The organism is uncultured Acinetobacter sp. (genome assembly GCF_947626835.1).
GTDB lineage: Bacteria > Pseudomonadota > Gammaproteobacteria > Pseudomonadales > Moraxellaceae > Acinetobacter.
In genome coordinates this window covers 1-43,665 of sequence record NZ_CANQTS010000018.1, presented here as the reverse complement: position 1 = coordinate 43,665, position 43,665 = coordinate 1, and the positions used below count along the sequence as shown (strand labels likewise).

The window sequence follows — 43,665 nt, the reverse complement described above, 5'->3', positions numbered from 1 at the left end:
AGCAGAAGCAGAAGCAGAAGCAGAAGCAGAAGCAGAAGCAGAAGCAGAAGCAGAAGCAGAAGCAGAAGCAGAAGCAGAAGCAGCCAAAATTTTCTCTACGCCCTGAGTAGTGCTTGCACTCACTTGAGCTGCTAATGGCGGTGGTGCAACTTTTTGTACCATGAGTACCTGTTCTTGTGCTGCAGCCACTTTAGGCTCATCTTTGAATTTAACTGGCGCTTTAACATCAGAGACAACTGGAGGATTGTTTTGTGTAGTTAAAGCCGTGCCTTGCAATAAAGGCGGAGGAGCATGACTGACCGCTAAAGGACGTTCTTGCACCTTGACATCAGCTGCTTGATATTGGGTTGATGTGGCTAAAGTCAGCGGAATTTCTTCTTCGCGTAGCACTTTAATCGGGACGAGTTTTTTTTCGGTCTGTGATGTATTGGATTCTGCTTTAAAATCAGCCAAGCGTGTTTTAATGTGTTGTAAACGTGTACTACCTGCATGTTGTATTTTCACCACAACATTTAATTCCGTTTCAATCACAGGACGTGATGAGGTAATGGTAATCACCCCTGTATTTTGCCCTGATTGACGCACAAAAAAGTTTAAATGCCCAGGTGGTTGATGACTGACCCCTAAATATCTTAAATCTTCAACTGAGGCTAAACTGACACGTAATGGTTGTGTGACATCGGCATGCTGAAATCTAATCTCGGCATATAACAGTTCCCCCGGTGTAGATTGAACATCAATTGGCATCAGATTTAATGCATAGCTTTGCTGTGAAACGAGACAGCTAAATAAAGTGAGTTTAAATTTATTATAAAAATTCATTCTGTGTCTTTCTTCATACTCAACTTGAGTTAAGTTTACTCAATAATATGAAAGAGTAACAGATTAGACACAAAAAAGCCGATCAATGTGACCGGCTTCTTGTTTACTTAACAGACTTTAAGCATTTTTATATTCAATGAGGATACGTAACATACGACGTAATGGCTCAGCAGCACCCCAAAGTAATTGGTCACCCACTGTAAATGCACCTAGGTATTCTTTACCCATGTTCATCTTACGTAAACGACCGACTGGAACTGTTAATGTGCCAGTCACAGCTACAGGTGTAAGATCAGTCATAGATGCTTCACGAGTGTTTGGTACCACTTTCGCCCATTGGCTAGACTGACGAATCATGTCCTCAATTTCATTCAAAGGCACATCTTTTTTGAGCTTTAAGGTAATGGCTTGAGAGTGACAACGCATTGCACCAATACGTACACAGTGACCATCAATTGGTACGATCTGTTGGTTGCCTAAGATCTTGTTGGTTTCAACTTGACCTTTCCACTCTTCTTTTGATTGACCGCTTTCAAGTTGTTTGTCGATATACGGAATCAAAGAACCTGCAAGTGGCACACCAAAGTTTGCTGATGGGAAACCTTCGCCACGTTGTAATTGTGCAATTTTAGAGTCAATGTCTAAAATTGGTGAACGTGGGTCATCAAGCAAATCTTTAGTATTGTTATATAAATAACCCATACCTGTGATCAATTCACGCATGTTTTGCGCGCCAGCACCCGATGCTGCTTGATAGGTCATTGAAGTTGCCCATTCCACCAAGTTATTTTGGAACAGTGAACCTAAGCCCATCAGCATTAATGATACAGTACAGTTACCGCCCACAAAGGTTTTTGTGCCTTTGACTAAACCATCTTGAATCACGTTCATGTTGACCGGATCAAGCACAATGATCGCTTCGTCATCCATACGTAGTGTAGATGCCGCATCAATCCAGTAACCATTCCAGTTTTCAGCTTTAAGCTTTGGGAAAACTTCCGAAGTATAGTCACCACCTTGACAGGTAATAATGACATCCATTTGCTTAAGACTATTAATGTCTGTCGCATCCATAAGTGCTGGGGCAGTTTTACCGCCAAACGCAGGCGCTTGACCCCCTGCATTACTGGTAGAGAAATAAAACGGTTCGATATCTGCGAAATCGTTTTCTTCAACCATACGTTGCATAAGGACGGAACCAACCATCCCGCGCCAACCGACCAGACCTACTTTCATGTCACTTTGCCTCGGTGCGTTAAAAATCTAAAAGGGATTCGAGTGTATCAAAAGGCTGTTGAACTGCAAGAGCTACATCAGCAAAACACTAACAATATTGTCCAGTATATCTTGTTTATGTTACATGCAAAATTGATATAAATTTATAAGTGGCTAAAAATTTAAGAATATCAAAAAAGGAGAGGGATACATGCTGTGGATTCAAATAGTAGCAGGCTTGGTGATTTGGCTCAGTTTTTGGTCATTGATCCCTCGTGATGAATGGTGGTTTCGTGGGGCGGATTTTCCGCGCTTACAAATTTTATGCTTAGGTTTTGCAGCATTACTTGGGATTTTATTTTGGTCGGGTGAATGGAATAACACCCGTTATGTGTTTTTACTGTTGCTGATGGCGGCACTGGCCTATCAGCTAAAAATGGTGTTGCCTTATACTTTTGTGTGGAAAAAACAGGTCGCCAGTGTACGTCCTGAGCAACTTGACCGTGAAAAGCAAATCTCGCTTTTAGTGTCTAATGTATTGACCCCCAATAAAAAATATCATTTATTGCTTGAAGAAATCGAGAAATATCAACCCGATATCGTCTTAACTTTAGAAACAGATAAAACATGGCAAAATCAATTGGCCGTGATTGAAAAAGACTATCCGTATCGTGTGCCTGTGCCGTTAGATAATCTATACGGCATGCATTTGTATAGTAAATTGCCGTTAAAAGATAGCGAAGTAAAATTTATCTTAAGCGATGAAATTCCTTCTATTCATACCACAGTGACCTTGCGTTCAGGGCATGAGGTGGAGCTGTATTGCCTACACCCAAAACCGCCAAGTCCAACCGAAGCCAAAGATTCCACCTTGCGTGATGCGGAACTTTTAATTGTGGGTGATCAAATTAAAGACCTAGATCAAAGCTGTATTGTGATGGGCGATTTAAACGATGTGGCATGGTCACGTACCACGCGTTTGTTCCAACGCATTAGTGGCTTGCTTGACCCACGGGTTGGGCGTAAATATGTCAACACCTTTCATGCCGATTACCCACTGTTACGTTGGTCACTCGATCATGTTTTTCACAGCACCGATTTTGCTTTAGTGGATATGCAGCGTTTGCCACATATGGGTTCAGATCATTTTCCTGTGTATGTGGTACTGCAAACCGGACGAATTTTTGAGAATATTCAACAAGAACTACAACAAACCGATGCCGATGAACAAGAGGCACAGCAAGCCATTCAAGAGGGTATTGCCAAAGCAGAACGTGAGGAGAAGATCGTGACCGATGAAATTGCCCAAGACTATAAAGATGGTACTAAAAACCCTTAATGTAAGCATTGGCGTACACAACATGAGGTGAGGTGCCAATAGCCAAGCGATCTGCTTTGGCTTAATCTAAGTTTAACAGCAGATGGACATGGGAACGGATCATCCCACTAAGGAAGACCAAGCTGTAGGATAAAACGTCATGGATTTGATGTCAGGTCTGGATGACCAAACAATAAAAAACAACAATAATATTGCAAGCACAACCTTATAAAACCCGAGTTTTACAGGATGTAGAACTCGGGTTTTGACTTAATTAGTTTTCTAGAATTTCTTCATATAAAGCCAACGTTTGTTGACACATATCGTCTAAACTAAACTGAGTGACAGGTGCAACTTGCTGTGGCGTTTGAATATGCTGTTGGATTTTTTTTAATAAAGTGACTTGATCATCAACTGCCACTAAACCTTGCGGATAAAGTTGGCTTAAAATTTCTGCCACCCCACCGCGTTGCCAACCCACCACTGGCGTGCCGACCGACAACGCTTCTAATATAGTACGTCCAAAAGTTTCTGCTTGATTGGATAAAGACAGTACCAAATCAGAGATGGCCAGCCATTCGCGAATATCCGAGCGATGCCCGACAAACGTAATACAGTCAGTTAAACCTTGTACCTCAATGGTGGTTTTTAACTCATCTAAATAAGCCAATTTTTTCGGATCTGCCCCACCGACCACCACAGCATGTGCTTGAGGAAACTCCCTTTTAAGCTGTTGCATCAGCGCAATTAAAGTTTCATGACCTTTTAAGCGGGTAATACGACCCGGCAGACAAATCAAAAATTTATCTTTGAGCGCAGGAAAATCTTGCCATATTTGCTCTTGCCATTCAGTACTTGGCATATAACCATGCGGGAAAGCATTGGCGTCAATACCGCGGTAAATGCGTACAATATCTTGTGGTGGGCAGTTTTTATAGTTTTGGGTAATGTAATCCACCACGCTGTCAGATACTGCAATGACTTTTTCAGCTTGAGTCATAATTTGGCTATAACGATTAATGGAATAAAAGCCATGTACGGTTGAAATCAAGTGTGGGCGTTTAGCTTTGGGAATACCTTTGAGAGCAAAATGGGTCAACCAAGCAGGCACACGAGAGCGCACATGCACAATATCGGGCTGTTCTTGCAAAATTAACCGACGTAATGGACCAATCTGCCATAAGCTCGACAGCGATTTTTTATGAATTGCAAGGGTGCAATGTCGCGAACCTTGAACCTCTAATTCGGTGACTAAACGCCCACCATGTGACACCACCACAGATTGATGACCTGCTTGTACTAAAGCACGAGCAATTTCTAAAGTACCACGTTCTACGCCACCGCTATTGAGCTCGGGTAATAATTGCATGACTTTCATGGGTATTTCTCTGCTTTAGTAAATTTTGTCATAGCCTTGTGGGCGAGTTTTAAAACGACGATGGAACCACATATATTGCGTTGGTGCGATGCGTAAATTTGCTTCAATAATTTGATTGGTCAGGGTCGCATCAGCGATTTCATCAGCGCTTGGGAAGTTCTGCAAAGGGGGCTGCAAGATAATATGATACTGCGGATTGGCGATATCACCATAACGATAAAAATAAAGTGGAATCGCTGCGGCATGGGTCATTTTCATTAAGCGACGATGTGCAGTGACGGTCGCGGCAGGTACGCCAAAAAATGGCGCCATGACCCCTTGCTTTAAACCAAAATCTTGATCTGGACTGTACCAAATGGCGCGTCCATTTTTTAAATGGCCGATTAAGCCACGCATATCATCATGGTCAATTTGATGTTGGTAAATCGTGGCGCGGCAACGATAAATCAGCATATCTAGTAGTGGGTTGTTTTGCGGACGATACACTACATCGGGTTCAAAAAACTGCGCACAGGCATAGCCGCCAGCATCGAGTAATGTTGAGTGCGTGCCTAAGAGTAACACGCCTTGACCACGCGCTTGGGCTGCTTGTAAATGCTCTAAGCCTTCAATGGTGACCCGTCCAGCAAACCATTTTGGGCTATACCAAGCATTTAAGGTTTCAAAAATCCCCAGCATTTGGTCAATAAACACTTGGCATGCCTTGTCCTCACGTTCTTGGCGCGACCATTCGGGAAAACATAGTTCTAAATTACGTAAAGTGGTTTTACGGCGTGATTTAAGCTGTTTGAAGGCAACGCGACCCAGCACATGAGCAAGGCGTTGTTGCAGTGCCCACGGCAACATCGCCAATATCATCAGCAAGACAATACCAATCCAAATGCCCCAATAACGTGGCAGCAGAAAAGACCACTGAAATTTACCCGATGGATAATGCTGTTTTTGACTCATGAGCGCTGAAGATAACCAAACAAGTTTGGCAGTTTAGCATGAAGGTTAAAGCAAAATGCAAATTGCCAAGCTGATGATCATAGGTGCCACGATAAAATACACAAACCTAAAATGTTTCTATCAATATGTAAACTTAACGAATTTAAAAAATAAAAAGCTCTGATGTTTAAGCATAAAAAAAGCCGCATATAGCGGCTTTTTAGGCTTTAAAGTTACTTGGTTAAATTCTCAAGCTCTTCCCAACGTTCTAACTTTTCAAGTAATTGCACATCAATTTCAGTTAAACGATTAGACAGTTTCATAGCTTGCTCAGCATTAGACACGAACAATGAACCATCTGCTAATTGTGCGTTAATCTCTGCTTGCTCTTTTTCAAGTGCTTCCATTTCGGCAGGCAATTGCTCTAAAGCACGTTGATCTTTATAGCTGAGTTTAACTTTTTTAGGTGCAGCAGTTGCCGCTTGAGCTTTAGCAGCGGCTTTTTTGGCATCACTTTTTAAGCCGACAGCCGTTTGGTCAGGGCGTTGTTCTAGATAGTCTTGATAGCCACCGATGTATTCATCAATGTTGCCTTGACCATCAAATACCCAAGTTGAGGTCACAACGTTGTCCATAAAGGCACGGTCATGTGAGATGAGCAACAAGGTGCCTTTATAGCCACCGAGCATCTCTTCGAGTAACTCAAGGGTCACCATGTCCAGATCGTTGGTTGGCTCATCCATCACAATTAAGTTAGATGGTTTAAGCAGTAATTTTGCTAATAAAATACGGTTACGCTCACCACCCGATAAAGCTTTTACAGGGGTACGTGCGCGTTCTGGGCTAAATAAGAAATCTTGTAAATAGCTGTAAATATGACGACGGCTGCCGTTAACATCTACATGGTCTGAACCTTCAGACACGTTATCTTTAACTGATTTTTCAAGATCCAGCGCATTACGTAATTGGTCAAAATAGGCCACTTCAAGCTGTGTGCCTGTTTTAACCACACCTGTATGCTCAAGTTCACCTAAAATGGCCTTAATGAGCGTGGTCTTGCCCACACCATTGTCGCCGACTAAACCAATACGGTCGCCACGTAACACCAAGGCTGAGAAATCTTTGATAATCGGTGCATTGTCACCAAATTGTACACTGAGGTTATCAATTTCAAAGACCACTTTACCTGAACGGTTGGCATCTTGGGTGGCCATTGCCACTTTACCTTGTTGTGAACGACGTGCTTTGGATTGCTCACGGAGTTCTTTTAGAGCACGCACACGACCTTCATTACGGGTACGACGTGCTTTAATGCCTTGACGAATCCAAACTTCTTCTTCAGCTAAACGCTTATCAAACAACGCATTTTGCTTTTCTTCGGCTTCCATTTGCTGTTCTTTAAGCTCAAGATAACGCGAATAGTTACCGTCATAGCTACGCAAAGTACCACGGTCAAGTTCGACAATACGGGTGGCAATGCTATCTACAAATGAACGGTCATGCGAGATAAACAATAAAGTTAAATTGTTTTGATCAAGCAAGAATTTTTCTAACCATTCAATACTCTCAACGTCCAAATGGTTGGTTGGTTCGTCAAGTAACAACACATCAGGTTGGGTCAATAAAGCACGCGCCAATAAAACACGGCGTTTACGACCACCAGATAAATCGGCAAGGTCAGCTTCTGGGTCAAGCCCCATTTTGCTTAAAATCGAGTTGACTTTGGTCTCCAGCGCCCAACCGTCGAGTTGATCCATTTGGTGTTGTAAGTGACCCATGCGATCGCAGGCATCCATATCACCCAATACACACGATTCACTTGCCGCATGATAGTCACGTAACACTTGCGCTGCTTCACCTGCACCGTCTGCCACAATATCTGCCACGCGACCTGAATCCATTGGTACGTCTTGGGCTAACATTGAAATTGTGACACCATTTTGCAGGGAAACTTCACCGCTGTCGGGTAATAAACTTCCCTCAATTAGCTTGAGTAAAGTAGACTTACCTTCACCGTTACGCCCAATCAAGCAGACTCGTTCGCCGCGTTCTAAGTTAAAATTCGCGCCGTCGAGCAAGGCAGGTCCACCAAACGCAAGTTGGACATCCCTTATAGTAATATAGGCCATAATGTTTCCTGAAATCCCAAATGAGGACTTTAAATGACTAAACAACAAAATCTAAATGATCTAGCGTCATTGTCCGCACCCATTGAAGATTTGCAAGTGCGAATTGCATTTTTAGACGATTTAGTTGATCAGCTCAATGATCAAGTAGCACATCAGGCGTTAGAACTGGCTGATTTAAAAAAACAAATGCAGCTTTTGTATCAACGGGTAGAATCTTCTGATTTATCCGATGGTATTGCCACGTTTGACCCTGTAGCTGACCGTCCACCACATTATTAAGCCGCAGATTTGAATAAAGGCGCAGATTTTATTTGACCTTTGGAGGGCTTATGGTTGTAATCATGTGATTTTCTGATCACCTATAAGCCCTTATGTCTGATAAAGCCGTTTTACTTGACCTTGAAAATAACCCACCTACGCTGTCTTTATTACGTGAAATTGTGCAGCATTACCCTGTGATCTATGTATTTAATAGCACAGGAAAATTTGAATTTGCTCTAGATGATTTAACTGAATTTGCAGCTTGGATCAGTAGTGGTCAAGTGGTGATTTTAGAAGTAGGAAAAGCTGAATATAAAGAATATCAATATGCCATGCTGGTGGGTCAGCTCATGGCTTTATTAGCTCCAGACACCCATGTAGAAATTATCTCGGCTATGGATTCAAGCCCGATTTTATTGGAATTACTGCAAAGTTCTGAGATTAGTGCACATCTTATTCAAATTGAAGCTCCACAACCCACTCAAGCCAGCAATAGTATTCGTGTACCAAGTTTAACGCGTATTCAACAGCAGCCTAAATTGCAATTGGTGAAGCAATATTGCGAAGCTTTAGCCAAAATGAGCGGTAAGCCCAATACGCTAGAAAAATTAAAAAATTCGCTTGGCAACGTACTGAAAATTGCACCTGAAAAAGCCCAACATTTGGTGGGTATGCTGATTAATTTAAAATTAGTCAAACAAGACCGTGAGCACATTTATTTTCGTAAAAAAGTCTTAAAACAATGGTTACAGCTTAATACCGATACCCCTGATGCCGCCAAAGTTGCAAGTTTAGATGCAGCATGTGCACGTTTAGAGCATGAAATACCGCTTGTTAAAGATCGCAAAAATGCTGTGCCAACTCAGGATTCAATTCAAACAGTACAACAAGAATTATTTAAAAACTTTGCAACCATTGACCCTGTACAAGTTGAAGTGGCGCGTCGTTTGCGTCAATTAAAAGACAATAAACCTAAAGATATTTATGAGTTACGTGATTTATTGGAACAAATGTTCCCCAAAGCTGATATTCGTATGCTGCTTAAAGAACTGATTGAAAAAGGCTATATTTATTGGAATGGGCATGAAGTGGTGTATAGCCATGAAATGTTTTTAAATTAAACCTAAGGGGGAGGTGGCATGAAAAAAATCCTATTGCTTGATATCGAAAATTTACACAAAACAGAGCAAGAGTTAATCAAATATTTAAAACAATATTTAAATGTGTATTTAATCTATGCTAAATCTCCCGTGAATTTTTCTTTAGATGGTTTGGTGGCCCTTGCACCCTATATCACCAATGGCAAACTTCAAATTATGAAGATGCCTAAAGTGGGCAAAGATGCTGCAGATTTTGGTTTAGCATTTATTGCAGGCCAGCTTTCAGCACAAATTAAAAAAGATGTTTCATTTGATGTGATGTCAAATGATCACTCCATGCAATACGTGGTTGATCTACTCAAAATGAATAAATTTGAAGCAAAAATTATTCATGAAAAGCCCTTGGTCGCAGCACATATTTGTAAAGAAATCAAAGCGCATACTGATATTGATCGACATATGTATCAGTATTGTCTGAATTTGGCTAAAGCTACTTTTTCACAGCCTGCAAAAATAGACACTTTAATTAATTCTATTAAAGCCAACCTTAAGTGTGATGATGCCGTGGCCAAGGTAGTAATAGAAGAACTCAAAAAAATTAAAGTCATTAAAATCACTGAAAATAAGCTGCAATATCAAAGCACAGCTATTGCGAAGTGTTTGCAAAATTTAGCACATTTGGCTGAAACGGCTGAAACGGCTGAAACGGCTGAAACGGCTGAAACGGCTGAAACGGCTGAAACGGCTGAAACGGCTGAAACGGCTGAAACATCAGAGATTTTAGCTATTGAAAATCAGTTGAAAAAAATCTGTTTACCTATCCAATAATATTTTTTAGATCACCCTGCCAAAAAACCTCAATATCAAGCCAGTTTTGAAGCGTTACTGGCCAAATTTTTGCCTAAAACTGACATTGAGCCTGCACTTGAATTACTCACAAAATATGGACTGGTGGTGATTAATGACAGAAAAATCAGTTATCACAATATTTTAATTGCCAATTAAATTCTAACGAGCCACTTGCCTTTTATATTCAGCTTATGCAACTCTAATAATAGAACATAAAGGTTGAGCTATGGATAACATTGGAATTTGGATTGCTGTTCTTGTAGTCGTGTTCGTGATGGGATCAATATTTGGTCTACGCGTCAGTCCAAGAGAAAAGGCTTTAGGCTTAATACGCGAAAAAGCCCGTAAAATTGGCTTACATCCACGGCTTGTGGCTGCACCAGATTGGACAAAAATCCCAATGGCAACTGAAAATCGTGCCAGTATGGTGGCGTATTACAGCATCTTGTTACCCAATGCACGTTTGCCGCTGATGCGTGCACGTGTGGTTGAGCAACAACTTGAGGTTGTCTATGGTGATGAAAAATTCCAAGGTTTAGACGTTGCATTAAAAGGCATTTATGCTATTGATATGCAGGCCAACTGTGTAGGACTCTATTGGGAAGAAGAAGCAGACCTTAGAGGCTCTCAAATCGAAGAGATCAAGGCTTGGCTTGAATCTTTGGCACAACTTTAACTTTTTATCTTTAGTAAGACGGTTTAATTATGGCGAACGCTCCTCGATCCACATCCAAAAGCGCGACAGCAACTTCTGATGCTGCGAAAAAGCGTGCATTAGTGATTGTGGAGTCGCCTGCAAAAGCGAAAACAATCAATAAATATTTAGGCAGTAACTACATTGTAAAGTCATCTGTGGGTCATGTACGTGATTTACCGACCAGTGGTGGTGCTAAAACAACTGAGAAAAAACCGGCAACGCGTACTAAATTAACGGATGAAGAAAAAGCCCTTAAAGCACAAAGTGCCTTGGTCAACCGTATGGGCGTTGACCCGGAGCACGATTGGCAAGCGCAATATCAGGTGTTACCGGGCAAAGAAAATGTAGTGGCTGAGCTTAAAAAACTTGCCGCAGAAGTCGATGAAGTTTATCTGGCTACGGATATGGACCGTGAAGGGGAAGCCATCGCTTGGCATTTAAAAGAAGTGATTGGTGGTGATGAGTCACGTTATCAACGTGTGGTGTTTAATGAAATCACCAAGAATGCTATTCAAGAAGCGTTTAAGCATCCAGCACGTTTAGATATTAATAAAGTCAATGCACAGCAAGCGCGTCGTTTTTTAGACCGTGTGGTGGGCTTTATGATTTCGCCATTACTGTGGGAAAAAATTGCCCGCGGTTTATCGGCAGGTCGTGTGCAATCGGTGGCGGTAAAATTAGTCGTTGAGCGTGAACGTGAGATTCGTGCTTTTATTCCTGAAGAATATTGGCAAGTGTTTGCAGATACGCAAGCCAGCCAAGATCCTATTCGCTTAGAAGCGGTTAAACAAAACGGCAAAACTTTAAAACTGCGTAATCAAGCTGAAACTGATCGTTTACTTAAACTGATTGAAAAAGCCGAATATAAAGTTGTGAGCCGTGAAGATAAACCAACCAAGGTTAATCCAAGCGCACCTTATATCACCTCAACCCTACAGCAAGCTGCCAGCACCCGTTTAGGTTTTTCTGTGAAGAAAACCATGATGTTGGCGCAGCGTTTGTATGAAGGTGGCTTTATTACCTACATGCGTACTGACTCAACTTTTTTAAGTGACGATGCTGTGAGCATGGTACGTGGTCATATCGAAGCGGAATATGGCACTCAATATTTGCCAGAACAAGCAAATCGTTATGGCAATAAAGCCGGTGCGCAAGAAGCCCATGAAGCGATTCGTCCATCCAATGTCTCACTCAAAGGCGACAGTCTTGCCGGTGTTGAGCGTGATGCACAGCGTTTATATGACCTGATTTGGCGTCAGTTTGTGGCATGCCAAATGACCTCAGCGCAGTACTTATCTTCTACCATTTTAGCCGATGCTAACGGTGTAGAATTTAAAGCCAAAGGTCGTACTTTGGTGTTTGATGGCTTTACCAAAGTGCGTGGTGCCAATAAGGCTGAAGACGATATTTTATTGCCTGCGGTAAAAGTGGGCGAAGTCTTAAAGCTTGAAAAACTTGAGCCATCACAGCACTTTACCAAACCACCGGCACGCTTTACTGAAGCATCGTTGGTCAAAGAGTTAGAAAAGCGTGGCATTGGTCGACCATCGACTTATGCAGCCATTATTTCGACCATTCAAGAACGTGGTTATGTCAAACTTGATAACCGTCGTTTATTTGCCGAAAAGATGGGCGAGATCGTCACAGATCGTCTTGATGAAAACTTTAACAACCTGATGAATTATGCCTTTACCGCAGATTTAGAAGGACAACTAGATAAAGTCGCTGATGGTCAACACAATTGGAAAGATTTACTCAATCAGTTCTATGGCGATTTTAAACAGCGTTTAGGTAAAGCCCAAGGTGAAGACGGCATGCGCCGTAATTTGCCAGTTGAAGTAGATAGTGTGCATTGTAAAGAGTGTGAGCGTCCCATGCAGATTCGTACCGGTACCACGGGCGTATTCTTGGGCTGTTCGGGCTATAACTTGCCGCCTAAAGAACGTTGTAAAGGCACGCTGAACTTAACGCCAGTCGAGTCAATGGCAGCCTTATCTGATGATGAAGCCGCAGAAACTGCTGATTTACTTTCGAAAAAACGTTGTCCAATTTGTGCCACTGCCATGGACAGCTACGTGATTGATGGTGGGCGTAAGTTACATATTTGCGGTAATAACCCAGATTGTCATGGTTTTGAACTTGAAGAAGGTGAGTTTAAAATCAAAGGCTACGATGGTCCAACCATTCCGTGCGACAAATGTGATGGCGAAATGCAGCTTAAAACCGGTCGTTTTGGTCCATACTTTGCTTGTAACAGCTGTGACAACACCCGTAAAGTGTTAAAGAGTGGTCAGCCTGCGCCGCCACGTGTTGATCCAATTAAAATGGAACATTTACGCTCAACCAAGCACGATGACTTTTTTGTGTTACGTGATGGTGCAGCAGGTTTATTCTTGGCTGCGAGTAAGTTCCCGAAAATTCGTGAAACCCGCGCGCCTAAAGTTGCCGAAATCCGTACTGTGGCAGATCAGCTTGATCCAAAATATCAGTTTATTTTGCAAGCGCCAGATACAGACCCAGAAGGTCATCCAACTTTGGTGAAGTTTAGTCGTAAAAACCAAGCGCAATATATTGGTTCTGAGACGCCAGAAGGCAAAGCCACCAAATGGTCATTGGTGTATCAAGATGGCAAATGGGTTGAAGCTTAAACTACAAAAATGCTGACGAAAGTCGGCATTTTTTATATCTGAAATAATGAGCCAACGAGGAAAAGCCTATGCCACGTTTTGTTATTGCGCCTGACTCCTTTAAAGAAAGTCTAACGGCTATGCAGGCCTGCCATGCGATGCAACGCGGTATATGCTCGGTCATGCCGCAGGCTGAATGTATTTGTGTACCTATGGCAGATGGTGGTGAAGGTACGCTGGATGCATTAATGCAGGTGTGTAAGTTAGAAAAAATTGCCTGTCAGGTACAAGGCCCATTGCCTGAACAACAGATTGATAGTTATTTTGCCCTAACCGATGCAGGCAAAACCGCGATTATTGAAATGGCCAAAGCCAATGGCATTGCTTTGCTTAAACCTGAACAGCGTAATCCTATGCTGACCTCTACCTATGGCACAGGTCAAATGCTGTTACACGCGCTTGATTTGGGCGTAGACAAGGTGATTATTGCATTAGGGGGGAGTGTCACCAATGATGGGGGTAGTGGCTTAGCACAAGCTTTAGGCGTAGTTTTTTATGACAAGGCAGGGCAATTGCTACACGTCTGTGGCGGTAATCTTGATCAGATTGATGATATTGACATGACGCACCTAGATGCACGTTTAAAGCACATTGAGCTCATCATTGCCTCGGATGTGACCAATCCACTGTGTGGTCGTACAGGCGCCTCTTATATCTTTGGCCCACAAAAAGGCGCCACGCCTGCCATGGTAGAACAACTTGATGCCAATTTAGCGCATTATGCACGTAAGGTCAGCGAAGTGGTCGGCAAGGATTTGGCAGGGCAGCGAGGGGCAGGCGCAGCAGGTGGTTTGGCTTTTGCTCTCATGGCCTTTTGTGGTGCTCACATACAATCGGGGGCTGAGTTTGTAATCCAACAAACTGGTTTAGCACAACACATGCAACAGGCCGACTATGTATTAACCGGTGAGGGTACAATTGATGCACAAACTCATTTGGGTAAAACGCCTTATGCCGTCGCTCGGCTTGCGCAACAATTTAATATTCCAGTGATTGCCTTTGCAGGTGTAGTCGGCGAGGGCATCGAAGATTTATATACACAAGGTTTTCATGACATTGTGTCGATTAATCCAAAAGGTATAAGTCAAGAACAGGCAATGCAAAATGCAGCACTGTATTTAGAACAAGCCACAGCAAAATGGCTGTCCATAGCACATCAAGAATTTCTGTTAAAATAGCGCATGATGCCCCACAGATGCTATGCCATGAGTTTAGATGCCTTAATTAACGAATTAAATCCCCAACAAAAACACGCTGCGACGACAGCAGCACAGCATAGTCTGGTTTTGGCAGGGGCAGGTTGTGGCAAAACCAAAACCATTGTGGCACGCGCAGCCTATTTAATTGAGCAAGGCGTACCTGCTAGTCAAATCCAAATTCTCACCTTTACCCGACGTGCAGCCAGTGAAATTGTGGCACGGGTAGAATTGGCTTTAGGTGATGCGGCCAAAGGTCTACGTGCATCTACTTTTCATACCTTTTGTATGTATTTATTGCGCCGTGTGCCACAAGCCTTTGGTTTAGAGAGTTTCACCATTATTGATCGTGATGATCAGTTAATGATGTTTCGCTTAATCCGTGGAAAAGATGACAAAAAAAATCCCAATGCTCTGCCTGCGCCTAAAGATCTCTGTGATGTGTATTCATTAACACGTAATACGCAACAAAAACTCTCGCATACCTTACAACTGCATATGCCGGAATTTGAGCTGTATCATGGGCAAATTGCCGAGATCATGCAAGAATATGAAAAACGCAAACGTGAGCGTAATTTTTTAGACTACGATGATATTTTGGCGATTGTTGCAGCCGCTTTAGCGCAATCTGAAGGTTTGGTCGATTACGTGGCAGGTCTTTGCCAACATATGCTGGTTGACGAGATGCAAGACACGAATCCTCTACAATGGGCTTTATTAGAACCTCTAAAAGATCGTATTTCATTGTTTTGTGTAGGTGATGATGCGCAATCCATTTACGGTTTTCGTGGTGCAGACTTTGAAAATATTCATCATTTTAAAGAGCGTGTACCCAATGCGCATATTTATAAACTGGAACAAAATTATCGCTCTACCCAAGAAATTTTAGATTTATCCAATTGGTTATTAGAGCGTAGCCCTATTGATTACGATAAGCGCTTAGAGGCGTATCGGGGGCTTGGGCTTAAGCCTAAACTGCATATTTTCCCCAATGAATTTGATGAAGCCAAATGGATTGCTATTGATATCAAAGAGCGTCATTTTTTAAACAATGCGCCGTGGCGTGATCATATGGTGTTGGTGCGCTCAAGCTTTGCTGCACGTGCGATTGAAGCGGCTTGTATTGCCGCCAATGTGCCCTATCGTTTTATTGGTGGAATGAAATTGCTGGAAACCGCGCATGTGAAAGACTTGATCAGCTTGTTGCGAGCAGTGGCCAATCCCATGGATGATATTGCGTGGATGCGCTTTTTAACCCTATGGCCGGGAGTGGGGGATGTTGGTGCAAGCCGTTTAGCCCAAAAGTTGTTGCAAGCGAGCAATATGGATGAAGTATTTAGCGCGCTAGAAGATTTTGGCAAAGTTCCCTTACAAGCCATTTTAATCATGAAGCAAATGCAAGCCATTCGCCATGAGGTGCAGCATTGTGTGACTTTAGGGGTGCAAGCCTTAGAACAACAATTAAGTGATAACTACAAAAAAGATTGGCATAAACGTCAAGGTGATTTTGAATTGGTCAAACAATTGGCCAATAAGCACACTCAGCTCAGTGAATTTTTAGAAGAATATGTGCTCGATCCGGTTTCTATTTCTGAAATCGAGCGTCAATCCGACACCGATGTGGTGACTTTAATTACCATTCACTCTGCCAAAGGTACAGAGCAAAAGGTCTGTTATGTGGCCAATGTGTCGGCAGGGCAATATCCACATGCACGCGCCCAAGGTGATTTTGACCAAATTGAAGAAGAGCGCCGTGTGTTGTATGTGGCACTGACCCGTGCGCAAAATGAATTAATTTTAACCAAGCAAAATTTAAGTCATTGGGCAGTCACTAAAGTCGATGAGCAAGGGCGTAAACTGGAGAGCTATTTTTTCAATGAACTCAGTCATTTGTTGTGTGACATGCAAACCCATGCACGTCCGCGTCAGCAAAGTGTAAAAAGCGCATTAATTGAACGTCAGTCGATTAATTTAGATTTTGGCATTAATCTCGATTAAACTACGCCTATTGCGCCATTCAAAAAGTAACTTAGGCAGCTGCTTTTTGGTATTTTTTGCCTATTTTAAGGTTGTAAGATGAAAATTTTAGTTCGTAATTTAGAACGTACGGTTGAAGAAGCGGAGTTACTTAAATTATTCCAAGCATACGGCAAAGTGGATGTATGTAACTTAGTGCTTGATGCAGCAACAGGTAAATCAAAAGGCTTTGCTTTTGTGGAAATGCCAAATCCACGTGAAGCGATTAAAGCCATCAAAGGCTTAAATACTTTGCGTTTACATGGGCATGGTATTCGTGTCAAAGCAGCAGAAGATAAACCTGCTTAAATAAAAGGGGAGCATTTGCTCCTTTTTTTATGCTTAAAATTTGCTAAATTCGAGAAAAATAAAACGCTTATCTTGTGATCATTCATAGAATTTGATTGTCAAATAGTTGCAGAGCCTTTAAGTTAGAAGTGCCAAAATCTAAAAAAATTCAAGGAACTCTCATGTCTCGAGTTGCGCGCTTTCATGCCGACCGTACCAATCAAAAACTGTATTTTGCTCGTCTTGCCTGCCAAAGCGCTGAACAAACTGAGCATATGCAACATGCTCAAGCGCAACGTGAAGCAGCGGTATTTCATTTACACGGTGCACTATTGGCATTTTTACAAGAATTAAGCCGTTATTATCGTTTAAATGAAACACAGCCAACCTTTAAATCTATTGAAGAGGCGATGGCGGTTAAAGGTCAAGTCTCGCCTGAAATTGTAGTGCTTAAACAACTCGCTCAAGATGGTTTTATTGCCGAGCTTAAACGTGCCTATCGTTTAGCGCAGTATGCACCTGAGCCATCTGCACCTGAACCTGAAAATGAAACTTCTTCAAATTTAATTATTAAAGTGACCCAAAGCCCACAAGCATGGTTGCCCGATACGCATATTTTACGTGAGTGGCATAAAGAGCTGACCGAGCTGATTGAGGGTTTTCGTAACGAGATGGTAGAATTTTAAGGCTTTAACTTGTAAGTTAAAGCTTTGACCCAATCTTAACCCTACAGTCAGCAATGTAAGTCTTGGTGTTTGCCACCATGTTGACCATGGAGGAACGATGTCTATTGAACAGTTAAAGCAATTATTTGGTAATCAAGAAGCCATTTTAGAATTGGTTCAACTTGAAAGTGGTGAATTGGCATTGCGTAATGCAGGTTCAGAAGCACAGCCTTTAGTGACCATACAATTTAATGATGAAGTCAAAGCCTTATTGGGTGAACATACGGCTATAGTGGCACAAAGCATGGTGCAGGCGGCTTTATTTGGCTTGATTGAACAACAAATGAAAGAGATACAAGCGCATATTGTGGATGAAAAGCCTAAATTTATGAGCTAAAAAAACGCGCCTTAAGGCGCGTTTTTTAATTAATGACTCGGTGCTTGATGATGCGCCAATTGAATTTGGTTTAAAATATGATCGCTCATATTATTGGCCATTTCTTCTTTGGCATAATACACATCGCCAATATTGTCACGACGAATCACTTCAGCTTCTTCTTTACTCTCGGCACACAGTAACACTTGAATCTGTGGATTTAAGGTTTTGGCAATATCCACAATCTTATGAATATCGACAATATCCATCGGTGACAGTACCAAAAGCCGCGCATGTTGAATATGTGCTTGAATTAACACGCTTGGTTCGGTGGCAACGCCTGATACAGCGGCAATGCCTTTTTCACGTAAGCGTTCTACAATTTCACGGTTTTCTTCAGCAATCACCACTTTAATGTCATTTTGCATTAAGGTTTGGGTAATACGGCGCCCGACTTCACCATGTCCAACCAAGACCACTTGATCACGTAAGTAATCTTGTGAAACTTCATCGGGTAGCATGGCCAATGGGTCGCTGCTGCGTTCGAGTAAACGTGCCAAATATGAACGCTCACGAATCCAACGTTGTACCGGTTCAATGGCAGAGAACAAAAAGCTGTTGAGGGTAATGGAAATAAGCGCACCAGCTAAAATCAAGTTTTGACCCTCTAAACTCAATAGTCCTAAAGACACGCCAAGCGCGGCTAAAATAAATGAAAATTCACCAATTTGAGCCAGTGATGCCCCAACTGTTAAGGCTGTATTGATTGGATAGCGGAAAAATAAGACCAATGCCATGGCAGCAATCGTTTTACCGACCATGATAATGCCAACCACGGCTAAAACGTGTAGCGGTTGTTCGAGTAAAATGCGTGGGTCAAATAACATCCCCACCGCCACAAAGAACAAAATGGCAAAAATTTCACGTAGTGGTAGAGTTTCTTCTTCAGCACGGTGACTAAAGTCAGACTCTTTGACCACCATACCTGCAAAAAAAGCACCCAATGCCATCGAGACGCCAAAAACTTTATATGCACCAAAGGCAATCGATACTGCGGCTGCTACCACGGTTAAGGTAAACAATTCACGAGAACCTAAGCGTGCCACAAGCTGCATAATAAATGGCACCACACGTTTACCAACAATCAGCATAAAGGCAATAAAGCCAATGACTTTGACTAAGGTAATACCAAGGGTCAGCCAAATATTTTCATCATTTGAACCCTCTATAGCTTGACCACCCAATAACACTGCAGTTGCTGGCAATAACACCAAGGCCAACACCATGACCAAGTCTTCAACCAATAGCCAACCAACCGCAATTTTACCATTGACCGATTCAAGTAAACCGCGATCGCCTAAGGCTTTGAGGAGCACCACGGTACTGGCACACGAAAGACTCAAGCCAAAAATCAGTGCTGAGCCAAAGCTCCAGCCCCACATCATGGAAACGCCAATTCCTAATAACGTGGCCACCGCAATTTGTAAAATGGCACCGGGCAGGGCAATGCGTTTGACTTGCATGAGATCATTTAATGAAAAATGCATGCCGACGCCAAACATTAAAAACATTACGCCAAGCTCAGCCAATTGGTTGGCAAGTGCGATATCACCGACCACCCCTGGGGTATTGGGGCTAATTAAGATACCAGCCACTAAATAGCCAATTAAGGGTGGTAAATGTAAGCGTGCGGCAATATAGCCAAATAACAGGGCCAAGCCAAAGCCAACAGCAAGTAAAATAATCAGATCTACGTCATGAGGCACTAAATACTCCTTAAAAGGATGTTAAGGCTAAAAACAAAAGCATGAAAAATGCCAACAAAATAAGGCAAAAGTGTAACAACTTGGGCAAAAAAAATGCAAAAAAAAACGACCCCAAAGGAGTCGTTTTTTTAAGATAACTAAAATTATTTAATTTTAGCTTCTTTGAAGATTACGTGCTGACGGATTTTTGGATCAAATTTTTTGATTTCCATTTTTTCCGGCATAGTACGTTTGTTCTTAGTCGTGGTATAGAAGTAACCTGTACCAGCTGTAGAAACTAGACGAATCTTATCACGCATTGTAAGGACTCCTTAGATCTTTTGGCCTTGAGCACGAAGATCAGCAACAACCTTTTCAATGCCCAATTTATCGATAATACGCATACCTTTAGTGGTTAAACGAAGACGTACAAAACGTTTTTCGCTTTCTAACCAGAAACGGTGGTGGTGCAGGTTCGGCTCGAACCGGCGTTTAGTTTTGTTGTTGGCGTGTGAGACGTTGTTACCAACGACTGGACGCTTGCCGGTAACTTGGCAAACCTTAGACATGGTGTAACTCCAATGATTTAGCCAACAGCAAATCTGTTTGGCCAGTCAAAAATAAAGGATGAATTCATTCAAGGGGCGTTTTATATCAAAAATGCGCTTAAAAGACAAGCGATTTTGACTAAAACAAGGCATGACCCTGTCTGATAGGTTATGCCTTAATCACTTAACGCAATAGAAGCTTCGAAATCAGTTTATGAATCGGCTTATTAAAGGGCGGTAAAATAAATTTTAAACTATACAGCTTAGGATTCGACATTACCGACCGTTCATGCGACAAACTGAAGAAACCTTCAGGACCGTGATATTTTCCCATACCAGATGCACCGACGCCACCAAAAGGCAGATCATCTTGTGCGACATGGGTAATCACCGTATTTTGTCCAAAGTGCCCTGAATGGGTACGCTGCGCGACATAATTCGCGCGAGCGCGGTTAAAGTCGAAGTAGTATAATGCAAGTGGACGCGGACGGCTATTAATAAAGTCAATTACATCGTCAATTTGTTCATATTCTAGTATCGGCAAGAGCGGCCCGAAGATCTCTTCTTGCATAATTTGCATATCTTGAGTGACATGGGTGAGCAAGGTGGGTGCCACTTTTCGTGTGGTGCTTAAATCTTCTTTTTCTTTATAGATTTCAATGATTTTAGCTCCTTTTTCTTGCGCATCTTTAAGATAATTTTGCAAGCGTTGGTACTGTTTGTCATTGATAATGGCGGTGTAATCTTGATTGTCTTTAAAGCTTGGATACATTTTGCTCACATAAGCTTTAAAGTGTTCAATAAAGGCTTCAGTTTTGCCTTTTGGCAAGAACATATAGTCCGGTGCGACACAGGTTTGACCTGCATTCCACAGTTTTCCTGCGGCTATACGCTCGGCCACATCTTGAATATTCATTGAAGCATGTACCAAGACAGGTGATTTACCGCCCAACTCTAAAATTACTGGTACTAAGTTTTCAGCAGCCGCTTTCATAATGGTTTTACCCACTGCCGTTGAGCCGGTAAAAATCATTTTATCAAAAGCTAAATGACAAAATGCATCTGAAATTGCTCCGCCACCATTGACCACAGCCACTAAATCTTGTGGAAAGGCTTCTGATAAAGCACGTTCTAACACCCGACCAAAATGACTGGATGAGCTTGAAACTTTGATCATGGCATGGTTACCAGCCGCCAACGCGCAAATTAATGGCCCAATAGACAGTAAAAGTGGATAGTTCCATGGAGCAATGATCCCAATCACGCCCAAAGGTTGATACTCCACCCAAGCTTTGGCGGGTTGGTGAATCAGTGCAATACGACGCTTAGATGGTTTCATCCATTTGCTGATGTGCTTGGAATAATATTTAATTTGTTCTAAGCAGGTCAGTAGCTCGCCAATTTTGGTTTCACCAATTGAGCGATTGCCATAGTCTTTGTTAATGGCATCGGCAAACTGATCTTGGTATTTAAGTAAAATACGTTTTAAACGAGCCAAACGTTCTATACGCTCATGGGCACTTGACAAAGGATGACGCAAATACGCCTGCTTTTGCAGTGCTAAAATATCTTGTAAATGCTGTAAATTAAAACGTTGAGCGGTCATCGACGTTGTTTTTGTTTGACTGTTCATGACGTGATACCATAAAACGAAAGCAATAGTAAAATTTTTAGAGTATTTACTCTAATTGTCAAGCAGCTTTATGTTGTCTACGTGGTTATTTTTTTGAAAATGGTTTAGCGCATGTCTCATTTAAAAACATTGAAAACCAAAGAGCGGATTTTGCAGTTAAGTTTGCAATTGTTTAATGAGCGTGGCGAACGTTCAGTCACCACCAATCATATCGCAGCTGAACTCAATATGAGTCCGGGCAATTTGTATTATCATTTTCGTAATAAGAATGAAATTATCAAAGAGCTGATGGCACAGTATCAGCAGCAAACCCTGCAGATGCTTGCACTGCCTGAAGATCGTGTTTTAGATGCCAATGATAAAATTGGCTATTTTCAAGTGCTCAGTAGTCAATTGTGGGCTTATCGTTTTTTACATCGTGATGTGTATCACTTGGTAGAAAACAACGAAGATTTTAAACACATGTATCCTGAATTTGCCAATAAAGTTATGCAGCAGGGACAAAAGATTTATAAAGCTTTTGTGCAAGCAGGTTTAATGGAAATGACCGATTCTGAAATTGAAGCGCTGACCATTAACTTGTGGATTGTATTGACCAATTGGACCAACTTCTTATATATGTCGGGGCATTTGAGCGATTCTAATCATTTAGAAGAAAAGTGGGTCTGGCAAGCACTACGCCAAATGTTGTTTTTAGAAGGGGCTTATTTGCGCGGTGAGAGTCGAACCACCTACGAAAACTTGATGCACAGTTTAGGTCCATCACAATTATTTGCTCATCTTTCAACGCCTCAAAGCCCTAAGACCTAATCTACTATTTAGAAAGCTCAGTAAACGCGTTAGAATGCTCGGCTTACTTTTTTTATTAGTTTACGAGTGTGATCAACCACCATGAATATGAGTACTGCTAACACAGCACGTTTACTGATTACTTGTGAAGATAAGCCAGGAATCGTGCAGGCTGTATCGAGCTTTTTGTATCATCAAGGAGCAAATATTACCGCGCTTGATCAATATGCAACCGAAGCTCAAGGCGGACGTTATTTCATGCGTGTTGAGTTTGAGTTAGATCATTTACAAAGCCGCAAAGAAAGCATTTTACAGACCTTTGCCTCCAATGTTGCACAGCGCTACAACATGCAATGGCGCTTAGCATTAGTGAGCGATGTGAAGAAGGTCGGCATTTTAGTGTCTAAAGTAGATCATGCATTGCTTGAGTTGCTTTGGCGTCATGCACGTGGTGGCTTACCTTGTGAAATCACTAAAGTGGTGTCGAATCATGAAACCTTGCGTGAATCGGTAGAGAACTTTGGTATTCCATTTGAAGTGGTACCAGTGACTAAAGACAACAAACGTGAAGCTTATGACAAAATTGATGAATTGATGCAAGGCAACGATTTATTAGTATTGGCACGTTATATGCAAATTCTTGACGAAGAGTTTGTTGCGAAATGGGAAATGAAAGTGATCAATATTCACCATTCATTCTTACCAGCATTTGTGGGTGCTAACCCTTATAAGCAAGCGTATGAAAAAGGCGTTAAACTCATTGGTGCAACTGCGCATTATGTAACGGCTGACTTAGATCAAGGTCCGATTATTGAGCAAGATGTTGAACGTGTGAGCCATGACTTTACCGTTGAGCAATTACGTGAGTTAGGTCAAGATGTTGAACGTAATGTGTTGGCGCGTGCTGTTAAATGGCATTTAGAAGACCGCATTATTGTAGATGGCAACAAAACTGTCGTTTTTCAATAATTAAAGTTTGCTTAGCAAAAAAGGGTGTACATAAAGTAGACCCTTTTTTTGGCTTGATGATTTGAAAAATCTATGCACATGATGTAATTAAGGGTTGCAAATGAAAACACTTCTCATTTATCATGTTGCCACTTTAATTGTATGAACGGATAAGTGCATTAGATTAGGTTTTAATTTATTGTGCAGTTTCAAGGTAACAGATTCTTATGAGTCAGATGTCTACACTAAGCCCTCAAACACCACACCCGATGAAAAAGAAAATCATTACGGCACTCGTGGCTGTGGCCTTGGGTCATACTGTTGTGCTATGGGGTTTAGCCCATATGAAGACGCCTGAGCTCAAACCGGTAGAAAAAGAGCCGCTAAAGGTTCGTTTTGTAAAGATTCAAGAACCGCCTAAACCTGAACCACCACAACCAAAAGTAGAGCCAACACCGCCGCCGCCACCTAAAGAAGTCAAAATTGTAGATACACCACCACCACCAAAGAAAGTGGAAAAAGTGGAACAAGTTAAAAAAGCAGAAACACCAAAACCTGTGGCGAAACCTGTTGAAGTAAAACCGCAACCCGTTGCACAGCCTGCACCTGTGGTAGAAACCAAAGTGGTGGCAAAACCTGCACCTGTGGTCGTGGCTGAGCCTAAACCAGTTGCGCCTCCTGCTCCGCCAGCACCACCTGCGCCGCCGGCTCCACCTCCTGCGCCGCCGTCACCAAAATCAGTGTCGATTGGTGGTTCTGGAGTACAGTGGAGTCGTTCGCCAAAACCGCAATACAATAACCGAGACCTACAAGGCGAAACACGTCGTATTGTGGTCTTGATTGAAGCGGATGAAAAAGGGAATATTAAAGTTGCGCGTGTGACTCAATCGAGTGGCATTCCAGCTTTAGATGAAAAAATTCGTCGCGCTGTAATGAGTGCAAAATTCAAACCATATAAGGAAAATGGTATTGCTTATCCGATTTCGGCTTCGCAACCATTTGAATTAACGTTGAATCCTAACGGCTAACATTTATTAGGAGTTCGAATATGAACTTTTCAGTGTATTGGGAACATGCAGATGCGGTCAGTAAAACGCTGTATTTCGTGTTATTGGCGATGTCTATTGCAACATGGACAGTATTTGTACTGCGTTTAATCGGTACACGTCAGCTTAAACAGATTGCATATGCTCAATTGTCAACGGCCTTATCGGGTTTAAAAGCCAAGTGTGCACCGTTAAATTTTGAACAACGTAAAGCGGTGGCTGAACAAGCTTTATTACGTCAAATTGCAGCAGAACGTGCCTCTGCAGACAAAGGTGTATCGGTATTAGGTACCATTGCATCGCTTGCGCCATTTGTCGGCTTATTTGGTACAGTATGGGGTATTTTTCATGCACTTGTGGCGGTCGGTAAAAGCGGTCAAGCTGGTTTAGCCCAAGTGGCAACGCCTGTGGGTGAAGCTTTAATCATGACTGGTTTTGGTTTGGCTGTGGCGATTCCTGCGGTGATTGCCTACAACATCTGCATGCGTTTTAATAAAACTTTAAATAACGAATTACAAGATCATGCACATAGCTTGCTGATTGATACCATGTTGCAACAAGACAGTAGCGTTAAAACTGAAGCAAGTGTTGCGCAAAAAGGTTTAGTGGGAGGTCAAGCTTAATGGCTTTTCAATTGGGTGAAGACAACGATGCAGGCATGAATGAGATGAACCTCATTCCGCTTATCGATATTATGTTGGTATTGATGATCATCTTTTTGGTGACAGCCACTGTTGCTAACCCATCAATTCCATTAACCTTGCCACAAACCACTGCTGAAATTGTTGATTTACCACCTGAGCAAATTCAAGTCAGCATCAACGCCAATGGCGATGTGGCTTGGGATGATCAAGTGGTGACTCTTGCTGAATTAGAGCAACGCTTAACAGATGCCGGTCAAGCTGAGCGTCAGCCGACGGTCATTTTAAAAGCCGACAAAGAAGCACGTTATGATATGGTTGCACAGGTGATGTCTCGGGCGAGTAGAGCCGGACTCACCGATATTGCCTTTGCAACGGATAATTAAAAAAAGCGCCCATGTGGCGCTTTTTTTAGGCTCAAAAGTTAAAACTCAATCACCATCTAAGATTTTTGCTAAAGGAATCGAGAGCTTTGCTGCCAAATAATCATCGGCATCAATTAAAGCTGGGCCTAATTTTTTCATCCATTCATCATCAGGGTGAATATTGCCCACATCTTTACGCTGTGGCAAGGTATACGGCAATTGGCTGTAAAACTGCCAAAAATTCACTTCATTTAAATTACGTGACAGTACATAGTCATTGTTGTCGGTACGCTGAATCAGATTTTGTTTTTCCATTAAATCTACATAGATCGGCCAGTAGCCAATTTCTTCACGTCCTAAGACTTCAAGCGCTTGGGCTTCGGTTACAGGCTTGCCTAGCTTTTGTTTTTGATAGAATAATTCCAACACATCAAGCAACATAATGAGCGGATGACGTTTTTGTTCTTTTTCTGAGTTAAAAGCCGTCATGGCAAAACTGACCTCAACACCCAATAAAATGATGTTCCATGACAGATAAATCCACAATAAGAAAATCGGTACCGCAGCAAAAGCGCCATAGACCAACTCATAACTGGTGAAATTAGACATCACAAAACCAAACAGATTTTTTAAGGCCTCAAAGACAATGGCGCTAAATGTTGCCGCCACCAAAGCAGATTTGATTGGAACATTACGATTGGGAATGGTCCAATACAAAATAAAAAAGCCAAGTAACGTTAAGCCAAAGGAAATACACCACAGTACAAAGGCACCATTTAATTCATAACCGGCAAAGTTATTGCTTAAAATGCTCATTGAAGCCACAGCAGATGAAATCACAAACGCACTGCCCAATAAAATGGGGCCAAGCGAAATAATGGTCCAATAACGCATAAAGCCCATAATGCCGCCACGGGTTTCTTGCACCCGCCAAATACGGTTAAATGCAGTTTCAATGCTGGTCAGCATCATTACGGTGGTGACAAATAAGAACAACACGCCAATTACAGTTAAATTGCTGGATTTATCGGCAAAGGCACTTAAGGCTTTATCAAAGGCGATGGTGGTTTTAGGCAACAAATTGCTATAAATCAGCTGTTGAATCTGTTGTCGTGCTGGTTCAAGCGCTTTAATGGATGAGATAATCACCAAAAATACCGTCAGCATCGGTACAACAGCAAACAAGGTGGTATAGGTCAGTGAGCCTGCCTGATCGCGACATTTATCTGCTTCAAAACGACGAATCACAAATAACGTAAACTGAAACCAAGTGTGATCGTAGAAGGGCAGTTTCTTTAAATACTTTTCTAACATAGGCAAGACATCTCAATTTTTTTAATACGTTTGTCCATTTTTCGCCATAAGCTTAACCAAAAATGGCTAAAAATACCGTATAGTTTTCTTTTTTTGAGCTTTATTATGACAAATCAGCCTTATGTTTTGGTGCTGTATTACAGTAAATATGGCGCAACCAAACAGCTTGCCCATTTGATTGCCGATGGTATTGAAGCCCAAGGTGTGCAGGTTAAAATTCGTACGGTGCCGAACGTTGCGACTGTGGTGAACGAAGCGCAAGCGAGTATCCCTGATGAGGGCGATATTTATTGCACTTTAGAGGATTTGGCCAATTGTGCCGGTTTAGCTTTAGGCTCACCCACTCGTTTTGGCAATATGGCGGCTGAGATGAAATACTTTTGGGATCAAACCACCAGTTTATGGTTAAGCGGTGCATTACATGATAAACCTGCGTGTGTATTTACTTCATCAGGTTCGATGCATGGCGGTCAAGAGAGTACTTTACTGAGTATGTTGCCGCCACTTTTTCATCATGGCATGCTTATTTTAGGCTTAAATAATGATCATCCGGCATTATCTAATACCAAAACAGGTGGCACGCCTTATGGCGTCAGTCATGTCAGTGGTGCACGACATGATATGAGTATCAGTGCAGATGAAAAAGCCTTGTGTATTGAGCAAGGGAAACGCTTAGCACAGCTAGCAAAAAAGCTCTATGCTTAATAAAGGGTGAGTCTTAGACTCACTTTTTTTGATCTGTTGAGGAATCTTGAGCGCTCACTTCAGCTTTAAAACGCTTTTTGCAAGCTAAGCAGCGAAAATCTGCAAATAAGTTACGATCAACCATCACACCGGCTTTTTTGCCCAATAAGTTGCCCAACACACCACCAGTGACACCCACGGTAATCGCGCCCACAAATGTGCCAATGGTGCCACCTACAATCACACCTAAAGGTCCGGCTGCCACAGCGCCAATTGCCGCACCTGTTGAAGCACCCGTTGCTGCGCCACCCACTGTACCTGCGGTGGCACCTGCTGATGCCACAAGCCAACTGCCTGCGGTTTTTAAGCCACCTTCATGGTCACGTTGCTCGATTTGATCACTACCACACTTTGGACACTGCATAGGTTCTTCCATAAACATTTAAAACAACAACAGACATGAAATAATAAAGAACAATGCACAAAAAGTGTATGCCTAAATTGTGTTATCAAGATGGGGTATAAAATTTAAACAAAAAAAGAACGCCTAAGCGCTCTTTTTAAATTTCGCTTAATCGCGAACAAATTCTACGCTGCCATTGCTAAGTGACTTAACGCGCGCTAATGATTCTACGCGGTAGCCTTTTTCGAGCAAAATATCACGGCCTGGTTGGAATGATTTTTCAATCACAATACCAATACCCACCACTTCAGCCTGAGCTTGATGAATTAAATCAGCCAAACCTAGTGCAGCTTGACCATTGGCTAAGAAGTCATCAATGACAAGCACTTTGTCGCTGGCACTGATATGCTTATTTGAAATGGCAATGGTGCTTTCAATTTGCTTGGTAAAAGAGAATACTTTTGAGCGGTATAAGTCATCTTTTAGAGTTAAAGATTGGTACTTACGTGCAAAAATCACCGGCACACCAAGTTCCAGACCTGCCATCACCGCAGGGGCAATACCTGACGCTTCAATGGTAATAATTTTAGTAATACCCGCATCTTTAAATAAACGCGCAAATTCTTGACCAATTTGTTGCATTAATTTTGGGTCAATCTGATGGTTTAAGAATGAATCGACCTTTAAAACTTGATCAGAGAGCACAATACCTTCAGCCAAGATTTTCTGTTCTAGTGCATGCACGGGGAGTATCCTCTAAGGAGTGGGTGCTCATTTAAGCAAATGGCTATTGTAAAAAGCACCCCAAAAAATGCAAGTGTTAATTGCGAGGACCTTGATAGCCAGTTAAGGATAAACCATAAGAGGTCTTACCATCTTGATGGGTGACTTTAACCGGTAAATAGTCAAGTTCAGGTGCTAACCAAAAAATGGTACTACGATTAGGTTTACTTGGTTTTAAGATCACTTTTACCGTATCAAAAGTGCCGTAATTGGTAGTGATACGTTCGCTACCTTGTTTGGTAAAACGGCGCGCTTCAACTTCTTTGGCATCGGCAATTAAATAACTTGATTTTAAACCTGAGCCTTTTAAATCTTCACGCAACTGTAATTCAGCATTGAGTTCATCTAATACACCCGCTTGCCATGCAAATGAACGTGCTTTGTCATCTTTTTTAGTATTAATCAGTTTTTTGCTCGGATTAAATTGGATGCTCATGCTGTTATTGTGCACTAAAATTTTACTGGTACGGCTAAAGCTTGATGAACCAATTTTGCCATTGTTAAAGGTAAAACGGCTGGTTTCAGATGCTGAGGCAATTCCACCGGCTTTGGCACTAAATACATAGGTCCATGTGTTACCTGAGCGAGCTAAATTGCGTGTTGCTGAGCCCATATTTTTGCCGTTATAGCTAAATTGGTAAGTGGCTTGGAATGGACTCATGGCAAAAGCTGAGTGGGCAGTAAACAGCAAAGCAGAAGCGCTCAGTGTTGTAAGCAGCAGTTTTTTAAGTGAAGTCGCCATAAGTAATATTTCCTATGCATAATATTTATACAAATAATATTATGCACTTAGATTATGGATAAAAAATTGTGATTTGAGCGAAAACTGTAGCTTTATGTAGGTTATGCCACCGAGTTGTGCAAAAAATAGCAGTTATTTTTGCTTAATCGGGGTCACGCTATTGTCAGTGCTAATGACTTCAGCCGGTTGGGTTATTTTTTCTTCCTCAGACATTTTGTTCATTAAGGCCATTAAGTTGACATTGCCCATCACCACAATTTGCGCTTCACGTAATTCAGCATGATTGATATTGACCTTACTTAAGGTGTCAATGATGGAGCGGTTTTTACCCAACCAACGGTTTAAGTCCAAATACAGCAAATCATCTTTCACTTCGAGCACTTCAAACTTTTGCAAAATTGGACCTAAAGGGTCTTTTTTTAACACTTTATGATAGAAGAATAAGGCACTTTGTACGCCCCATTGGTACATCAGATTTGGATATTTGGCATCTAAAATCTGTGTATTGCTAATTTGCTCAAAGACAATCAATTGCTTGCTCTTATTGAGTTCCATTTGCAGCAGTTTTAAATCCACCGACAAGGTCAATTGCATGCCTTTCACATCAATTGAGGCATATAAGCGTAGCCAATCATCATGTAAATCGGCATGTAAATCTTTAAGTAGCCCAACATTATCGGTCACAAAACGCTGAAAAGTAGCATTTAAAAACACCTGCGACAGCGCGAACTCACGCTCATCTTCAATAAATCCTTCAGCCTTTTGGTACACTTGGCGAAGGCGGTTAGAAATATTGTTTATGAGTGATTGCATAATGGGCATCCTAGCTGTCGGTCACAATGTCGATAATTTTTTGAGTGTAGCAAAATTCTGCTTAAGGTTTTAGGCTACAATAATGTGCTGTAATCTATAAAAATATCTGTGGCTATGCTGTTCTTATACTGTATTTCTGCACTTTAGGGAATTAGGCTTTTTGTCGGTTTAATGTATGCTAAAAAAAATGACACCCTTACAGCAGCCATGGTGGCAAGATCGGCTCTTTATGATGATGGTGGCATGTGCTGTGATCTTGCATTTGGTCTTGCTTTCGGTGCAATTTGCCATGCCGACTACACCCGATCAAGCCGTTAAAGAAATCGCCATTAGTATTCGTCCAAGCAGTGATCAAATTGAGCATGCTGATTTCCTCGCCCAAGCTGATCAACAAGGCGCAGGTACATTTCGTGAAGCGCATCGTATTGCCAGCCAAAGCCCTGATCGTCAAACCTATAGCAGTCAAGGTCAGCATTTAGCCCAAAGCCAAGCCATTGAACAACAAGCACAGTCCACGTCTAGTCATGATCAACAGATTTTAATGACCACTTTAAGTTGGCAAAAGCAGCACCAACAAGATCGGGTACAAGAAAAAGTTGACCAGTTGCAGAGTCAATATCAACAGCAAGCCGCGATGATTGCCGGTATTGAAGCCGAATATTTAGAACAACAGCAAAATTTTAGCCGCCAACAAAAAATCAAAACCGTGAATGGCATTCATGCCAAAGCTGATCCTGCGGCAGGCTATTTAGAAAAATTTCGTAAAAAAGTTGAATTTTATGGCAACCGTGACTATCCGTTAGAAGCACAACAGTTGGGCTTGGCAGGTGAAGTGCGCTTAATGGTGATTTTGGCAAGTAACGGGAAAATTATGGCGTTACGCTTGCTCGAAAGTTCAGGTTACGCCGTGCTAGATGAAGCTGCCAAAGCTTCGGTACGTAAAGCTGCACCTTTTCCACGCTTTGATGCAGGACTAAAAGACATTGAAGAATTAAGAGTGGTACGTACATGGCGTTTTGACCCTGCGCATGCAGAGTTTGAAGTCAAATAAAAAAGCGAGCCGAAGCTCGCTGGTTTTTAATCTTGTTCTAAATAAGGATTAGCAAGCCCCAATTTAGCCAAAATCTCAATTTCTAAAGCTTCCATTTCTTCAGCTTCTTCATCTGAAGTTTCATGGTCATAGCCCATCAAATGCAGCGTACCATGCACCAACATATGGGTGAAATGTTCAAGCGGTGCTTTGTTCTGCTCAATGGCTTCTTCAAGCACTACCGGAATACAAATCACTAAATCGCCAATCGGAAAGCTGTCTAAGACTGCTGCCATTTCATCGGGTAAATCACTTGGAAAAGACAACACATTGGTGGGTTTGTCTTTTTGGCGATACTCTAAATTGAGTTTATGACTGGCTGGCTTATCTACACAGGCGATCCCAATATCATAATCACTTTGGGTTTGGATATAGCGTAGTGTGGTTTCTACCACCTTTTTGATATAAGCGCGCTTTAAGCTAAGCTCAGGCGCGTTAAATTCTTGTTGTAGCGAGAGACTGATTTTCAAAACAAATCCTTAATCTTTATCTTGATGCTGCTGATCAGCTTTAGCATCGTTGTCTGCAACTAAGGCGTGTTGTAGGGCTTTGCGTTGTTCACGCTCAGCACGGCTTAAGCGTTGCTGCTCACTGTCCCATCCTTCGTAGGCTTCAACAATTTTTTGTACCAATTGATGACGCACCACATCGCGAGAATGGAAACGCGTGATATGAATTTCTGGAATTTTATCAATGACTCGTAAGGCATGTGCCAAACCTGATTGTTGACCACGCGGTAAATCCACTTGCGTGACGTCACCGGTAATCACAGCACGCGAACCAAAACCTAAACGCGTTAAAAACATTTTCATTTGTTCGGGTGTGGTGTTTTGTGCTTCATCTAAAATCACAAATGAATGATTGAGGGTACGACCACGCATATAGGCTAAGGGCGCAACTTCAATCACTTGACGTTCAATCAGTTTGGCGACTTTTTCAAAACCGAGCATTTCATATAAAGCGTCATACAATGGACGTAAATATGGGTCGATTTTTTGAGTTAAATCGCCGGGTAAAAACCCAAGTTTTTCACCGGCTTCAACCGCAGGACGCACCAATAAAATACGCTGAATTTCATTGCGTTCTAACATATCCACGGCAGCAGCCACGGCAAGATAGGTTTTACCTGTACCTGCCGGACCAATACCAAATGAAATGTCGCTTTGTAAAATACGTTGCACATAGCGTTTTTGGTTTGCACCACGTGGGTTAATACGCCCTTTACGGGTTTGTAACCACACATGCTCTAAACCGTTATCTTCTGTAGCATCCTCTTGTAGCTCGCGATCGGTCTGACTGCCTTGGATCATAATATGCAAAGTATTGGCACTGATCGGTTGGCTTTCGGCTTCATCATGCAAGCTTTGCAACAGCATTTCGGTGCTTTCGACTGCTGCAATTTCCCCATCGACAAAAAAACTGTCACCACGATGAGAAATTTGTACATTTAATCGTTGTTCAATTTGCTTCAAGTGACCGTTATATGCACCCAGCATATTTTGTAGGCGGTCCATTGAAATGCCGGGAAAATTTACTGTACGTCGAATCGTTGCAGTCAAGAGAATTCCTTTTGAGATCGCTGATAGGGCAATAGCTTTACATTACGCCACGTCAGGCTCAAGATTCAAGAGCTCACCATAAACTAAATTTAAAGTTTTAATTTCGGTGATTTCAATCTCAGCAAAACGACCCACCCATGACGGATCACCAATAAACGTCACATAACGCGTGTTATCGGCAGTACCCACCAACAGATTAGGATCTTTATCAGAGACTTTTTCAATCAAGACACGTTGAATAGTACCGAGCATGGCATCTGTTTTATCAATACTTGAACGTTTAATCCATTGTTGAACTTTGGCTAAACGCTCTTTTTTCACCTCTTCAGGCGTGGTATCTTCAAGTTCTGATGCGGGTGTACCCGGACGTTTTGAATAGATAAAGCTATAAGAGTGATCAAAATCTAAGTCTTTGATGAATTGGAAAGTTTCTTCAAAGTGCTCATCGGTTTCACCAGGAAAGCCAATAATAAAGTCACTGGATAGATGCATATCTGGACGCACGGCACGTAATTTTTTGATCTTTTCAATATATACATCAATGGTGTGGTTACGCTTCATGCCTTGCAATACAGCATTTGAACCGCTTTGCACTGGCAAATGTAAATGCGACACCATTTGTGGCAAATCACGGTAGCACTGAATGAGATCATCATTAAATTCAAGTGGGTGCGACGTGGTGTAACGTAAACGCCCAATGCCCGGAATTTCTGCAACAAGGCGTAACAAATCGGCAAAGGTACAAATCTGCCCATCGAAGGTTTCGCCACGATAACCATTGACGTTTTGACCCAATAACGAAATTTCACGCACGCCTTTTTCAGCCAAAGTGGCAATTTCAGCCAAGACATCATCTAAAGGACGTGAGACTTCTTCACCACGGGTATAAGGCACCACGCAGAATGAACAGTATTTTGAACAGCCTTCCATGATGGACACAAAGGCTTTATAACCTTCCACACGAGGTTCAGGTAAAAAGTCAAATTTTTCGATGTCTGGAAAAGAAATATCAACTAACTTAATTTTGTCTTTTTTCGGCTTTTCAACTTGATCAAAATGTTGATCAAGCATTTGCGGCAAACGGTGCAAAGTCTGTGGACCAAATACCATGTCTACATAGTTGGCACGTTTTTGAATGTTATCGCCTTCTTGCGATGCCACGCAGCCACCGACACCAATAATTAAATCAGGATTCTTTTCTTTGAGCTTACGCCAACGTCCAAGCTCTGAGAACACTTTCTCTTGGGCTTTTTCACGAATAGAACAGGTATTCATGAGTAGAATATCGGCATCTTTAGGGTCGGTGGTCAGCACATAACCGTGTGAGTCGCCCAACAGATCTGCCATACGATGACTGTCATACTCATTCATCTGACACCCTTGGGTTTCGATATACAGTTTTTTGACTGATCCATCGACTAAGGTGTGCTGTGGCTGGGTAACAGTGTTTTCTGAGGCAGCTGGGGCAGCAGAAGGAGTGAAGGTTTGAACCGTCATGTAGGCTCCTAATAATAAGCAAATAAAGCACGGCGCATTTGGGATATAAACCCAGAATGTGGCAAAATTACCCAGCCATGCATGCGAAACGAAAGGCGCATATTTTAGCAGGAAATTTTGGCAAACGGACAGCGCTAATTGGCTTTGGCATCAGATTGATTTATGGAAAAAAAATGTCTGAAAATTAATAGTGCGTAATCATCAGGTTACACAACTCAACACAAGATGCGATTCAGACTCATTAAACTAACCAAAATGATGAGTAAAATAACTCAGGCGATACCCACATGATCAAGCAGCAGCGTATGTCTACCTTTAGCACACAGACAAAACATTTAAAATGGACATTAGGCGGCGTGGCCTTGGCAATGGCAGGCTGTGCTTCAGCTGCAGACGAGCAATTTCATGATGCACTACGCGCTGCCAACGCGGGTAACACCGAATTGTTAAGACAATACCAAGTGTCGATGCAAAATGACGTGTTGGGTTATTATCCTGAATATTGGTTGCTTAACCGTAATTTGGTCAGCCAAAGTCCACATGCCATTATGAGTTTTGCGCAGCGTTATCCTCATTCTGCGATGGCTGAAAAATTAAGTGCCGATTATGTGGAAGAAAAAGTCAAGCAAGGCGACTTTGTAAGTGCTGCGCCTGTGCTGCAGTATGTGAATAATGCCGATCAAGCCGAAAGCTGTGCGATTGCTCAAGTGCGTGCCCAAACGGGTGATCCTCTGGTGTTTGCGGAATTCAAAGATGTCTGGTTGACCACCAACACTCATCCTGAATCATGTAATGGCTTAGGACGTATGATGCTATCGAGCCCATTGATGACAATCAAAGATCGTGAGCAGCGTTTATGGGTACAATTGCGTGCAGGGCAAGCCGGTCAAGCCATCGCCACAGCGCAAAGTATGAATGTAAGTTTATCTTTAGCACAGCTCAATCAAATTCAAGCCAATCCACTCAATTATCTATGGTCAGCTCCCAAGGCGAGCATTGCCGATCATGCCTATTTGGTTTATGCCATGGGTCGTTTAGCCGATACTAACTTAGAGACAGCCTTGTCTTCTGTACAACGTGCAGCCGAGGGTGTGCCTCAAGATGTGCAGCGCGCTTTATATCGTGCCGTGGGGTACATTGGTGGCACTACGGTGATGAAAAACAATTTTAAGCCGGAAGTGGTTCAGTATTTAGATGCCAGTTATGGTTTGCCTTTTAGCCCAGAAGAAGCTGAAATTTATGCCCGTCAAGCGATTCGCTTTAGCAATTGGGAAGGGGTGATTCGTGCCATTGATGGCATGAGTGTCAATCAACGCCAAGAAGATCGTTGGCAATATTGGCTAGCACGTGCCTCTGAGCAACGTGGTGATAGTCAATCTAAACGTGTAGCTCAAGAAATTTATAAACGCTTAGCACAAGGTGATGATTACCATAATCTACTCGCCAAAGAGCGTGTAGGTGAAGCGGCTAAGATTCCTTTAAGTGTGGAGCCAAGTCAAAGCGATGTCCTGCGTTTAAGTCAAGATATTCACTTTAATCGTGCCTTTAATTTGCGTCAGATTGGTGCCAATGACAGTTATGTCAATCGTGAGTGGAATTGGGCAGTGCGCCAAGCAGTTTTAAAGCAAGATGATGGTTTACTCTTAGCAGCTGCCAAACGCGCCACCGATATGAGTTGGTATGATCGTGCTATTTATGCCGCAGATCGTACCCAGCAAAAACATAACTATAATTATCGTTATGCGATGCCACACAAAAATCTAGTCACTCAGCATAGCTATAGTGCAGGGATTGATCCGGCGTGGGCATATGGCTTAATGCGCCAAGAAAGTCGTTTTAATACCGCAGCTCGCTCACATGTAGGTGCTGGTGGTTTAATGCAAATCATGCCAGATACTGCAAAATTAGTGGCTAAAAATATGGGCGAAACCTATAACCCCGCGGCCTTAACTGACCCCAACACCAATTTACGTTATGGCACTTTTTATTTGTCCATGATTCAAAAGCAATTGAGTCAAAATGCAGTGCTTGCCACAGCAGGTTACAATGCAGGACCAAATCGCGCGCGCCGTTGGCAGCCGGAACAACAGGCTTTAGCTGCTGATCAATATACAGAATCGATTCCTTTATTAGAAACCCGCGACTATGTCAAACATGTGATGACCAATGCCACACATTATGGAGCATTGTTAGGTCAAGGGTCAAAACCACTGAGTCAACGTATGCCAACGATCCCAATGCGTATGGTGAGTCCATAGGTTTGAGAATGAATGCTGTAAAATATTGGTCAGGCCTCGGGGCAATGCTGTATTACAGTTGGAGTGTCCATGCATATGCTGGTACACCTGCGACCGGCTATGTGATGCATGTTCATCTGACTCCTGCGATGTGTGCTTTAAATAGTAACGACAGTAAAAAACGTAAATGTTTAGAGGGTTACTCACTCAACATTGCAGGTTTGTACCCTGAAAAAATATCTGCGCAGTGTCAGAGCAGCTCTTCAGCAACTTTACCGCTATTACAAGCTAAAGTTGTGGCACGCGTAATGCCAGATGAAGGGGCACGCTTGCATTTATGGCGTAGTATTGGGGGTTGTGTTGCCATGAATGCCAGTCAATATTTTCGTATCGTCATTAACTATGCCGATCGTTTAACAGTGCCCAATGATTTGTCTCATGCAGAAACCTATCAAGTGTCGGCGGCCTATATTCAGCAACGTTTTATGAAGTTAAACCCACAACTGCCGGCTAAGGCGATTCATTTTCAGTGTCAGCAGCAGCGTAAAATGACCTATTTAACAGAAATTCGGGTGTGTTATAAGCCCAATGGTCAATATAAGGCTTGTCCTGCCCATGTGCAGTCAAATTGCCCAAGTCACTATTACATAAAAGGCGCCTACTGAGTTTTTTGGCAAATTTATTTATATTTCCTATCATACTTTTGGTGAAATGCATTGCCTTTTACATGCATCTGTCAAAGTATTGGAGTACAATCTTTGCCGTTTATGCTTATTAAGATTAAATACAACTGCTATTTAATCATTATGATGACGATCCTCAATTGGAGATAATTACATGAAGCAACCTGTTCGCGTTGCCGTTACTGGCGCTGCTGGTCAAATCGGTTACAGCCTATTATTCCGTATCGCTAGCGGTGAAATGTTGGGTAAAGACCAACCAGTTATTCTTCAATTATTAGAAATTCCTGTTGAGAAAGCTCAACAAGCGCTTAAAGGCGTGATGATGGAACTTGATGACTGTGCATTCCCACTTTTAGCGGGCATGATCGGTACTGATGATCCTAAAGTTGCGTTTAAAGATGCTGACTACGCGCTTCTTGTAGGTTCACGTCCACGTGGTCCTGGTATGGAACGTGCTGATCTTCTTAAAGTAAACGGTGAAATCTTCATCGGTCAAGGTAAAGCGCTTAATGAAGTTGCTAGCCGTGACGTTAAAGTTCTTGTTGTAGGTAACCCTGCTAACACGAATGCTTACATTGCAATGAAATCTGCTGCTGACCTTCCTGCGAAAAACTTCACAGCAATGTTACGTCTTGACCACAACCGTGCGTTAACTCAACTTGCTCAAAAAGCAAATGTTGCAGTATCTGACATCAAAACAATGACAGTTTGGGGTAACCACTCTCCAACCATGTATGCTGACTACCGTTTTGCAACTGTAAACGGCGAAAGCTTAAAAGATAAAATCAACGATGGTGAATGGAACAAAGATGTGTTCCTTCCAACTGTTGGTAAACGTGGTGCTGCGATCATCGAAGCACGTGGTTTATCTTCAGCTGCATCTGCTGCAAACGCTGCAATCGACCATATGCGCGATTGGGCGCTTGGCACAAACGGCGAATGGGTAACTATGGGTATCCCTTCTGACGGTTCTTACGGTATTCCTGAAGGCGTAATGTTCGGTTTCCCTGTAACTTGCGAAAATGGCGAGTACACAATCGTTCAAGGTCTTGAAATCGATGAATTCAGCCGTGAGCGTATCAACTTCACTCTAAATGAGCTTGAAGAAGAACGTGCAGCAATTGCTGACATGTTGAACTAATTTAGTTTTAAACTAAATTAAAAAAGCACTCCATTTGGGGTGCTTTTTTTGTACAAAAAATAACATCTTGCAAAGCTGTTATAGCTGAAGCAACTCTCTAACAAGGATAGGGTAGAGTCTGACAAAACAAAAAAAGGACCCAACGCATGTTTGATGAACAACCTACTTTAACACTTTTATTTGAGCAACTTGGTCTAGACAGTAGCGATGCTGCCATAGACGCTTTTATTGAAGATCATCAACTTGATCAAAACATGCCCTTACATAAAGCGCCATTTTGGAGCCAGTCGCAACATGACTTTATTATTAGTCATTGGAAAAAAGATGATGATTGGGCGATTGTCGTCGATCAACTCAATGCCTTATTGCATCAGCACGATAACGAAGAAAATTAGTTAAATATTGTACAATTTGAAACAAGAAACCTAGTCTAAGCACTAGGTTTTTTTAGATCTTTCTTATAAGTTATAGAAATAATAAATTAAAGATAAACTGATAAGAGGCGCTCATCATGCAAAATAAACCATCTTTAGAGCTGCTATTTGCACAACTTGGCTTAGCGAATAGTCCTGCTGCCATTGAATTATATGTGCGTACCCATCAATTGCCTGCCACAGTGTCTTTGCATGACGCAGCATTTTGGAACAAAGGTCAACGTGCTTTACTGATTAGCCATTTGGTGCAAGATGATGATTGGGCGATTTGGGTCGATGAACTCAATCAACAATTGCATATGGATGCCTACAAATTACAAACTGCATAAAAAATGCCTCAACTGAGGCATTTTCTTTAGTGCATTTTTTGCTTTAACAAATGTACAAACCATTCTTGTTCGCGATAAGCGCTAAAGCAAGGATGTTGCTGTACCAGTTCAAAGTCAAAGTCTTTGCGCTTACTGTATTTGGTTAACCAATGACGCGTCATAGCAGGTTCTTCTTTCACAGCCGAAGCATATGCTAAAAAGAACAACACATCACCATGATCGGCATGACTTAAAGCTTTCATGATTTGTTGAGTAATCAGGGCATAACGCTGTTCGCGGGTAAGCTCAAAATACAACATATAGGCTTTGGCCAAATGCAGCGATAAATTGAGATAGGTATCTAGTGGCATTTCTTCAAATTCCACCCGACCTTGTTCAAGCAGTACAATCGCTTCTTGTAAAAAGTGATGCTGCTCTTGGGTCACACGGCTTAAAGTGACCAATTGTAAACGTAGATCGCCACGTTCTAAGGCAAGCTCAGGAGTATTGCCTTGTAAGAACAATTGATCTGTTTCACCAATACGTTGAATAATCTGTTTGGTGGTCATACGCATTGGCGGATTCCTCAAATTTTTTGCAGTGTGTTAGCTATTATGAGGCTGCTTTTAAAAATTTAAAGCACTAAAGCCTACTGTGGTCGCTACGTAACCAAGCGGTAATGGATAAACGCTGCTGTTGCGCAGGTAAAACTTCATGCAATAAATCACTTTGAAACAAGGCAATACGATTCGGCTGAGGCTGAATAATATGCCAAGCGCCATGTTTGTCTTGTAAGCGTAACTGACCACCAAAATCATCCTGCCAAGTTTGGTGTAAGTAATAAACGCTGGAAATCATACGGCCATTTTTACCTTGGGGGTTATCACGATGCAGAGCATAAAATTCGCCTGCGTTATAACAGGCAAAATGCGCCTCTACATCTTTAATCCCTAAATAAAAAGCGCGATTCAGTTGCTGTGCTAATGCCAATAAGGTCTGACTGTGTTGATCGGCAATTTTAAATTCAGGACTCAACCATAAAATATGATCGCTGCGAATATTGCTGACCACGCCATTTTGAATGGCCGCGTGGCGAAATTGCTGTAAATGCTGTAAACATTCGCCCACCACAGCCTGTTGATATTGTTCTGAATAAGCAGCATCAATTAACGTAAAACCATGTTCATCTAAATCATCTAAAATACGTTCTAGATTCCAATGAACCGGCAGTTGTGCAACTTGCATAGATCAACTCACGCGACATGATAAAAAGAGGTGAGCTATTCTAGAGCAAGAATCGGCTCGGAAAGAAATACTTTTTCATGCTAAAATATGCATTGATCTTAGGAATGAAAGAAACATGAATTACCGACACCATTTCCATGCAGGCAACTTTGCCGATGTCATGAAGCACGTTTTATTGCTTCAGATTTTGACTCGCCTCAATCAAAAAGATAAGCCATATCGTTATATCGATACGCATGGCGGTGCGGGTAAATATGATTTATCAACCTCAGCTGCACAAAAATCAGGTGAGTTCCTCACCGGCATTCATCGCTTGGTGAAGCTAGATGATTCAATTAAACGCAATGCGCCTGAAGGTGTAAAACAGTATTTAGATATTGTTGAAAAAATGCGTGAAGGTTCAGGCAAAGGCGCATATCCAGGTTCGCCGTGGTTTGCTTTAGAAGGCATGCGTGAAACGGATAAAGCCACGATTTTTGAAATGCAACGTGATGTGTTTCAACAGCTTTACATGAACATTCGTGACCGCCGTGCAGGTTTGCACGAGCGCGATGCCTACGAAGGCTTATTAGGTGTAATCCCACCTAAAGAAAAACGTGGTCTAGTGATGATTGATCCGCCTTACGAAGTTGAACGTAAGGATTTCCCACAGTTGGTAGAATTGATTGTAGCAGCCTATAAAAAATGGCCTACAGGTTGTTTTGCCATTTGGTACCCCATTAAAGACCGTGCCATGATTGAACGTTTTGAAAAGAAAATGTTTAAAACTGGTATTCGTCGTCAGTTGGTCTGTGAAGTATGTGTGTGGCCAGATGACACACCAGTGGGCTTAAATGGCTGTGGTTTGTTGGTGATCAATCCACCTTGGAAATTCTCTCAAGATGCCGATGAAGCTCTACAGTGGTTATTCCCACATTTACGTATGAGTGAAAATGGCGGTCACGCAGCAGTACGTTGGTTGGTTGGCGAATAAGCCGCCAACTCTTGAGTTAGAGATACACGGTTACATTTAGGATAGAAAATAATGACAAATCAATCGAAGCCTGAAGGAGAATATAGTTCTCAAGATCACGATCATGATGGGATTACCTTTGAAGTGGTGGAAGAAGAACAAACTCAAGAAGGGCAAAAGGTGAAACGTCGTGGCATCTATTTGTGGCCGAACCTGATTACAACCGCAGCGTTGTTATCAGGCTTTTATTCAATTATTGCCAGTATGAATGGCGAATTCCAACAAGCCATTTACGCAATTTTTGTGGCAGCGTTGTTGGATGGTTTAGATGGGCGTGTGGCACGAGCCATTGGTGCACAAAGTGCGTTTGGTGAACAATTTGACTCACTCTCAGATTTACTGGCTTTTGGGGTTGCGCCTGCAATCTTAATGTACAGTTGGAGCTTAAATGATCTTGGTCGTTTAGGCTTGGCCGCCTGTTTTGTTTATACCGCCTGTGCAGCGTTTCGTTTAGCACGTTTTAATGTGCAAATTGGCGTGGTCGATAAACGCTATTTTATTGGAGTGGCAAGTCCACTCGCCGCCATCATCATGGTGACTTTGGTTTGGGTGGGTTTAAATACCCCTGAAATCTTTGATTTAAGTGATATCGGTGTGCAGACCTTAAATGCAGTGTCTATTGTGGTGGCCGGTTTATTGATGATCTCGAATATTAAATACTATTCGTTTAAAACTGTAGATCGTAAGCGTGTGCCATTTGCGGTGTTACCGATTGCTGTATTTATCTTGGCAGCCATCACGTATAATATCCCTGTGGGTATTTTGGTACTTTCTGTGATTTATGCATTATCGGGTTTTGTTACCACCTTTATGGCGAGAAAAAACCCGGTGGCATAGCAAGAAAAGGAGCTTGATATGCAGTTGTTTCAGGATTTAATTAATCGTGCTAAACAATTTAATCAGGCTCCTACATGCCCCGAGCAGTTACATGCCCAACAAGGGCGTTATAAAATTATTCATCAAGCACTTAAAATCCCCAATCTCCCTGCACCCTTACATTATCTTAATTTTTATAGCTTGATCGGTCAGCCACGCGCCCCGATTTTTGAGCAATCTCATCTTAATATCATCCAAGCTCTTGATGTAGCAACAGTGTTGGTCAGTACCAGTATGCACAGCGTTGGGCATTTTCATGCTTACGATATAAAACAACAATTTGAATATCAGAACAGCCTATTTAACTTTGATGGACGTGAAATCTTGTCAGGCCATTTGCCTCATGTGCGTTTCACACGTCATGATGATGAGCTTAGCCTTGATTTGAACATTAAAACTTTAGATTCAGGACGGTGTTTTTATCAGTTGCCTTGGTCGTTAGGGCAATTTTGGTCATTATCTTGCCAATGCCTGGGACAATTACATTATGCAGGACAGACTTATCCGATTGAGCAACGCGGGGTACTCGAATATGCACGCAGTATCAATTTTGCGTATTTGCCGTTTGCATTTTATGTGTATCAGCTTATTGAGTTAAGTGATACACAGCAAATCATAGTGTTGCAATTAAGGGATCAATTTAATTCAATCTTGTATTCGCGTTTATATCTAAAAGACTTTGCGTCTGATCAAGTCCAAGTTTATGATCAGCATGTTGAACTACATATTGATCGTGTTTATCCTTTAGTGAAAACACCTAATCATCACAGCATGTATTTGCCGCGTAATTTTCATTGGCAACTTAAAGATGCCAATAGAGTTGTTCACATTGCAGGTGAAAGTCGTGGAGATTTTAAATTTGGGTTAGGTGCAGGCTTTGTTGGAAGTTTTAGTTATCGAGTTGTATTAGATGATCAGGTCTTTGAAGGCGAGCATGCTTATTGTGAATACATTGATTGTCGCAGTTTGAAGTACCAAGAACTTAATCATCCCGAAAAAATGAGTGCTCAAATTGATCAAAAGATGATTGCCGCCTTTAAAAATACTAAAAATGATGAATAAATGCTCAATTAATCACTTTTAGTTATCTTTTTTTGTTTTAGGGCTTGTTTAACTGAAAAAACTATCTATAATCGCCCTCCATCAGCAGCGCTTGATTAAATTACTTTAAGATAGTGCTTGACTCTTATGAGATTAAGAGT

Annotated in this window: 44 protein-coding genes and 1 pseudogene; 26 read left to right on the top strand and 19 right to left on the bottom strand. The window is 42.0% G+C overall.

Translation table 11 applies throughout. The features are described 5' to 3' along the window. Positions 1–822 (bottom strand): annotated as a pseudogene (locus tag Q0Z55_RS08460) (hypothetical protein); the annotation flags it as partial. Between the two features lie 117 nt (positions 823–939). Next, complete coding sequence (asd, locus tag Q0Z55_RS08455; protein ID WP_297427005.1) at positions 940–2,058, bottom strand: aspartate-semialdehyde dehydrogenase; 1,119 nt, start codon at positions 2,056–2,058, stop codon at positions 940–942. 190 nt (positions 2,059–2,248) lie between these two features. On the opposite strand from asd, the gene Q0Z55_RS08450 reads away from it, so the two are divergent. Beyond that, positions 2,249–3,376, top strand: a complete 1,128-nt coding sequence (locus Q0Z55_RS08450) for an endonuclease/exonuclease/phosphatase family protein (protein ID WP_297427002.1) — start codon at positions 2,249–2,251, stop codon at positions 3,374–3,376. Positions 3,377–3,629: 253 nt separating this feature from the next. On the opposite strand, the gene Q0Z55_RS08445 is transcribed toward Q0Z55_RS08450, so the two are convergent. The 3 genes from Q0Z55_RS08445 to Q0Z55_RS08435 all read right to left on the bottom strand — a co-directional run bounded on the left by Q0Z55_RS08445 (position 3,630) and on the right by Q0Z55_RS08435 (position 7,792). Then, positions 3,630–4,733 (bottom strand): glycosyltransferase family 4 protein, encoded by a 1,104-nt coding sequence (locus Q0Z55_RS08445; protein ID WP_297426999.1) that lies wholly within the window; start codon positions 4,731–4,733, stop codon positions 3,630–3,632. A gap of 15 nt (positions 4,734–4,748) precedes the next feature. After that, the gene (gene lpxL / locus Q0Z55_RS08440; RefSeq protein ID WP_297426996.1) at positions 4,749–5,684 is read right to left on the bottom strand and encodes an LpxL/LpxP family Kdo(2)-lipid IV(A) lauroyl/palmitoleoyl acyltransferase; all 936 of its coding nucleotides are present in this window, start codon (positions 5,682–5,684) and stop codon (positions 4,749–4,751) included. Positions 5,685–5,896: 212 nt separating this feature from the next. Next, positions 5,897–7,792: an ATP-binding cassette domain-containing protein gene (locus Q0Z55_RS08435; protein WP_297426994.1), complete on the bottom strand. Its 1,896-nt coding sequence runs from the start codon at positions 7,790–7,792 to the stop codon at positions 5,897–5,899. Between the two features lie 33 nt (positions 7,793–7,825). Here Q0Z55_RS08435 and Q0Z55_RS08430 point away from each other — a divergent pair, with 33 nt between their 5' ends. From Q0Z55_RS08430 to Q0Z55_RS08385, 10 genes are all read left to right on the top strand, one after another. Continuing rightward, the gene (locus Q0Z55_RS08430; protein ID WP_297426991.1) at positions 7,826–8,071 is read left to right on the top strand and encodes a SlyX family protein; all 246 of its coding nucleotides are present in this window, start codon (positions 7,826–7,828) and stop codon (positions 8,069–8,071) included. 92 nt (positions 8,072–8,163) lie between these two features. Next, on the top strand, positions 8,164–9,174 hold the full coding sequence (locus Q0Z55_RS08425; RefSeq protein WP_297426988.1) for a hypothetical protein: 1,011 nt from the start codon (positions 8,164–8,166) through the stop codon (positions 9,172–9,174). Between the two features lie 18 nt (positions 9,175–9,192). After that, positions 9,193–9,981 (top strand): PIN domain-containing protein, encoded by a 789-nt coding sequence (locus Q0Z55_RS08420; RefSeq protein WP_297426985.1) that lies wholly within the window; start codon positions 9,193–9,195, stop codon positions 9,979–9,981. A 247-nt stretch (positions 9,982–10,228) separates the two neighbouring features. After that, a complete protein-coding gene (locus Q0Z55_RS08415; RefSeq protein WP_297426982.1) occupies positions 10,229–10,678 on the top strand; it encodes an ammonium transporter in 450 nt (149 codons plus the stop codon). A 29-nt stretch (positions 10,679–10,707) separates the two neighbouring features. Further along, positions 10,708–13,347, top strand: a complete 2,640-nt coding sequence (topA, locus tag Q0Z55_RS08410; RefSeq protein WP_297426980.1) for a type I DNA topoisomerase — start codon at positions 10,708–10,710, stop codon at positions 13,345–13,347. Between the two features lie 68 nt (positions 13,348–13,415). Next, positions 13,416–14,564, top strand: coding sequence for a glycerate kinase (locus tag Q0Z55_RS08405; protein WP_297426978.1), 1,149 nt, complete (start codon positions 13,416–13,418; stop codon positions 14,562–14,564). Positions 14,565–14,591: 27 nt separating this feature from the next. After that, a complete protein-coding gene (locus Q0Z55_RS08400) occupies positions 14,592–16,580 on the top strand; it encodes an ATP-dependent helicase (RefSeq protein ID WP_297426975.1) in 1,989 nt (662 codons plus the stop codon). Between the two features lie 78 nt (positions 16,581–16,658). Further along, a complete protein-coding gene (locus Q0Z55_RS08395) occupies positions 16,659–16,907 on the top strand; it encodes an RNA-binding protein (RefSeq protein ID WP_297426971.1) in 249 nt (82 codons plus the stop codon). Positions 16,908–17,068: 161 nt separating this feature from the next. Continuing rightward, positions 17,069–17,572 (top strand): DUF6586 family protein, encoded by a 504-nt coding sequence (locus Q0Z55_RS08390; RefSeq protein WP_297426968.1) that lies wholly within the window; start codon positions 17,069–17,071, stop codon positions 17,570–17,572. 97 nt (positions 17,573–17,669) lie between these two features. Further along, complete coding sequence (locus tag Q0Z55_RS08385) at positions 17,670–17,948, top strand: hypothetical protein (RefSeq protein ID WP_297426965.1); 279 nt, start codon at positions 17,670–17,672, stop codon at positions 17,946–17,948. 29 nt (positions 17,949–17,977) lie between these two features. On the opposite strand, the gene Q0Z55_RS08380 is transcribed toward Q0Z55_RS08385, so the two are convergent. From Q0Z55_RS08380 to Q0Z55_RS08365, 4 genes are all read right to left on the bottom strand, one after another. Then, the gene (locus Q0Z55_RS08380; protein WP_297426962.1) at positions 17,978–19,693 is read right to left on the bottom strand and encodes a cation:proton antiporter; all 1,716 of its coding nucleotides are present in this window, start codon (positions 19,691–19,693) and stop codon (positions 17,978–17,980) included. A 143-nt stretch (positions 19,694–19,836) separates the two neighbouring features. Continuing rightward, positions 19,837–19,992 (bottom strand): 50S ribosomal protein L33, encoded by a 156-nt coding sequence (gene rpmG, locus Q0Z55_RS08375; RefSeq protein ID WP_003654787.1) that lies wholly within the window; start codon positions 19,990–19,992, stop codon positions 19,837–19,839. Between the two features lie 12 nt (positions 19,993–20,004). After that, entirely contained in the window at positions 20,005–20,241 is a 237-nt protein-coding gene (gene rpmB, locus Q0Z55_RS08370; protein WP_000048256.1) for a 50S ribosomal protein L28, read from the bottom strand. 163 nt (positions 20,242–20,404) lie between these two features. Next, positions 20,405–21,853, bottom strand: a complete 1,449-nt coding sequence (locus tag Q0Z55_RS08365; RefSeq protein ID WP_297426956.1) for a coniferyl aldehyde dehydrogenase — start codon at positions 21,851–21,853, stop codon at positions 20,405–20,407. 111 nt (positions 21,854–21,964) lie between these two features. Here Q0Z55_RS08365 and Q0Z55_RS08360 point away from each other — a divergent pair, with 111 nt between their 5' ends. From Q0Z55_RS08360 to Q0Z55_RS08340, 5 genes are all read left to right on the top strand, one after another. Beyond that, positions 21,965–22,663, top strand: a complete 699-nt coding sequence (locus Q0Z55_RS08360) for a TetR/AcrR family transcriptional regulator (protein WP_297426953.1) — start codon at positions 21,965–21,967, stop codon at positions 22,661–22,663. 81 nt (positions 22,664–22,744) lie between these two features. Beyond that, positions 22,745–23,611 carry a formyltetrahydrofolate deformylase gene (gene purU / locus Q0Z55_RS08355; protein ID WP_297426950.1) on the top strand — a complete coding sequence of 289 codons (867 nt, stop codon included), beginning with the start codon at positions 22,745–22,747 and terminating at the stop codon, positions 23,609–23,611. Positions 23,612–23,826: 215 nt separating this feature from the next. Next, a complete protein-coding gene (locus tag Q0Z55_RS08350; RefSeq protein ID WP_297426947.1) occupies positions 23,827–24,618 on the top strand; it encodes a TonB family protein in 792 nt (263 codons plus the stop codon). A 20-nt stretch (positions 24,619–24,638) separates the two neighbouring features. Further along, the gene (locus Q0Z55_RS08345; protein ID WP_297426944.1) at positions 24,639–25,259 is read left to right on the top strand and encodes a MotA/TolQ/ExbB proton channel family protein; all 621 of its coding nucleotides are present in this window, start codon (positions 24,639–24,641) and stop codon (positions 25,257–25,259) included. Continuing rightward, positions 25,259–25,663, top strand: a complete 405-nt coding sequence (locus Q0Z55_RS08340) for a biopolymer transporter ExbD (RefSeq protein WP_297426941.1) — start codon at positions 25,259–25,261, stop codon at positions 25,661–25,663. Before Q0Z55_RS08345 ends, Q0Z55_RS08340 begins: the two co-directional genes overlap by 1 nt. Positions 25,664–25,708: 45 nt before the next feature. Here the strand turns inward: Q0Z55_RS08340 and Q0Z55_RS08335 are convergent, their stop codons facing one another. Further along, entirely contained in the window at positions 25,709–26,956 is a 1,248-nt protein-coding gene (locus tag Q0Z55_RS08335) for a YihY family inner membrane protein (protein WP_297427011.1), read from the bottom strand. Positions 26,957–27,061: 105 nt separating this feature from the next. Between Q0Z55_RS08335 and wrbA the strand changes: the two genes are divergently transcribed. Next, a complete protein-coding gene (gene wrbA / locus Q0Z55_RS08330) occupies positions 27,062–27,661 on the top strand; it encodes an NAD(P)H:quinone oxidoreductase (RefSeq protein WP_297426938.1) in 600 nt (199 codons plus the stop codon). 19 nt (positions 27,662–27,680) lie between these two features. Here wrbA and Q0Z55_RS08325 read toward each other — a convergent pair whose 3' ends face one another. The 4 genes from Q0Z55_RS08325 to Q0Z55_RS08310 all read right to left on the bottom strand — a co-directional run bounded on the left by Q0Z55_RS08325 (position 27,681) and on the right by Q0Z55_RS08310 (position 30,381). Next, positions 27,681–28,064 (bottom strand): hypothetical protein, encoded by a 384-nt coding sequence (locus Q0Z55_RS08325; RefSeq protein ID WP_297426936.1) that lies wholly within the window; start codon positions 28,062–28,064, stop codon positions 27,681–27,683. A gap of 147 nt (positions 28,065–28,211) precedes the next feature. Then, a complete protein-coding gene (locus Q0Z55_RS08320) occupies positions 28,212–28,787 on the bottom strand; it encodes a xanthine phosphoribosyltransferase (protein ID WP_297426934.1) in 576 nt (191 codons plus the stop codon). A gap of 76 nt (positions 28,788–28,863) precedes the next feature. Beyond that, positions 28,864–29,568 carry a DUF3108 domain-containing protein gene (locus tag Q0Z55_RS08315; RefSeq protein ID WP_297426931.1) on the bottom strand — a complete coding sequence of 235 codons (705 nt, stop codon included), beginning with the start codon at positions 29,566–29,568 and terminating at the stop codon, positions 28,864–28,866. A gap of 132 nt (positions 29,569–29,700) precedes the next feature. After that, positions 29,701–30,381 (bottom strand): hypothetical protein, encoded by a 681-nt coding sequence (locus tag Q0Z55_RS08310; RefSeq protein ID WP_297426928.1) that lies wholly within the window; start codon positions 30,379–30,381, stop codon positions 29,701–29,703. Positions 30,382–30,556: 175 nt separating this feature from the next. Between Q0Z55_RS08310 and Q0Z55_RS08305 the strand changes: the two genes are divergently transcribed. Then, complete coding sequence (locus tag Q0Z55_RS08305) at positions 30,557–31,432, top strand: energy transducer TonB (protein ID WP_297426924.1); 876 nt, start codon at positions 30,557–30,559, stop codon at positions 31,430–31,432. A 26-nt stretch (positions 31,433–31,458) separates the two neighbouring features. Here the strand turns inward: Q0Z55_RS08305 and ybeY are convergent, their stop codons facing one another. The 3 genes from ybeY to miaB are packed head-to-tail and all read right to left on the bottom strand — an operon-like array spanning position 31,459 to position 34,527. Next, on the bottom strand, positions 31,459–31,941 hold the full coding sequence (gene ybeY / locus Q0Z55_RS08300) for an rRNA maturation RNase YbeY (RefSeq protein WP_297426921.1): 483 nt from the start codon (positions 31,939–31,941) through the stop codon (positions 31,459–31,461). Between the two features lie 9 nt (positions 31,942–31,950). Next, entirely contained in the window at positions 31,951–33,030 is a 1,080-nt protein-coding gene (locus Q0Z55_RS08295) for a PhoH family protein (protein WP_297426918.1), read from the bottom strand. A gap of 42 nt (positions 33,031–33,072) precedes the next feature. Then, on the bottom strand, positions 33,073–34,527 hold the full coding sequence (miaB, locus tag Q0Z55_RS08290; protein WP_297426915.1) for a tRNA (N6-isopentenyl adenosine(37)-C2)-methylthiotransferase MiaB: 1,455 nt from the start codon (positions 34,525–34,527) through the stop codon (positions 33,073–33,075). A gap of 368 nt (positions 34,528–34,895) precedes the next feature. Between miaB and Q0Z55_RS08285 the strand changes: the two genes are divergently transcribed. The 5 genes from Q0Z55_RS08285 to Q0Z55_RS08265 all read left to right on the top strand — a co-directional run bounded on the left by Q0Z55_RS08285 (position 34,896) and on the right by Q0Z55_RS08265 (position 39,351). Then, on the top strand, positions 34,896–36,785 hold the full coding sequence (locus tag Q0Z55_RS08285; protein WP_297427008.1) for a lytic transglycosylase domain-containing protein: 1,890 nt from the start codon (positions 34,896–34,898) through the stop codon (positions 36,783–36,785). A gap of 8 nt (positions 36,786–36,793) precedes the next feature. Continuing rightward, on the top strand, positions 36,794–37,429 hold the full coding sequence (locus Q0Z55_RS08280) for a ribonuclease I (protein ID WP_297426912.1): 636 nt from the start codon (positions 36,794–36,796) through the stop codon (positions 37,427–37,429). Positions 37,430–37,601: 172 nt separating this feature from the next. Further along, on the top strand, positions 37,602–38,588 hold the full coding sequence (locus Q0Z55_RS08275) for a malate dehydrogenase (protein ID WP_297426910.1): 987 nt from the start codon (positions 37,602–37,604) through the stop codon (positions 38,586–38,588). A 146-nt stretch (positions 38,589–38,734) separates the two neighbouring features. Further along, positions 38,735–38,983: a DUF2789 family protein gene (locus tag Q0Z55_RS08270; protein ID WP_297426907.1), complete on the top strand. Its 249-nt coding sequence runs from the start codon at positions 38,735–38,737 to the stop codon at positions 38,981–38,983. A gap of 116 nt (positions 38,984–39,099) precedes the next feature. After that, positions 39,100–39,351 carry a DUF2789 family protein gene (locus Q0Z55_RS08265; RefSeq protein ID WP_297426904.1) on the top strand — a complete coding sequence of 84 codons (252 nt, stop codon included), beginning with the start codon at positions 39,100–39,102 and terminating at the stop codon, positions 39,349–39,351. Between the two features lie 26 nt (positions 39,352–39,377). Here the strand turns inward: Q0Z55_RS08265 and Q0Z55_RS08260 are convergent, their stop codons facing one another. Beyond that, a complete protein-coding gene (locus Q0Z55_RS08260; protein WP_297426900.1) occupies positions 39,378–39,905 on the bottom strand; it encodes a hypothetical protein in 528 nt (175 codons plus the stop codon). Positions 39,906–39,972: 67 nt separating this feature from the next. After that, entirely contained in the window at positions 39,973–40,575 is a 603-nt protein-coding gene (locus Q0Z55_RS08255) for a 2OG-Fe(II) oxygenase (protein WP_297426898.1), read from the bottom strand. A 115-nt stretch (positions 40,576–40,690) separates the two neighbouring features. On the opposite strand from Q0Z55_RS08255, the gene rlmJ reads away from it, so the two are divergent. From rlmJ to Q0Z55_RS08240, 3 genes are read left to right on the top strand one after another with little or no spacing between them, the layout of a single operon-like run. After that, positions 40,691–41,548, top strand: coding sequence for a 23S rRNA (adenine(2030)-N(6))-methyltransferase RlmJ (rlmJ, locus tag Q0Z55_RS08250; RefSeq protein ID WP_297426894.1), 858 nt, complete (start codon positions 40,691–40,693; stop codon positions 41,546–41,548). Positions 41,549–41,599: 51 nt separating this feature from the next. Then, positions 41,600–42,424 (top strand): CDP-diacylglycerol--serine O-phosphatidyltransferase, encoded by an 825-nt coding sequence (gene pssA / locus Q0Z55_RS08245; protein ID WP_297426890.1) that lies wholly within the window; start codon positions 41,600–41,602, stop codon positions 42,422–42,424. Between the two features lie 18 nt (positions 42,425–42,442). Then, positions 42,443–43,525 carry a DUF6670 family protein gene (locus Q0Z55_RS08240; RefSeq protein ID WP_297426888.1) on the top strand — a complete coding sequence of 361 codons (1,083 nt, stop codon included), beginning with the start codon at positions 42,443–42,445 and terminating at the stop codon, positions 43,523–43,525. The last annotated feature ends 140 nt before the right edge of the window (positions 43,526–43,665 follow it).

Excerpts from the sequence above, each read along its gene's own strand:
- Q0Z55_RS08395 (WP_297426971.1), top strand. The coding sequence starts at position 16,659 with ATGAAAATTTTAGTTCGTAATTTAGAACGTACGGTTGAAGAAGCGGAG.
- Q0Z55_RS08405 (WP_297426978.1), top strand. The coding sequence starts at position 13,416 with ATGCCACGTTTTGTTATTGCGCCTGACTCCTTTAAAGAAAGTCTAACG.
- rlmJ (WP_297426894.1), top strand. The coding sequence starts at position 40,691 with ATGAATTACCGACACCATTTCCATGCAGGCAACTTTGCCGATGTCATG.
- Q0Z55_RS08315 (WP_297426931.1), bottom strand. The coding sequence starts at position 29,568 with ATGGCGACTTCACTTAAAAAACTGCTGCTTACAACACTGAGCGCTTCT.
- Q0Z55_RS08450 (WP_297427002.1), top strand. The coding sequence starts at position 2,249 with ATGCTGTGGATTCAAATAGTAGCAGGCTTGGTGATTTGGCTCAGTTTT.
- wrbA (WP_297426938.1), top strand. The coding sequence starts at position 27,062 with ATGACAAATCAGCCTTATGTTTTGGTGCTGTATTACAGTAAATATGGC.
- topA (WP_297426980.1), top strand. The coding sequence starts at position 10,708 with ATGGCGAACGCTCCTCGATCCACATCCAAAAGCGCGACAGCAACTTCT.
- pssA (WP_297426890.1), top strand. The coding sequence starts at position 41,600 with ATGACAAATCAATCGAAGCCTGAAGGAGAATATAGTTCTCAAGATCAC.
- Q0Z55_RS08265 (WP_297426904.1), top strand. The coding sequence starts at position 39,100 with ATGCAAAATAAACCATCTTTAGAGCTGCTATTTGCACAACTTGGCTTA.
- Q0Z55_RS08255 (WP_297426898.1), bottom strand. The coding sequence starts at position 40,575 with ATGCAAGTTGCACAACTGCCGGTTCATTGGAATCTAGAACGTATTTTA.
- Q0Z55_RS08390 (WP_297426968.1), top strand. The coding sequence starts at position 17,069 with ATGTCTCGAGTTGCGCGCTTTCATGCCGACCGTACCAATCAAAAACTG.
- Q0Z55_RS08305 (WP_297426924.1), top strand. The coding sequence starts at position 30,557 with ATGCTAAAAAAAATGACACCCTTACAGCAGCCATGGTGGCAAGATCGG.
- Q0Z55_RS08445 (WP_297426999.1), bottom strand. The coding sequence starts at position 4,733 with ATGAAAGTCATGCAATTATTACCCGAGCTCAATAGCGGTGGCGTAGAA.
- Q0Z55_RS08260 (WP_297426900.1), bottom strand. The coding sequence starts at position 39,905 with ATGCGTATGACCACCAAACAGATTATTCAACGTATTGGTGAAACAGAT.
- rpmG (WP_003654787.1), bottom strand. The coding sequence starts at position 19,992 with ATGCGTGATAAGATTCGTCTAGTTTCTACAGCTGGTACAGGTTACTTC.
- Q0Z55_RS08280 (WP_297426912.1), top strand. The coding sequence starts at position 36,794 with ATGAATGCTGTAAAATATTGGTCAGGCCTCGGGGCAATGCTGTATTAC.
- Q0Z55_RS08350 (WP_297426947.1), top strand. The coding sequence starts at position 23,827 with ATGTCTACACTAAGCCCTCAAACACCACACCCGATGAAAAAGAAAATC.
- miaB (WP_297426915.1), bottom strand. The coding sequence starts at position 34,527 with ATGACGGTTCAAACCTTCACTCCTTCTGCTGCCCCAGCTGCCTCAGAA.
- Q0Z55_RS08360 (WP_297426953.1), top strand. The coding sequence starts at position 21,965 with ATGTCTCATTTAAAAACATTGAAAACCAAAGAGCGGATTTTGCAGTTA.
- Q0Z55_RS08425 (WP_297426988.1), top strand. The coding sequence starts at position 8,164 with ATGTCTGATAAAGCCGTTTTACTTGACCTTGAAAATAACCCACCTACG.
- Q0Z55_RS08310 (WP_297426928.1), bottom strand. The coding sequence starts at position 30,381 with ATGCAATCACTCATAAACAATATTTCTAACCGCCTTCGCCAAGTGTAC.
- rpmB (WP_000048256.1), bottom strand. The coding sequence starts at position 20,241 with ATGTCTAAGGTTTGCCAAGTTACCGGCAAGCGTCCAGTCGTTGGTAAC.
- Q0Z55_RS08275 (WP_297426910.1), top strand. The coding sequence starts at position 37,602 with ATGAAGCAACCTGTTCGCGTTGCCGTTACTGGCGCTGCTGGTCAAATC.
- Q0Z55_RS08270 (WP_297426907.1), top strand. The coding sequence starts at position 38,735 with ATGTTTGATGAACAACCTACTTTAACACTTTTATTTGAGCAACTTGGT.
- Q0Z55_RS08335 (WP_297427011.1), bottom strand. The coding sequence starts at position 26,956 with ATGTTAGAAAAGTATTTAAAGAAACTGCCCTTCTACGATCACACTTGG.
- Q0Z55_RS08285 (WP_297427008.1), top strand. The coding sequence starts at position 34,896 with ATGGCAGGCTGTGCTTCAGCTGCAGACGAGCAATTTCATGATGCACTA.
- Q0Z55_RS08240 (WP_297426888.1), top strand. The coding sequence starts at position 42,443 with ATGCAGTTGTTTCAGGATTTAATTAATCGTGCTAAACAATTTAATCAG.
- Q0Z55_RS08415 (WP_297426982.1), top strand. The coding sequence starts at position 10,229 with ATGGATAACATTGGAATTTGGATTGCTGTTCTTGTAGTCGTGTTCGTG.
- Q0Z55_RS08385 (WP_297426965.1), top strand. The coding sequence starts at position 17,670 with ATGTCTATTGAACAGTTAAAGCAATTATTTGGTAATCAAGAAGCCATT.
- Q0Z55_RS08420 (WP_297426985.1), top strand. The coding sequence starts at position 9,193 with ATGAAAAAAATCCTATTGCTTGATATCGAAAATTTACACAAAACAGAG.
- Q0Z55_RS08340 (WP_297426941.1), top strand. The coding sequence starts at position 25,259 with ATGGCTTTTCAATTGGGTGAAGACAACGATGCAGGCATGAATGAGATG.
- purU (WP_297426950.1), top strand. The coding sequence starts at position 22,745 with ATGAATATGAGTACTGCTAACACAGCACGTTTACTGATTACTTGTGAA.
- Q0Z55_RS08430 (WP_297426991.1), top strand. The coding sequence starts at position 7,826 with ATGACTAAACAACAAAATCTAAATGATCTAGCGTCATTGTCCGCACCC.
- Q0Z55_RS08325 (WP_297426936.1), bottom strand. The coding sequence starts at position 28,064 with ATGCAGTGTCCAAAGTGTGGTAGTGATCAAATCGAGCAACGTGACCAT.
- Q0Z55_RS08400 (WP_297426975.1), top strand. The coding sequence starts at position 14,592 with ATGAGTTTAGATGCCTTAATTAACGAATTAAATCCCCAACAAAAACAC.
- Q0Z55_RS08435 (WP_297426994.1), bottom strand. The coding sequence starts at position 7,792 with ATGGCCTATATTACTATAAGGGATGTCCAACTTGCGTTTGGTGGACCT.
- lpxL (WP_297426996.1), bottom strand. The coding sequence starts at position 5,684 with ATGAGTCAAAAACAGCATTATCCATCGGGTAAATTTCAGTGGTCTTTT.
- asd (WP_297427005.1), bottom strand. The coding sequence starts at position 2,058 with ATGAAAGTAGGTCTGGTCGGTTGGCGCGGGATGGTTGGTTCCGTCCTT.
- Q0Z55_RS08365 (WP_297426956.1), bottom strand. The coding sequence starts at position 21,853 with ATGAACAGTCAAACAAAAACAACGTCGATGACCGCTCAACGTTTTAAT.
- Q0Z55_RS08345 (WP_297426944.1), top strand. The coding sequence starts at position 24,639 with ATGAACTTTTCAGTGTATTGGGAACATGCAGATGCGGTCAGTAAAACG.